Origin of the sequence: Salipiger bermudensis (assembly GCF_017309175.1) — a bacterium.
In the GTDB taxonomy this organism is placed as follows: domain Bacteria; phylum Pseudomonadota; class Alphaproteobacteria; order Rhodobacterales; family Rhodobacteraceae; genus Salipiger; species Salipiger bermudensis.
Genome location: NZ_JAEKJV010000001.1, coordinates 166,799 through 221,034, shown reverse-complemented (window position 1 = coordinate 221,034; position 54,236 = coordinate 166,799). Strand labels below are relative to the sequence as shown.

Annotated in this window: 61 protein-coding genes and 1 tRNA gene (2 of these 62 running past the window's edge); 31 read left to right on the top strand and 31 right to left on the bottom strand. The window is 66.5% G+C overall.

The window, feature by feature from the left end:
- The 5 genes from JF542_RS01120 to JF542_RS01100 all read left to right on the top strand — a co-directional run.
- On the top strand, positions 1-417 hold the 3' portion of the coding sequence (locus tag JF542_RS01120) for a hydantoinase/oxoprolinase family protein (RefSeq protein ID WP_207074409.1). Its footprint begins 1,644 nt before the window's first position; only the last 417 of its 2,061 coding nucleotides appear in the window; its start codon lies beyond the left edge, outside the window; its stop codon occupies positions 415-417.
- Between the two features lie 3 nt (positions 418-420).
- Positions 421-1,038, top strand: coding sequence for a cysteine hydrolase family protein (locus tag JF542_RS01115; protein WP_207074408.1), 618 nt, complete (start codon positions 421-423; stop codon positions 1,036-1,038).
- Positions 1,035-1,901: an isocitrate lyase/PEP mutase family protein gene (locus tag JF542_RS01110; RefSeq protein ID WP_207074407.1), complete on the top strand. Its 867-nt coding sequence runs from the start codon at positions 1,035-1,037 to the stop codon at positions 1,899-1,901. The genes JF542_RS01115 and JF542_RS01110 overlap by 4 nt, the downstream gene beginning before the upstream one ends.
- Positions 1,894-3,258, top strand: coding sequence for an FAD-dependent oxidoreductase (locus JF542_RS01105; protein WP_207074406.1), 1,365 nt, complete (start codon positions 1,894-1,896; stop codon positions 3,256-3,258). Before JF542_RS01110 ends, JF542_RS01105 begins: the two co-directional genes overlap by 8 nt.
- Before the next feature lie 89 nt (positions 3,259-3,347).
- A complete protein-coding gene (locus JF542_RS01100; RefSeq protein ID WP_207074405.1) occupies positions 3,348-4,292 on the top strand; it encodes a LysR family transcriptional regulator in 945 nt (314 codons plus the stop codon).
- 6 nt (positions 4,293-4,298) lie between these two features.
- Here the strand turns inward: JF542_RS01100 and JF542_RS01095 are convergent, their stop codons facing one another.
- From JF542_RS01095 to trxB, 4 genes are all read right to left on the bottom strand, one after another.
- A complete protein-coding gene (locus tag JF542_RS01095; protein ID WP_207074404.1) occupies positions 4,299-5,585 on the bottom strand; it encodes a flavin-containing monooxygenase in 1,287 nt (428 codons plus the stop codon).
- 153 nt (positions 5,586-5,738) lie between these two features.
- Complete coding sequence (locus JF542_RS01090; protein ID WP_007792511.1) at positions 5,739-6,056, bottom strand: hypothetical protein; 318 nt, start codon at positions 6,054-6,056, stop codon at positions 5,739-5,741.
- A gap of 162 nt (positions 6,057-6,218) precedes the next feature.
- On the bottom strand, positions 6,219-8,297 hold the full coding sequence (locus JF542_RS01085) for a bifunctional sulfate adenylyltransferase/adenylylsulfate kinase (protein ID WP_207074403.1): 2,079 nt from the start codon (positions 8,295-8,297) through the stop codon (positions 6,219-6,221).
- A 240-nt stretch (positions 8,298-8,537) separates the two neighbouring features.
- Positions 8,538-9,542 (bottom strand): thioredoxin-disulfide reductase, encoded by a 1,005-nt coding sequence (trxB, locus tag JF542_RS01080; RefSeq protein ID WP_007792515.1) that lies wholly within the window; start codon positions 9,540-9,542, stop codon positions 8,538-8,540.
- 310 nt (positions 9,543-9,852) lie between these two features.
- Between trxB and JF542_RS01075 the strand changes: the two genes are divergently transcribed.
- The gene (locus JF542_RS01075) at positions 9,853-10,353 is read left to right on the top strand and encodes an Lrp/AsnC family transcriptional regulator (RefSeq protein WP_007792516.1); all 501 of its coding nucleotides are present in this window, start codon (positions 9,853-9,855) and stop codon (positions 10,351-10,353) included.
- A 15-nt stretch (positions 10,354-10,368) separates the two neighbouring features.
- Here JF542_RS01075 and JF542_RS01070 read toward each other — a convergent pair whose 3' ends face one another.
- From JF542_RS01070 to lgt, 5 genes are all read right to left on the bottom strand, one after another.
- Positions 10,369-11,163 carry a Hint domain-containing protein gene (locus JF542_RS01070; protein WP_224887286.1) on the bottom strand — a complete coding sequence of 265 codons (795 nt, stop codon included), beginning with the start codon at positions 11,161-11,163 and terminating at the stop codon, positions 10,369-10,371.
- 233 nt (positions 11,164-11,396) lie between these two features.
- A complete protein-coding gene (locus JF542_RS01065; protein WP_207074402.1) occupies positions 11,397-11,540 on the bottom strand; it encodes a hypothetical protein in 144 nt (47 codons plus the stop codon).
- A gap of 147 nt (positions 11,541-11,687) precedes the next feature.
- Positions 11,688-12,443, bottom strand: coding sequence for a peptidoglycan editing factor PgeF (pgeF, locus tag JF542_RS01060; protein ID WP_207074401.1), 756 nt, complete (start codon positions 12,441-12,443; stop codon positions 11,688-11,690).
- Positions 12,440-13,504, bottom strand: a complete 1,065-nt coding sequence (locus JF542_RS01055; RefSeq protein WP_207074400.1) for a class I SAM-dependent methyltransferase — start codon at positions 13,502-13,504, stop codon at positions 12,440-12,442. The genes pgeF and JF542_RS01055 overlap by 4 nt, the downstream gene beginning before the upstream one ends.
- Complete coding sequence (lgt, locus tag JF542_RS01050; protein WP_207074399.1) at positions 13,501-14,388, bottom strand: prolipoprotein diacylglyceryl transferase; 888 nt, start codon at positions 14,386-14,388, stop codon at positions 13,501-13,503. Before lgt ends, JF542_RS01055 begins: the two co-directional genes overlap by 4 nt.
- Before the next feature lie 95 nt (positions 14,389-14,483).
- Here lgt and JF542_RS01045 point away from each other — a divergent pair, with 95 nt between their 5' ends.
- From JF542_RS01045 to JF542_RS01030, 4 genes are all read left to right on the top strand, one after another.
- On the top strand, positions 14,484-14,729 hold the full coding sequence (locus JF542_RS01045; RefSeq protein WP_007792528.1) for an accessory factor UbiK family protein: 246 nt from the start codon (positions 14,484-14,486) through the stop codon (positions 14,727-14,729).
- Positions 14,730-15,069: 340 nt separating this feature from the next.
- On the top strand, positions 15,070-15,540 hold the full coding sequence (rplO, locus tag JF542_RS01040) for a 50S ribosomal protein L15 (RefSeq protein ID WP_007792530.1): 471 nt from the start codon (positions 15,070-15,072) through the stop codon (positions 15,538-15,540).
- 110 nt (positions 15,541-15,650) lie between these two features.
- On the top strand, positions 15,651-17,015 hold the full coding sequence (secY, locus tag JF542_RS01035) for a preprotein translocase subunit SecY (protein WP_040544269.1): 1,365 nt from the start codon (positions 15,651-15,653) through the stop codon (positions 17,013-17,015).
- On the top strand, positions 17,012-17,590 hold the full coding sequence (locus tag JF542_RS01030; protein ID WP_007792534.1) for an adenylate kinase: 579 nt from the start codon (positions 17,012-17,014) through the stop codon (positions 17,588-17,590). Before secY ends, JF542_RS01030 begins: the two co-directional genes overlap by 4 nt.
- A gap of 147 nt (positions 17,591-17,737) precedes the next feature.
- On the opposite strand, the gene JF542_RS01025 is transcribed toward JF542_RS01030, so the two are convergent.
- Positions 17,738-18,133: a BLUF domain-containing protein gene (locus JF542_RS01025; RefSeq protein WP_207074398.1), complete on the bottom strand. Its 396-nt coding sequence runs from the start codon at positions 18,131-18,133 to the stop codon at positions 17,738-17,740.
- A gap of 282 nt (positions 18,134-18,415) precedes the next feature.
- Here JF542_RS01025 and rpsM point away from each other — a divergent pair, with 282 nt between their 5' ends.
- The 4 genes from rpsM to rplQ all read left to right on the top strand — a co-directional run bounded on the left by rpsM (position 18,416) and on the right by rplQ (position 20,902).
- Positions 18,416-18,784: a 30S ribosomal protein S13 gene (gene rpsM / locus JF542_RS01020; RefSeq protein WP_007792541.1), complete on the top strand. Its 369-nt coding sequence runs from the start codon at positions 18,416-18,418 to the stop codon at positions 18,782-18,784.
- Between the two features lie 15 nt (positions 18,785-18,799).
- Positions 18,800-19,192 carry a 30S ribosomal protein S11 gene (rpsK, locus tag JF542_RS01015; protein ID WP_007792543.1) on the top strand — a complete coding sequence of 131 codons (393 nt, stop codon included), beginning with the start codon at positions 18,800-18,802 and terminating at the stop codon, positions 19,190-19,192.
- Between the two features lie 115 nt (positions 19,193-19,307).
- A complete protein-coding gene (locus JF542_RS01010) occupies positions 19,308-20,324 on the top strand; it encodes a DNA-directed RNA polymerase subunit alpha (protein WP_007792545.1) in 1,017 nt (338 codons plus the stop codon).
- Positions 20,325-20,482: 158 nt separating this feature from the next.
- The gene (gene rplQ / locus JF542_RS01005) at positions 20,483-20,902 is read left to right on the top strand and encodes a 50S ribosomal protein L17 (protein ID WP_007792547.1); all 420 of its coding nucleotides are present in this window, start codon (positions 20,483-20,485) and stop codon (positions 20,900-20,902) included.
- Between the two features lie 75 nt (positions 20,903-20,977).
- Here the strand turns inward: rplQ and JF542_RS01000 are convergent, their stop codons facing one another.
- Together JF542_RS01000 and JF542_RS00995 are read right to left on the bottom strand one after the other, a co-directional pair.
- Positions 20,978-21,433: a host attachment family protein gene (locus tag JF542_RS01000; protein WP_007792549.1), complete on the bottom strand. Its 456-nt coding sequence runs from the start codon at positions 21,431-21,433 to the stop codon at positions 20,978-20,980.
- 10 nt (positions 21,434-21,443) lie between these two features.
- A complete protein-coding gene (locus tag JF542_RS00995) occupies positions 21,444-21,644 on the bottom strand; it encodes a hypothetical protein (protein ID WP_007792551.1) in 201 nt (66 codons plus the stop codon).
- A gap of 121 nt (positions 21,645-21,765) precedes the next feature.
- On the opposite strand from JF542_RS00995, the gene JF542_RS00990 reads away from it, so the two are divergent.
- Positions 21,766-23,154 (top strand): trypsin-like peptidase domain-containing protein, encoded by a 1,389-nt coding sequence (locus tag JF542_RS00990; protein ID WP_207074397.1) that lies wholly within the window; start codon positions 21,766-21,768, stop codon positions 23,152-23,154.
- A 188-nt stretch (positions 23,155-23,342) separates the two neighbouring features.
- Here the strand turns inward: JF542_RS00990 and JF542_RS00985 are convergent, their stop codons facing one another.
- The 10 genes from JF542_RS00985 to JF542_RS00940 form a co-directional block, all read right to left on the bottom strand.
- Positions 23,343-24,593: an aminotransferase class V-fold PLP-dependent enzyme gene (locus JF542_RS00985; RefSeq protein ID WP_207074396.1), complete on the bottom strand. Its 1,251-nt coding sequence runs from the start codon at positions 24,591-24,593 to the stop codon at positions 23,343-23,345.
- On the bottom strand, positions 24,590-24,778 hold the full coding sequence (locus tag JF542_RS00980; protein ID WP_007792562.1) for a DNA gyrase inhibitor YacG: 189 nt from the start codon (positions 24,776-24,778) through the stop codon (positions 24,590-24,592). Before JF542_RS00980 ends, JF542_RS00985 begins: the two co-directional genes overlap by 4 nt.
- On the bottom strand, positions 24,775-25,791 hold the full coding sequence (locus JF542_RS00975; RefSeq protein WP_207074395.1) for a ribonuclease E/G: 1,017 nt from the start codon (positions 25,789-25,791) through the stop codon (positions 24,775-24,777). The genes JF542_RS00980 and JF542_RS00975 overlap by 4 nt, the downstream gene beginning before the upstream one ends.
- Positions 25,788-26,366 (bottom strand): Maf family protein, encoded by a 579-nt coding sequence (locus tag JF542_RS00970; protein WP_207074394.1) that lies wholly within the window; start codon positions 26,364-26,366, stop codon positions 25,788-25,790. Before JF542_RS00970 ends, JF542_RS00975 begins: the two co-directional genes overlap by 4 nt.
- Before the next feature lie 66 nt (positions 26,367-26,432).
- Positions 26,433-26,651: a translation initiation factor IF-1 gene (gene infA, locus JF542_RS00965; protein ID WP_007792573.1), complete on the bottom strand. Its 219-nt coding sequence runs from the start codon at positions 26,649-26,651 to the stop codon at positions 26,433-26,435.
- Between the two features lie 96 nt (positions 26,652-26,747).
- Complete coding sequence (locus tag JF542_RS00960) at positions 26,748-27,632, bottom strand: carbon-nitrogen hydrolase family protein (RefSeq protein ID WP_007792577.1); 885 nt, start codon at positions 27,630-27,632, stop codon at positions 26,748-26,750.
- Positions 27,633-27,729: 97 nt separating this feature from the next.
- Positions 27,730-28,314, bottom strand: a complete 585-nt coding sequence (locus JF542_RS00955) for a GNAT family N-acetyltransferase (protein WP_207074393.1) — start codon at positions 28,312-28,314, stop codon at positions 27,730-27,732.
- Entirely contained in the window at positions 28,314-28,712 is a 399-nt protein-coding gene (locus tag JF542_RS00950; RefSeq protein WP_242533536.1) for a ketosteroid isomerase-related protein, read from the bottom strand. The genes JF542_RS00955 and JF542_RS00950 overlap by 1 nt, the downstream gene beginning before the upstream one ends.
- The gene (locus JF542_RS00945) at positions 28,709-29,155 is read right to left on the bottom strand and encodes an arsenate-mycothiol transferase ArsC (RefSeq protein WP_007792585.1); all 447 of its coding nucleotides are present in this window, start codon (positions 29,153-29,155) and stop codon (positions 28,709-28,711) included. The genes JF542_RS00950 and JF542_RS00945 overlap by 4 nt, the downstream gene beginning before the upstream one ends.
- Before the next feature lie 3 nt (positions 29,156-29,158).
- Positions 29,159-29,638 carry a UPF0262 family protein gene (locus JF542_RS00940; protein WP_207074391.1) on the bottom strand — a complete coding sequence of 160 codons (480 nt, stop codon included), beginning with the start codon at positions 29,636-29,638 and terminating at the stop codon, positions 29,159-29,161.
- A 149-nt stretch (positions 29,639-29,787) separates the two neighbouring features.
- Between JF542_RS00940 and JF542_RS00935 the strand changes: the two genes are divergently transcribed.
- A complete protein-coding gene (locus tag JF542_RS00935; RefSeq protein WP_207074390.1) occupies positions 29,788-30,993 on the top strand; it encodes an alpha/beta hydrolase in 1,206 nt (401 codons plus the stop codon).
- A 4-nt stretch (positions 30,994-30,997) separates the two neighbouring features.
- On the opposite strand, the gene hisD is transcribed toward JF542_RS00935, so the two are convergent.
- The gene (gene hisD, locus JF542_RS00930) at positions 30,998-32,299 is read right to left on the bottom strand and encodes a histidinol dehydrogenase (protein WP_207074389.1); all 1,302 of its coding nucleotides are present in this window, start codon (positions 32,297-32,299) and stop codon (positions 30,998-31,000) included.
- 152 nt (positions 32,300-32,451) lie between these two features.
- On the opposite strand from hisD, the gene JF542_RS00925 reads away from it, so the two are divergent.
- Positions 32,452-32,850 carry a c-type cytochrome gene (locus JF542_RS00925; RefSeq protein ID WP_007792597.1) on the top strand — a complete coding sequence of 133 codons (399 nt, stop codon included), beginning with the start codon at positions 32,452-32,454 and terminating at the stop codon, positions 32,848-32,850.
- Positions 32,851-32,866: 16 nt separating this feature from the next.
- On the opposite strand, the gene JF542_RS00920 is transcribed toward JF542_RS00925, so the two are convergent.
- Genes JF542_RS00920 through JF542_RS00910 form a run of 3 tightly spaced genes read right to left on the bottom strand, consistent with a single transcriptional unit; the run spans position 32,867 to position 34,761 of the window.
- On the bottom strand, positions 32,867-33,331 hold the full coding sequence (locus JF542_RS00920; RefSeq protein ID WP_007792600.1) for a DUF2948 family protein: 465 nt from the start codon (positions 33,329-33,331) through the stop codon (positions 32,867-32,869).
- The gene (gene murA / locus JF542_RS00915; RefSeq protein WP_207074388.1) at positions 33,328-34,599 is read right to left on the bottom strand and encodes a UDP-N-acetylglucosamine 1-carboxyvinyltransferase; all 1,272 of its coding nucleotides are present in this window, start codon (positions 34,597-34,599) and stop codon (positions 33,328-33,330) included. Before murA ends, JF542_RS00920 begins: the two co-directional genes overlap by 4 nt.
- Positions 34,600-34,602: 3 nt before the next feature.
- Positions 34,603-34,761, bottom strand: a complete 159-nt coding sequence (locus JF542_RS00910) for a hypothetical protein (RefSeq protein WP_007792605.1) — start codon at positions 34,759-34,761, stop codon at positions 34,603-34,605.
- A gap of 100 nt (positions 34,762-34,861) precedes the next feature.
- Here JF542_RS00910 and JF542_RS00905 point away from each other — a divergent pair.
- Positions 34,862-34,936, top strand: a tRNA-Thr gene (locus JF542_RS00905).
- Positions 34,937-35,069: 133 nt separating this feature from the next.
- Positions 35,070-35,966, top strand: coding sequence for a GGDEF domain-containing protein (locus JF542_RS00900; protein ID WP_207074387.1), 897 nt, complete (start codon positions 35,070-35,072; stop codon positions 35,964-35,966).
- Between the two features lie 361 nt (positions 35,967-36,327).
- Here JF542_RS00900 and JF542_RS00895 read toward each other — a convergent pair whose 3' ends face one another.
- Positions 36,328-37,983, bottom strand: coding sequence for a thiamine pyrophosphate-dependent enzyme (locus JF542_RS00895; RefSeq protein WP_207074386.1), 1,656 nt, complete (start codon positions 37,981-37,983; stop codon positions 36,328-36,330).
- Between the two features lie 189 nt (positions 37,984-38,172).
- On the opposite strand from JF542_RS00895, the gene JF542_RS00890 reads away from it, so the two are divergent.
- The 9 genes from JF542_RS00890 (at position 38,173) to JF542_RS00850 (ending at position 44,776) form a co-directional block, all read left to right on the top strand.
- Positions 38,173-38,457 (top strand): STAS domain-containing protein, encoded by a 285-nt coding sequence (locus JF542_RS00890; RefSeq protein WP_007792612.1) that lies wholly within the window; start codon positions 38,173-38,175, stop codon positions 38,455-38,457.
- Positions 38,454-38,828, top strand: coding sequence for a response regulator (locus JF542_RS00885; protein ID WP_007792614.1), 375 nt, complete (start codon positions 38,454-38,456; stop codon positions 38,826-38,828). The genes JF542_RS00890 and JF542_RS00885 overlap by 4 nt, the downstream gene beginning before the upstream one ends.
- Positions 38,829-38,831: 3 nt before the next feature.
- Positions 38,832-40,982: a chemotaxis protein CheA gene (locus JF542_RS00880; protein ID WP_207074385.1), complete on the top strand. Its 2,151-nt coding sequence runs from the start codon at positions 38,832-38,834 to the stop codon at positions 40,980-40,982.
- Positions 40,975-41,439, top strand: coding sequence for a chemotaxis protein CheW (locus JF542_RS00875; RefSeq protein WP_007792619.1), 465 nt, complete (start codon positions 40,975-40,977; stop codon positions 41,437-41,439). Before JF542_RS00880 ends, JF542_RS00875 begins: the two co-directional genes overlap by 8 nt.
- On the top strand, positions 41,436-42,305 hold the full coding sequence (locus JF542_RS00870; protein ID WP_207074384.1) for a CheR family methyltransferase: 870 nt from the start codon (positions 41,436-41,438) through the stop codon (positions 42,303-42,305). The genes JF542_RS00875 and JF542_RS00870 overlap by 4 nt, the downstream gene beginning before the upstream one ends.
- 9 nt (positions 42,306-42,314) lie before the next feature.
- On the top strand, positions 42,315-42,701 hold the full coding sequence (locus JF542_RS00865) for a response regulator (protein ID WP_007792625.1): 387 nt from the start codon (positions 42,315-42,317) through the stop codon (positions 42,699-42,701).
- A 1-nt stretch (position 42,702) separates the two neighbouring features.
- On the top strand, positions 42,703-43,059 hold the full coding sequence (locus JF542_RS00860) for a hypothetical protein (protein ID WP_007792628.1): 357 nt from the start codon (positions 42,703-42,705) through the stop codon (positions 43,057-43,059).
- A gap of 140 nt (positions 43,060-43,199) precedes the next feature.
- Positions 43,200-44,255: a CheB methylesterase domain-containing protein gene (locus JF542_RS00855; RefSeq protein ID WP_207074383.1), complete on the top strand. Its 1,056-nt coding sequence runs from the start codon at positions 43,200-43,202 to the stop codon at positions 44,253-44,255.
- Entirely contained in the window at positions 44,252-44,776 is a 525-nt protein-coding gene (locus tag JF542_RS00850; protein WP_207074382.1) for a chemotaxis protein CheD, read from the top strand. Before JF542_RS00855 ends, JF542_RS00850 begins: the two co-directional genes overlap by 4 nt.
- Positions 44,777-45,014: 238 nt before the next feature.
- Here the strand turns inward: JF542_RS00850 and JF542_RS00845 are convergent, their stop codons facing one another.
- The 4 genes from JF542_RS00845 to JF542_RS00830 form a co-directional block, all read right to left on the bottom strand.
- A complete protein-coding gene (locus JF542_RS00845; protein ID WP_007792637.1) occupies positions 45,015-45,737 on the bottom strand; it encodes a proteasome-type protease in 723 nt (240 codons plus the stop codon).
- A gap of 84 nt (positions 45,738-45,821) precedes the next feature.
- A complete protein-coding gene (locus tag JF542_RS00840; protein WP_207074381.1) occupies positions 45,822-46,652 on the bottom strand; it encodes a transglutaminase family protein in 831 nt (276 codons plus the stop codon).
- Positions 46,649-47,602: an alpha-E domain-containing protein gene (locus tag JF542_RS00835; RefSeq protein WP_007792644.1), complete on the bottom strand. Its 954-nt coding sequence runs from the start codon at positions 47,600-47,602 to the stop codon at positions 46,649-46,651. Before JF542_RS00835 ends, JF542_RS00840 begins: the two co-directional genes overlap by 4 nt.
- Before the next feature lie 7 nt (positions 47,603-47,609).
- Positions 47,610-49,034 carry a circularly permuted type 2 ATP-grasp protein gene (locus tag JF542_RS00830; RefSeq protein WP_007792647.1) on the bottom strand — a complete coding sequence of 475 codons (1,425 nt, stop codon included), beginning with the start codon at positions 49,032-49,034 and terminating at the stop codon, positions 47,610-47,612.
- A gap of 468 nt (positions 49,035-49,502) precedes the next feature.
- Here JF542_RS00830 and urtA point away from each other — a divergent pair, with 468 nt between their 5' ends.
- The 3 genes from urtA to urtC form a co-directional block, all read left to right on the top strand.
- Positions 49,503-50,792, top strand: coding sequence for an urea ABC transporter substrate-binding protein (urtA, locus tag JF542_RS00825; RefSeq protein WP_207074380.1), 1,290 nt, complete (start codon positions 49,503-49,505; stop codon positions 50,790-50,792).
- 88 nt (positions 50,793-50,880) lie between these two features.
- A complete protein-coding gene (urtB, locus tag JF542_RS00820) occupies positions 50,881-52,830 on the top strand; it encodes an urea ABC transporter permease subunit UrtB (protein ID WP_207074379.1) in 1,950 nt (649 codons plus the stop codon).
- A gap of 193 nt (positions 52,831-53,023) precedes the next feature.
- Positions 53,024-54,236, top strand: partial view of an urea ABC transporter permease subunit UrtC gene (gene urtC / locus JF542_RS00815; RefSeq protein WP_207074378.1) — the 5' portion only. It continues 26 nt past the right edge of the window; only the first 1,213 of its 1,239 coding nucleotides appear in the window; the start codon lies at positions 53,024-53,026; the stop codon falls past the right edge of the window.

Below are 54,236 nucleotides of genomic sequence, written 5' to 3'. Positions count from 1 at the left end.
GTGCCGGTGGCGCTCGAGGTGAGCGTCGAGGGCGGCACCGTCATCCCGCCCACCGCCGAGCAGATCGCCGAGGCCTTCGAGGCGGCCTATCGCTCTGCCTATGGCCGCACGCTCCCCTGTGGCGTGCAGCGGGTTATGAACCTGCGCAGCGCGGTGATCGGCAAGCGGCCTAAATTCGACCTCGCCACGCTGGCGCCGCAGGGCGGCAGCGTCGAGGCGGCGCGCAAGGGCACGCGGCAGGTGCATTTCGGCACCGCCTGGCACGAGACCACGATCTATGACCGTCTCGCGCTGCCGGTCGGCGCCGAGGTTGAGGGCCCGGCGATCCTCGAGCAGGCCGACACCACCGTGCTGCTCGATCCGGGCCTGAAGGGCCGGGTCGACGCCTATGGCAACACCATCATCACGAGGACCTGACCCATGGCTCACGGACCGATCGACCCGACACGCACCGCTCTGCTGACCATCGACCTGCAGAACGACTTTCTCCACCCCGAGGGCGCCTATGGCCGCGCCGGCCAGTCCGCCGAGCCCATCGCCGCCCTGCCCGAGCGCATCGCACCGCTGCGCGACGCGCTGCGCGCCAAGGGCGGCACCTATATCAGCGCCCAGTTCACGCTGGTGCCCGGACCCAAGGACGAGCCGCTCATCGCGCCGCATCTCAAGGAACTGCGCCCGTTCCTCGGCAAGGGCGATTTCGCTCCCGGCAAGTTCGGCCACCAGCTGGTCGAGACGCTGGCCCCGGCCGATTACACCGTAGAGAAGGTGGCCTATTCCGCCTTCTACCAAAGCCGGCTGGAATACATCCTGCGGGCACTGGGGATCGACACGCTGATCATCGGCGGCATCGTCACCAATGGCGGCGTCGCCTCGACGCTGCGCGACGCGCATCTGCGCAATGTCGACACCGTCCTGCTGACCGACGGCTGCGCCGCCTTCCGCCCCGAGGTCCATGACGCCACGCTGGTCTCGCTGGGCTCGCTCGGCTCGCAGAAGACCTGTGCCGAGGTCAACGCCGAACTGGAGGCGTTGTCATGAGCCTGCGCACACGTCTCAACGCCCCCGAGATCCTCGTCGCCCCCGGCGTCTATGACGGGCTGACCGCCGCGATGGCGCAGCAGGCCGGGTTCGAGGCGGTCTACCTCTCCGGCGCCGCGGTCGCCTATACCCGGCTCGGCCGGCCCGATATCGGGCTGACCACCGCCAGCGAGATGGCCGACACAATGGCGCTGATCGCCGACCGCATCGACGTGCCGGTGATCATCGACGCCGATACCGGCTTCGGCAATGCGCTCAACGCCCAGCGCACCATGCGGGTCTACGAGCGCGCCGGCGCAGCGGCGCTTCAGGTCGAGGACCAGACTTATCCCAAGCGCTGCGGCCACCTGAAGGACAAGTCGCTGATCCCCTCGGCCGAGATGGCCGGCAAGATCGCCGCCATGGCCGATGCCCGTGCCAGCGATGAGACGCTGATCATCGCCCGCACCGACGCCATCGCGGTCGAAGGAATCGACGCCGCCATGGCCCGGGCCGAGGCCTATATCGAGGCTGGCGCCGACGCGCTCTTCATCGAGGCGCCGCGCTCCGGCGACGAGCTGCGGCTGGTGGGCGAAACCTTCGGCAAGCGCATCCCGCTGCTCGCCAACATGGTCGAGGGCGGCTTCACGCCGATTTCGAACGCCAGCGATCTCGAGGCGATGGGCTTTTCCATCGTGATTTTCCCCGGCGGCATCGTGCGGGCCCTCGCGCGCACCGCGCAGGACTACTACGCCAGCCTGCACGCCAACGGCTCGAACCGGCCCTTCGCCGAGCGGATGTTCGATTTCGACGGGCTCAACGAGGTCATCGGCACGCCCGAATTGCTGGCCTCGGGTCAGAAATGGGAGCCCCGTGATGGCTGAGATCGCTCCCACCCCCGATGCCTTCGACATCGAGGTCGGGACGCTGATCGTCGGCGCCGGGGCCTGCGGCCTGATCGCCGCTCTGGCCGCCCACGAGGCCGGGCAGGAGGTGCTTGTGATCGAGGCCGACCCGGTGCCGCAAGGCTCGACGGCGCTCTCGGCAGGGCTGATCCCCGCTGCCGGCACCGCGTTGCAGGCCGAGGCGGGCATCGCAGACGATGCCGCACGCTTCGCCGACGACATCCAGGCCAAGGCCAAGGGCGAGAACGATCCGGCGCTGGTCGCGGCGCTGGCGGAGGGCTCGGCGGGGGTGATCGATTGGCTCAGCACGCGCTACGGCCTGCCCTTCTCGGTGGTGAGCGATTTCGACTATCCCGGCCATTCACGGCGGCGGATGCATGGGCTGCCAAGCCGATCCGGCGCCGAGCTGATCGACCGGCTGCGCGCCACCGTCGAGGCGCAGGGCATCGACCTGCTCTGCGGACGCCGGGCAGAGATCCTCTACCATGAGGGCCGCACCGTCACCGGTGCCGGGCTGCGCGCGTCCGACGGCACGCTCGAGACCGTGGGCTGCGCCAAGCTGGTGCTGGCCTGCAACGGGTTCGGCGGCAGCCGCGACAAGGTCGCCGCGCACATGCCCGCGATCTCGGACGCGCTGTGGTTCGGCCACGAGGGCAACCGCGGCGAGGCCCTGGACTGGGGTGCGGCGCTTGAGGCCGGCACCCGACATCTCGGTGCTTACCAAGGCCACGGCAACGTGGCGCATCCGCACGGTATCCTGATCACCTGGGCCACGATCACCGAGGGCGGCATCCAGGTGAACCGCGAGGGAAAGCGGTTCTGGAACGAGGCGCAGGGCTACTCCGAGGCGGCACGCGTGGTTCTGGCCCAGCCCGGCGGCGAGGCGGTGACGATCTTCGACGCCCGCATCGCCGGCATCGCGCGCCAGTTCGAGGATTTCCGCAATGCAGAGGCGCAGGGCGCGGTGCGCAGCGCCGATACGCTCGAGGAGCTCGCAGCACAGCTCGATCTGCCCGCCGACGCCCTGCACGCAGAAATGAGCGCGATCACCCCCGGTGAGACCGACCGCTTCGGCCGGCTCTGGGGCGAAACCCGGCTGGCGCCGCCCTATTGCGCGGTGCGTGTCACCGGCGCGCTGTTCCACACGCAGGGTGGGCTCGTAACCGATGGCTCCGGGCGGGTGATGGCGACAGATGGCACGCCCTTCCCCAACCTCTTCGCCGCCGGCGGTGCCGCCTGCGGCGTCTCGGGCGCGAGCGACAGCGGTTACCTCTCCGGCAACGGACTTCTGGCAGCAGCGGTGCTGGGCCGCGCGGCGGGGGCGGCGGCGCTCTGAGCCCCACCCGCACCAGCGTACATTGAGACCGGCACACACGCCGCGCTTTCGGCTTGCCCCGCCCCGGCGTCCGGGAAAGACTCGCCGCCATGAGATACACGCTGCGCCAGATCGAGTACTTTGTCGCCACCGCCGAAGCCGGCTCGATCACGCTGGCGGCAGAGCGCATCCATGTCTCGCCGCCCTCGATCTCGGCGGCGATCTCGCAGCTCGAGGCCGAGCTTGGCGCGCAGCTCTTCCTGCGCAGGCACGCGCAGGGGCTGTCGCTGACCCGCGTCGGGCGCGAGCTTCTGGTCGAGGCCAAGCAGCTGCTCGATCAGGCGCAGAAGCTCTACCAGACGGCCTCCGAGGCTTCGGACACGGTCGCGGGGACGCTGTCGCTTGGTTGCCTGCTGACCTTCGCGCCCATGGTCCTGCCGGCCATCGCCCACAGCTTCACCAGCGCCTTTCCCGGCGCGCAGGTGCTGCCCGATGTGGCCGATCACGAACGCCTGCTGCACCGGCTGGAGCGCGCCGAACTCGACATCGCACTCAGCTACGACCTGCACCTGCCTGACGGCTTCAGCTTCACGCCGCTGGCTGGGCTCGCGCCGTTCGCGATGCTTGCCGAGACCGATCCGTTGGCCAAGCTGCCCGAGGTGACGCTCGAAGAGCTGGCCGCACGCGACCTGATCCTGCTCGACCTGCCGCTCTCGCGGGATTATTTCCTCTCGCTCTTCGCGCGAGCGGGCCTGAGCCCGCGCGTCTCGGCGCGGCTGCAGCAGATGGATGTGATCCGCACCATGGTGGCGAACGGCTTCGGCTACACCATCGCGAACATCCGACCGAAGTCCCGCCACGCACTGGACGGGCGGGCGGTCGTGCGGGTGCCCATCGCTGGTGATCAGCAGCCGCTGCGGCTGGGCCTTGTGCGCGTCGCGCGGCAGGAGCCGACGCGGCTTCTGCGCAGCTTCATGGAGCATTGCACCCGCGAGATCTCGGACAGCCACATCCCCGGCATGGACGCGCCGCCCGCAGCCGTGCGCCCCGCCTGAAGCGCGTCAGCCCGCCTGTGCGACCGCCGGCGCCCGGCGCCGGGCGGCGTCGTCATAGGCGGCATAGCTTGCCTGGATCGCGATCTGGTCGGCGACATGGCGGGCGTCATGCCAGACGCCCCAGATGAAGCTCGACCCACGCCGCGACTGCCAGGGCAACCCGAGGAAGTAGATGCCCGGCTCTTCCGAGACCCCGCGCTGATGGCGGGGCACGCCCTTTTCGTCGAACGTGTCGACCTCGAGCCAGCCGTAATCGACCGCGTAGCCTGTGGCCCAGATCACCGAGGCAATGCCCTCCTCGTCCAGATCCAGCGCGGTGACCGGGTTGGTCAGGCAGTCGGGCTCGGGTCCAAAGACCCGCGCCTCCGGCTCCTCCGGCAGGTCGAGCCCGTTGCGCGCGACATAGGCATCGGCCTCGTCGAGCAGGGCAAGGTAATTTTCATCGCCGCGCCGCACCTGCAGCGCCACATCATCGGCAAAGCGCAGCGTGCCGCCCGCCTCCGAGAGTGTCCGCCCGAGCAGCGTGATGCCTTGCGCCGCAAGCCTTCGGAAATCCACCGTCTCGCCGCCGCGCGCGCCGCTCACCGCGATGGTGACATGCTCGCGGCCGGGCTCCTGTGCTGCGAGGTCCCATTTGCCGAGCACGCCCAGCCACCAGACGAAGTCGCGCCCGCGGTAGCGGCGCGGCGGTCGGTCATGCGGCCCGACCGAGAGGTAGACCTTGCGCCCCGCACGCGACAGCTCGTCTGCGATCTGCACGCCGGACGAGCCCGCGCCCACCACCAGCACCGCCCCCTCGGGCAACTGGCCGGGATTGCGATAAGCGTTGGAATGGATCTGATGCAGGCTGTCGCGCGCGGCGATCACGTCCGGCATCACCGGGCGCTGAAACGGCCCGGTCGCGGCGACCACGTTGCGGGCCTCGATCGGCCCGTCCGAGGTCTCGACCCGGAAGCCCCGCCTGCCCTCGAGCCGACGCACCGAGGTGACTTCGACGCCACAGCGCAGCGGCGCGCCGATCTGCTCGGCATATTGCACGAAGTAGTCGGCCACCTTCTCTTTCGGGATAAAGGCCTCGCCATCACCACCGGGGAAATCGAGGCCGGGAAATCGGTCATGCCAGGCCGGTCCGTTGGCGACCAGGCTGTCCCAGCGCTCCGAGCGCCAGCGCTCGGCGATGCGGGCGCGCTCGAGCACCAGATGCGGGATGCCGGCGCGGCCCAGATGCTCGCTCATGGCGATCCCAGCCTGCCCGCCGCCGACCACCAAGGTGTCGATTGTCTCGAGTGTCATCCGCGCGTCCTCTCCTGTGCCGTGGCGCTGCTGCGCCCGAATATCTCGGCCCCCGTGATACGGAGAGGAATGGCTTCGGAAAATGACAATCTCCCGCAGCGTTGCTTCGGAAAATCCTATCCAGAGACCGCCAGACCCGGCAAGGGCGGCAGGTCAGCGCCGAAGAAGGCCCCGCAGTTCGGTCTTCTTTTGCGAGTCGCTATAGTCGCCGTGGATGATGGCGCGCACGCGGCCCCATTTCTCCGGCGGGATGCTGGCGGGGTCGGTGCCCGGAAGCAGGAAGACCACCTGCTGTTGCTCGCCGGTCGTGAGCTCGTTGGGCCGTCCCATGCTCATCGCGAGTCGGTCCCCCGCCTTGATGGTCGTGCGGTCGCCCGCCGCGGGCTCGTCGATGCGGCCATGATTGCGCGCGGCCTGCGCAACACCGGCCACCGTCACCGCGGCGGCGAGGAGAATGATGAAGAGTTTCATGGGCAGGCTGCCTTTCCGTCGTTTGTCCCGAGGATAGCCCAACGGGCGTGACGAGCAAGCCGAGCCGCGCGCGGCATCGGAGCATTCCCGCCGCAGCCGACACGTGAAAAGGGCCACGCGCGGTGTCGCGCATGGCCCCGGTTCCTCTGGCGGAAAGCTGGCTCAGTGGCCGGCGATCAGGCCCATGCTCTCGAGCTTCAGGATCACCTGATGCGCGCAGTTGTCAACATCGGTGCCCTCGGTCTCGACCCGCAGCTCCGGGTTGGCCGGAACGTCGTAGGGATCGGAGATGCCGGTGAACTCCTTGATCTTGCCTTCGCGGGCCAGCTTATAGAGGCCCTTGCGGTCACGACGCTCGCACTCTTCGATCGTGGTCGCCACGTGCACCTCGATGAAGGCACCGAACTGCTCGATGTCCTCGCGCACCGCGCGGCGGGTGGCCGCGTAAGGAGCGATGGGCGCGCAGATCGCGATGCCGCCGTTCTTGGTGATCTCGGACGCCACATAGCCGATGCGACGGATGTTGAGGTCACGGTGCTCTTTCGAGAAGCCCAGCTCGGAGCTGAGGTTCTTGCGGACGATGTCGCCGTCGAGCAGCGTCACCGGACGGCCACCCATCTCCATCAGCTTGGTCATCAGAGCGTTGGCGATGGTCGACTTGCCCGAGCCCGAGAAGCCGGTGAAGAACACGGTGAAGCCCTGCTTCGAACGCGGCGGCTTGGTGCGGCGCAGCTCGGCCACAACCTCGGGGAACGAGAACCACTCGGGGATCTCGAGGCCTTCCTGAAGACGACGGCGCAGCTCGGTGCCCGAGATGTTCAGGATGTTGACGCTGTCCTTGTCGGCGATCTCGTCGGCGGGCTCGTACTGGGCACGCTCTTCGACGTAGACCATGTGTTTGAACGGCACCATCTCGATGCCCATCTCTTCCTCATGCGCCTTGAACAGCTCCTGCGCGTCGTAGGGACCGTAGAAGTCCTCGCCGGCGGAGTTCTTGCCCGGGCCCGCGTGGTCGCGGCCGACGATGAAGTGGGTCACGCCGAAGTTCTTGCGGATCAGGCCGTGCCAGACCGCCTCGCGCGGGCCGGCCATGCGCATGGCGAGCGGCAGCAGCGACATCGAGGTGGTCGAGGCCGGGTACTTGTCGAGCACCGCCTCGTAGCAGCGCACGCGGGTGAAGTGATCGACATCGCCCGGCTTGGTCATGCCGACGACCGGGTGGATCAGCAGGTTGGCCTGCGATTCACGGGCGGCGCGGAAGGTCAGCTCCTGGTGGGCGCGGTGCAGCGGGTTGCGGGTCTGGAACGCCACCACCTTGCGCCAGCCGAGCTTGCGGAAATAGGCGCGCAGCTCGTTGGGCGTGTCGCGGCGGGCGCGGAAATCGTAGTGCACCGGCTGCTGGATGCCGGTGACCGGGCCGCCGAGATAGATCTTGCCGGCGTGGTTGTGCAGGTAGTTGACCGCCGGGTGCGCGTCGTCATCGGCGCCGAAGACCTTCTCGGCTTCCTTGGACTTGTTCGGCGCCCACTTGTCGGTCACGGTCATGGTGGCGAGGATCACGCCTTCCTGATCGCGCAGGGCGATGTCCTGACCGATCTCGATCTTGTCGGCGAAGTCTTCCTTGACGTCGAGAGTGATCGGCATCGGCCAGAGCGTGCCGTCGGCCATGCGCATGTTGTCGACCACGCTGTCGTAGTCCTCTTCACCGAGGAAGCCCTTCAGCGGGTAGAAACCGCCATTCATCAGCAGCTCGAGGTCGCAGATCTGGCGCGGGGTCAGATCGTGCGAGGTCAGCTCGCCGGCTTCGACCTTGAGCTTCTGGGCGCTGTCGTACGAGACGAACAGCTCGGGAATGGGAGCGAGATTGTTCTGCATGAATCTGGTCCTGTTAGTGGAGGGAACGTAGCCGCTGGCGGTCCCGGTCAGTTCGGCGTGAAGCGCCTGGTACTCGAGGAACTTCCGCGCCAGAAAGCGGTCCGTGAGCCGGGCCTTTTCAGCCGCACCGCGCGAAGTCAGGGAATAGGCGAAGCGCTGGCGCCGGTCCGGCCCAGAGCGTTCGCTGATGGTGATGAACCCGGCTTCGGCTGCGGCCCGAAGCTGCGCATTGAGACGCCCCAGAGACACGCCGATAGCCGAGGAGATCTCTCGCTGCGATGCGTGCGGCGCCACGTCAACGTGACGCAGCAGCCGGAACAGCGGGCCTTCCTCATCGGTAATCGGTTTTGCACCAGGGGTGGACATAAATAGACGACTCAAAGTGTGTTCACGAATGAACGCATTGCACAGACCGCGACCTCAGGAAAGGAAAAATTGCTGCAGGCGCATAATTCCGCCGCCTGCGGCGCTCAAAGTTGCGGATATGCGCCAGACCCGACCTTCAACCAAAGATTGTCGCCCGCGCGTCAACGGCCGGAACAGGGCTGAAACGAAGAAGGGGCGCGCCAGCGGCACGCCCCTTGCAGAGTTCGCAGTCCTTGCGGCTCAGCCGGCGACCGGGTTTTCGGCGCCGTAGCCCAGCGGCTCGGAGACATCCTTGCCCTCATCGACGCCCTGCTCCGCCAGCCAGCGCTCGGCCTCCAGCGCCGCCATGCAGCCCATGCCGGCGCTGGTCACCGCCTGGCGGTACTTGTGGTCGGTCAGGTCGCCGGCCGCGAAAACGCCGGGGATCGAGGTCGCGGTGCTGTCGGGCTGGGTCTTCACGTAACCGCCCATATGAGTCTCGAGCACGTCCTTGACCAGTTCGTTGGCCGGCGCGTGGCCGATGGCGACGAAGACGCCCTTGCAGGGAATTTCGGTGATCTCGCCGGTCTGCACGTTCTTGGCGCGCACCGCGGTGACGCCCTTGGGGCTGTCCTCGCCCACCACTTCCTCGAGCGCGTGGTGCCAGAGCGGCACGATCTTCTCGTGCTTGAGCAGGCGGTCCTGCAGGATCTTCTCGGCGCGCAGCTCATCGCGACGGTGGATCAGCGTCACCTTGCTGGCGAAGTTGGTCAGGAACAGTGCCTCTTCTACGGCGGTGTTGCCGCCGCCGACCACCACGATTTCCTGGCCGCGGTAGAAGAAACCGTCGCAGGTGGCGCAGGCCGAGACGCCGAAGCCCTTGTAGGCCTCCTCGGACTCGAGACCCAGCCACTTGGCGCGCGCGCCGGTGGCAAGGATCACCGCGTCGGCGGTGTAGGTGGTGCCGCTGTCGCCATGTGCCACGAAGGGACGCACGTCGAGGTCGAGCTTGGTTATGATGTCACCGATGATCTCGGTGCCCATGGCGCGGGCATGCGCCTCCATGTTGACCATCAACTCGGGGCCCTGCACCTCGGTGTGGCCCGGCCAGTTCTCGACCTCGGTGGTGGTGGTCAGCTGACCGCCCGGCTCGAGCCCCTGCACGAGGATCGGCTCGAGCATGGCGCGCGAGGCGTAGACACCGGCGGTGTAGCCGGCCGGGCCGGAGCCGATGATCAGGACCTTGGTGTGGCGGGTATCGGACATGGGACAATCCTCGGACAAAGCGTTTCGCGCTCATATAGTCGGCTTGCCCCGGCAGCGAAAGCCCCGCCTCGAAGCGCTTGCCGTTTCCGCGGCAGCGCGGCATAAGGCGGCGGAACCACCCCGCCGCTCGCAGCCGAACAGATGTTCGCGCCAACGGTCGCCAGGGCGGCCACCTCAACCTGACAGTGTCATGATGGAATAATCAGCGCCTCTGCGCATGAGCGCTTAATATTCTTTCGCTAGAGTGAAACTTTATTGCGCCACGCCGCCGGGGTGGTATAACAATCGCGAAATCAAAAGAGGTATGACGATGCCCGGGAACCGGCTCGATCCGATCGATCGCAAGATTCTGGCGGAGCTGCAGGCCGATGGCCGCATGACCAATGTCGAGCTCGCCAAACGTGTCGGGATCTCCGCCCCGCCCTGCCTGCGCCGGGTGCGCACGCTCGAGGAACAGGGCTTCATCCGCGGCTACCACGCCGATGTCGATCCGCGCGAACTGGGCTTCGAGGTTCAGGTCTTCGCTTCGGTCGGCCTGCAGAGCCAGGCCGAGGTCGATCTGCGCGCCTTCGAAGAGCGCTGCCGCAACTGGCCGCTCGTACGCGAGTGCCACATGCTCAACGGCGAGGTTGATTTCATCCTGAAATGCGTGGCTCCCGACCTCTCGACCTTTCAGAGCTTCCTGACCGGAGATCTGCTCACCGCCGAGAATGTCGGCAGCGTGAAGACCTCGCTGGTGATCCGTGGCGCCAAGGACGAGCCGGGCGTGCCGTTCGACGTGCTGGAGGAGCGGCTGAGCCGCTCCGCCTGAGGCCGCCGCTTCGGATCAGAGAGAGGTCAAGCTGTCGATCACCTCGCGCGTGGTGCGGGTGAGGCTGAGCTCGCCGAAATCCTCGGCCTGTCCGATATTCGGGAACAGCGACAGGAACAGCGCTGCGGTGCTCTCGCCCATCGAACGAACGAGCGACTTGCCAGGGTGATAGCTCTCCATCTCGATACCGCCGATCCGCATGGTGGCGTGGCGGCCAAGCATCAGGTGGTAGAGCTGCACCGAGCCCACCGGCGTCACTTCGACGATGCGGTCGCCGTCGGCGAAATCCGCCACCGGCACCAGAACGGTCTCGCGACCGATCAGCGATTTCAACCGGTCGCGGCGCATCACCATGTGCGCCGCCGGTCCGACAAGCACGTCGACCATCGGGCGGCCGGGGCCGAAACTGTCGGCGGTGATGCGCGACAGCGAGGCCAGCGTCGTGGCATCGTCCGGAATGCCAGGCACATAGGTGGTCGACCCGATCCAGGTGACCGGCTGCGCGCCGGCGCTGCTCTCGACGTAATCGCCGGGCAGCAGATCCTCGATGGCGACCGGGCCGCGCACAGTGGGAATCAGCGTGCCACGCGCGAAGGCGGTGCAGGCCTCTTCGAAGAGCGGCTGGGCCGGGGCGATCTGGCTTTTGAATGAAATCGAGAGATCGGGCATCAGCGCCGAGGTCTCGTACTTGCGCATCAGCGCAGAGCTGCGGCGCGGGCGCGGTTCGGCGCGGTGCGACACGGGTTTGCGGGGAATCTGAAGAGAAACCGACCGGGTTGCGGATTCGAAGGACTGGTTAAGACTAGACACGTGAACACCCCTTAAAGGACTGGTCACAACCGTGTTGGCCCCCACCAACAACAACAGAAGGACTGTTGTAAAACGAATGATGACAGATAGGACCCAATGCCCCGGGTATGTCAAAATTTAACCGGATTTGACCGAATTATCGCGATCAATCCGGTCAAACACTGATGATTGTCCCCTTGGCAGGGGTCAATTCGCCGAAACTGGCCAAAACCGAGGCGAATCGGGATCGGGATTCAGGCCCGCCTCAGAACCGGGGCCTGACCTTTGCGGCGCGCGATGGCCGCGTCCCGGCGCGCGCCGCGCGCCCAGGGAAGCTCCATCTCCACCGACTTTGCGGTTGCGACGGCGGACTTGATGAAACGGCTCGGCTTTTTCATGACACTGCTCCTGCTCGGTCTTTTTCTCGCCTGTACTGCAGCGTCCAAGCTGCGGGCTTGTTCAGACCATGACGGGAGATTGGGGCGCCTTTTTGACAAAGCGCGGACAATTTCAGGGGCCTGGCGCGTTTGTTTCCGAAACGAAGATCAGAGCCGGATCGCCGAGATCAGCCGACCGTAATCCGCCTCGCGCTCGTGCACCGAGCGGCGGAAGGAATAGAAGCGCTGCGGGTCGGAATAGGTGCAGTGACGGGTCCATTCCGCCTCGACCCCGGCCTCGCGCAGCTTGTGCAGGCCAAAGCCCGGCAGATCGAAATGCATCCGGTCGCCCTCGCCCCCTGCGAAGAAACGGCCGTTCACCGGATCCACGCTCATGAAGGTCTCGAAGAACTCCGGCCCGACCTCGTAGGCGCGCTGGCTGATGCTCGGGCCGATCACCGCGCGGATACGCTCACGCGTTGCGCCGAGCCCGACCATGGCGGCCACGGTCTCTTCCAGCACGCCGTCGATGGCCCCGCGCCAGCCCGCATGGGCTGCCCCGACCACGCCGGCCTCGGCATCGGCCAACAACACCGGCTGACAGTCGGCGGTGAGCACCGCGATCGCCAGCCCCGGCGTGGCCGTGACCATGGCGTCGGCCTCGGGCGCCGGCCCGTCATGCGGCCCCTCGACCACAACCACCTTCGAGGAATGGGTCTGATGGACATTGACCAGCTGCCCGACCGGCACCTCCATCGCATCGGCGGCGCGGGCGCGGTTGATCGCCACGATCTCGGACTGGTCCGACGAGCCGTTGCCGCAGTTCAGACCCGCGAACACCCCTGACGAGGCCCCGCCCTTGCGGGTGAAGAAACCATGCCTCAGGGGAACGAGGCTTTGCGAAGTGATGATCTCAAGCGTCATGTGTCCAGTAGTCCGGGCGGTGGGGCTGCGCCTTCCGGGAAGGCCCCGAGTGTCTTGAACAGCGAACCCATTTCCTCGGGGTGCGTCAACCGGCGATGTGCGGCGACGTGGCTGTCAAGCTGCGCTCCGCTGAGCCGTGCCGCAAGCGCGCGCGCGCGGTCGGTGATGCCCAGCCGCTCCAGGAAGACGCCCTGCGGCGTAAGCGTGGTGGTGGCGCAGGGCATGGCGGTGGCAAGCGCGCCGAAGTCCACATGCGCGGTGAGGTCGGCCGTGCCCGGGGCGTCGAGCGGAGACACCTTGTCGTGCCGGCGCACCGCCTGGAAGGTGTCGCCGAGGCTGCGCGCGCTGCCGTAGTCGACGATCAGCGCCGCGCCACCCTGCGACGCGATGCGACGGCCGATGTCTTCGGCGATGCCGGTGGCCGGGGCGCAGGTCTCGACAAGGTCGCCCTCGCGCGTGTCGGCAAGCCGGTGTTCAAGCTCGCCGTGCGGCGCGGGCTCGGTGAGGCCGAAGGCGAGCCGCCCTTCCGCGAGGCCGACCACGCGCTCGCACCAGCCCTCGCCAGAGCGCAGGAACTGGCGGATCGGCAGCGCGTCGAAGAACTCGTTGGCAAGCAGGTAGAGCGGCGCCTCGGGCAGGTTCGCCACGCTGTCGTGCCAGACCGGCATCAGCGGTGCGAGCCTGCGGTGCTGCTCGTCGCGCAGGCGTGGCGAGGTTTCGACCAGGTGCAGACGCGCCGCCTCGAGCATGCCCGGCACGCCGCGCATGGCGCGGGTGGCGTCGGCCATCAGCGTGCCCCGCCCCGGCCCCAGCTCGGCCAGCACGAAGGACGATGGCCGCCCCTGCTCCAGCCAGCACTGCGCAAGGCATAGCCCCAGAAGCTCGCCGAACATCTGGCTGATCTCGGGCGCGGTGGTGAAATCCCCCGCCGCGCCCAGCGGGTCACGCGTCGGGTAATAGCCGTACCGCGGATGGCCGAGGCAGGTGGCCATGTATTCGGCGATGGTCATCGGCCCCTCGGCGGCGAGGCGCCGGTGCAAGATCTCCTCGAGCGGGCTCATGCCCGCCGCCTCGCCGCGACCAGCAGCGCCACGCCGATGAGAATCATCGGCAGCGACAGGATCTGCCCCATGGTGAGACCGAAGCCGCCCACCTGAAAGGCCAGCCCCAGCGGGTTGCCCGGCGAGACGAACTGCGCATCGGGCTGGCGGGCGAACTCGACGATGAAGCGCGCGAGGCCATAGCCCGCGAAGAAGGTCCCCACCACGATGCCGGGCCGCTTGAGCGCGCCGCGCGCGAAGGCCAGCCAGATCAGCACGGCGCCGAGGATCAGCCCCTCGAGCCCGGCCTCGTAGAGCTGCGAGGGATGACGGGCGCAAAGCTCCCCCGCGGTCTGGCCGCAGGCCTGCGCCGCCTGACCGGGGAAGATCACGCCCCAGGGCAGATCAGTGGGCCGGCCCCAGAGCTCGGCATTGACGAAGTTGGCGATCCGCCCGAGCAGCAACCCCGGCGGCACGGCAAGCGCCATCAGGTCGGCGGTGGGCATCAGGCGGATGCCATGCTTCAGGCAGAAGCCGAGCGCCGCCACGATCACCCCCAGCAGCCCGCCATGGAACGACATGCCGCCGTGCCAGATCATCAGGATCTCGCCGGGATTGGAGAGGTAATAGGCCGGCTGGTAGAACAGCACGAAGCCCAGCCGTCCGCCGAGGATGATGCCGAGGATCACCCAGGTCAGCAGCTGCTCGAGCTGCTCCGTGCTCATCGGCGGACTCTCGTCGCGCCAGAGCCGGACGCGGCGCAGCGCCGCCGCGGCGAGCTGCCAGCCGAGCAGAATGCCGGCGATATAGGCCAGCGCGTACCAGCGCAGGGCGAACTCGAAACTGCCGATCGAGATCGAGAACAGTTCGGGCGAGAGCGAGGGGAATTGCAGGGCGGCTTTCATGGCCGCATGAGTGCCGTCGCTTTGGCGGCGAAGTCAACCTTGAGGCCGGCGGCTGCAGGGCCCATATTGATGACAACATCGTATCAGGAGCACCCATGCAGACCCGCAACAAGGTATTCGACGACATCTCGCAGCTGATGACCAACGCCATGGGCGTGGCACAGGGCGCCAGGGACGAGGCCGAGACGGCGATGAAGTCGATGATCGACCGCTGGCTGGCCGATCGCGATTTCGTCACCCGCGAAGAGTTCGACGCGGTCCGCGCCATGGCGCAGAAGGCCCGCGAAGAGAACGAGGCGCTGAAGGCCCGGCTCGACGCTCTGGAAAAGGGCGCGGACTGACCGCCCGCCCTGGTCCGTGACAAGGCGGGGGCGCTGCCCCCTCTTGGCGCTGCGCGCCAATTCACCCCCGAGGTATTTTGAAACCAGAGAAGCCAGGAGCGCCGCGCCCCTGGCTTCTCTTCGTCAAAAATACTCCCGCCGGAGGCAGGCCGGCGGAAGACGCCGCGGTGCCTTCGGGCATGGGCGCCGCTGGCACCTCAAGGGCGCGCCGGCGCCCTTGCTTTGTACCGGCCTCTGGGGTACAGGCCCTCGGTGGCCTTGCGCCACTGATTCAGAAAACCAATAAACGCCGTGGTTGGCCCGTTCGCTTCGGGGTCACATCCGGCAATGGAGAAGCGACATGAAACTGAATGAACTTCGCGACAATCCTGGCGCCGTCCAGTCCAAAAAGCGCATCGGCCGCGGCCCGGGTTCGGGCAAAGGCAAGATGGGTGGCCGTGGTATCAAGGGTCAGAAATCGCGTTCGGGTGTGGCCATCAACGGCTACGAAGGCGGCCAGATGCCGCTCTACCAGCGTCTGCCCAAGCGCGGCTTCAACAAGCCGAACCGCAAGAGCTACGCTGTCGTCAACCTCGGCCTGATCCAGAAGTTCGTCGACGCAGGCAAGCTCGACGCGGCATCGATCACCGAGGACAGCCTCGTGGCATCGGGCCTCGTGCGCCGCAAGCTCGACGGCATCCGCGTGCTCGCCAAGGGTGACGTCACCACCGCCCTGACCATCGAGACCACCGGCGCGTCGAAATCCGCCGTCGAGGCAGTCGAGAAAGCCGGCGGCGCTCTCAAGGTCACGACCGCGGCGGCCGCAGAATAAGCGGGTTGTGAGCGGTGAGACTGCCGCTTACATAGGACCCCACGTTTTCCACGAACGCCGCCGGAGCCGGAAAGCGCTTCCGGCGGCGTTCTGCCTTCGAGAGGACCCGCATGGCATCCGCTGTGGAACAAATGGCCGCCAACACCAGTTGGGCGGCGCTTGGGAAGGCCACTGACCTTCGCAACCGCATCCTATTCACCCTCGGCCTTCTGATCGTCTACCGGCTGGGCACCTTCATCCCCGTCCCCGGAATCGACGGCGGCGCGCTCCGCGACTTCATGGAGCAGGCCGGCCAGGGCATCGGCGGCATGGTTTCCATGTTCACCGGCGGCGCGCTGGGACGCATGGGCATCTTCGCCCTCGGCATCATGCCCTACATCTCGGCCTCGATCATCGTGCAGCTCCTCGCGGCCATGGTGCCGGCGCTCGAGCAGCTCAAGAAAGAGGGTGAGCAGGGCCGCAAGAAGATCAACCAGTACACCCGCTACGGCACGGTGCTTCTGGCGCTGTTTCAGGCCTACGGCCTTGCGGTGTCGCTCGAGGCCGGCGACCTGGCCCACGAGGCGGGCTGGTATTTCCGCGCCGCCGTGGTGATCACGCTGGTCGGCGGCACCATGTTCCTGATGTGGCTGGGCGAGCAGATCACCGCCCGCGGCGTCGGCAACGGCATCTCGCTGATCATCTTCGTCGGCATCGTGGCCGAGATCCCCGCCGCACTGGCACAGTTCTTCGCCTCCGGCCGCTCCGGCGCCATGAGCCCGGCGATCATCGTGGGGGTCATCGTCATGGTCATCGCGGTGATCATGTTCGTGGTGTTCATGGAACGCGCGCTGCGCAAGATCACCATTCAGTACCCGCGCCGCCAGGTCGGCATGAAGATGACCGAGGCGCAGCAGTCGCACCTGCCCGTCAAGGTCAACCCGGCGGGCGTGATCCCGGCGATCTTCGCCTCCTCGCTGCTGCTGCTGCCGACCACCATCGCGACCTTCAGCCAGGCTGGCTCGAGCGGTCCGGTGATGTCGACGATCCTTGCCTATTTCGGCCCCGGACAGCCGCTTTACCTGCTGTTCTTCGCCGCGATGATCGTCTTCTTCGCCTACTTCTACACCTTCAACGTGTCGTTCAAACCCGATGACGTGGCCGACAACCTGAAGAACCAGAACGGCTTCATCCCGGGCATCCGCCCCGGCAAGCGCACCGCCGATCACCTCGAATACGTGGTCAACCGGATCCTGGTCGTCGGCTCGGCCTATCTCGCCGCGGTCTGCCTCCTGCCCGAGATCCTGCGCTCGCAGTACGCGATCCCGTTCTATTTCGGCGGGACATCGGTTCTCATCGTGGTATCGGTGACCATGGACACCATTCAGCAGATCCAGAGCCATCTGCTGGCACATCAATACGAAGGTCTTATTCAGAAGTCGCAGCTCCGCGGTAAGAGTAAGACCCGCAAGCGGAGGGGACCTGCACGCCGATGAACATCATTCTTCTTGGACCGCCGGGCGCCGGCAAAGGCACACAGGCCGGATTTCTCGTCGAGGAGCGTGGCATGGTCCAGCTCTCCACCGGGGACATGCTGCGCGAGGCGAAGGCCTCGGGCAGCGAGATGGGCAAGCGTGTCGCCGCGATCATGGATGCGGGCGAGCTGGTCACCGACGAGATCGTCATCGGCCTGATCCGCGAGAAGCTGCAGACCACCAAGGCATCGGGCTTCATTTTCGACGGCTTCCCCCGCACGCTGAAGCAGGCGGACGCGCTGGGTGAACTTCTGACCGAGATGGGCCAGAGCCTCGACAAGGTGATCGAGCTGCGCGTCAACGACGAGGCGCTGGTGGACCGCATCGTGGGGCGCGCCGAGGCTGCCATCGCCGCAGGTGAAAAGCCGCGCGCCGACGACAATGCCGAGAGCCTCAAGAAGCGCCTGATGGAGTATTACAAGCAGACCTCGCCGCTGATTGGGTACTACTATGCCAAGGGCATGTATTCACGCATCGACGGCATGGCCTCGATGGACGAGGTCAAGGCGGCACTGGGAGCGAAGCTCGACAGTTGATCGCTGCTGACCAATACAAGACAAAGGCGGGCCCCAGGGTCCGCCTTTTTCGTTTTGACGACGGCCGCGCCCTCTCCCGAACTCATGCCAGCGACACTCTCTCAGACCCGGCGCTTGCGGGTTTGCGGTGACGCCCCCTGCACGCGGTCAGCCCGAGACACCAGCAATCCGACCGACCTTGCCGAATGCGAGCAGGACGGCCTTGGGTGGCCCGGCGAAGCTGCGTTCCAGCACCGCGCTGTCCTCCGCCGACAGGCTGCCGTAGCCCATCGACCAGCCAAGGAAGCTGCGCTCCCGGACCTCACGCTGCATCCGCAGCACGATCTGGTAATGCCGCGGATCGAAATGAATGCGGTTGTAGAGGCTTTCAAGCACGCGCTGCGGCCCTTCCAGCACTTGGCAGAAGCGGTCCGTGTCGCGCAGGAGATAGCCCGTCACACCGCCGGAGCGATTGTTTCGCATCGCCTCCTGGAGAATGTCGTAATCGGACGAATGGCCTCGCGGATGTCGCGACATACTTGTATAGAGCATCTGGGTGATCATATCGGGATCAGACCCCGTGCTCGGGCGGGAGATGTGGTTCTCTGTCGTCATATCCGGACAAACGCGCCGGTGCGGCGCGAGGTTCCGACATTGGGGTTGACCCTTGCTCCGAATCCTCATACCCACCCGCATCTCTATCAGAGAATCAATGTTTGCGGGGTGGGTCGCTCCCCTACCGCAGATCACCTCATCAGCGGACAGCCCGACGGCGATCTCGCCTCGGGCTCATGTTGTGAAAAAAGGTTCTGGCACTACGGAACCGCAACGAAAAGGAACAGAGATTTGGCACGTATCGCCGGCGTCAACATCCCGACCAACAAACGGGTGCCGATCGCCCTCACCTACATCACCGGTATCGGACACACCTCGGCTCAGCAGATCTGCGAGGCCGTGAACATCGATGCGACCCGTCGCGTCAACGAGCTGTCCGACACCGAAGTCCTCGCCATCCGTGAGCACATCGACGCCAACTTCACCGTCGAAGGTGACCTGCGCCGCGAAGTTCAGATGAACGTCAAGCGCCTGATGGACCTCGGCTGCTACCGTGGCCTGCGTCACCGCCGCAACCTCCCCGTCCGCGGTCAGCGGACCCACACCAACGCGCGTACCCGCAAGGGCCCCGCGAAGCCGATCGCCGGCAAGAAGAAGTAAGGGAGGCTACTCGATATGGCACGTGATACCCGTCGCGGAGGCAAGAAGAAGGTCTCCAAGAACATCGCCGCAGGTGTGGCGCATGTGAACTCTTCGTTCAACAACACCAAGATCCTGATCTCGGACGTGCAAGGCAATGCGATCTCCTGGTCGTCCGCCGGCACCATGGGCTTCAAAGGCTCGCGGAAATCGACCCCCTACGCCGCTCAGCTGGCCGCAGAAGATGCCGGCAAGAAAGCGCAGGAACACGGCGTGAAGACGCTGGAAGTCGAAGTCCAGGGCCCCGGCTCGGGCCGTGAATCGGCCCTGCGCGCGCTGGCCGCCGCAGGCTTCAACATCACGTCGATCCGCGACGTGTCGCCGATCGCGCACAACGGCTGCCGCCCGCCGAAGCGCCGCCGCGTCTGATCTATCGTTACAACAAGGTGGGGCCCTGCCGTCGTGCGGGGCCCCGCCTTACGTCATTTCAACCTCGGGCGTCTGAGCCTTTGGACATGGGGCACGGACAGGAATGGAGGGACGCATGATCCACAAGAACTGGGCTGAACTGATCAAGCCGACCCAGCTGGAGGTTCGCCCCGGCGCCGACCCGAGCCGCGTGGCCACCGTCGTCGCCGAGCCGCTCGAGCGCGGCTTCGGTCTGACCTTGGGCAACGCGCTGCGCCGGGTGCTGCTGTCGAGCCTTCAGGGTGCGGCCATCACCAGCGTGCAGATCGACAACGTGCTGCACGAATTCTCCTCCGTCGCGGGCGTCCGCGAAGATGTCACCGACATCGTCCTGAACCTCAAGGGCGTCTCGCTGCGCATGGAAGTCGAAGGCCCCAAGCGCCTGTCGATCAACGCCACCGGCCCGGGCGCCGTCACCGCAGGTGACATCGCCGAGACCGCCGGCATCGAGGTGCTGAACAAGGATCATGTGATCTGCCACCTCGACGATGGTGCGGATCTCTATGTCGAGCTCACGGTGAACACCGGCAAGGGCTACGTCTCTGCCGACAAGAACAAGCCGGAAGACGCGCCCATCGGCCTGATCCCGATCGACGCGATCTACTCGCCGGTCAAGCGCGTCGCCTACGAGGTGCAGCCGACCCGTGAGGGCCAGGTTCTCGACTACGACAAGCTGACCATGAAGGTGGAAACCGACGGTTCGGTCACGCCCGAGGACGCGATCGCCTTTGCCGCCCGCATCCTGCAGGATCAGCTGTCGATCTTCGTCAACTTCGACGAGCCCGAAGCGGCTGGCCGTCAGGACGAGGACGATGGCCTCGAGTTCAACCCGCTCCTTCTCAAGAAGGTGGACGAGCTCGAGCTGTCGGTGCGCTCCGCGAACTGCCTGAAGAACGACAACATCGTCTATATCGGCGACCTGATCCAGAAGACCGAAGCCGAGATGCTCCGCACCCCGAACTTCGGCCGCAAGTCGCTGAACGAGATCAAGGAAGTGCTGTCCTCCATGGGTCTGCACCTCGGCATGGATGTCGAGGACTGGCCGCCGGACAACATCGAAGATCTCGCCAAGAAGCTCGAAGACCAGTTCTAAGAGCCTCTCAGAGACAAGGAACGGGGCGCGGTGAGAGGGCGCCCCGTTCCTTCCCCGCAAGGGGATCCGGGCATCTGCCCCAAGGTGAGCGGTCCGCAACGCATGGGCCGCCTGACAAAGCAAAACCGCCCGTAGAGGGCAAATCGGAGTAAAGAGACATGCGTCACGCAAAAGGCTACCGCCGCCTCAACCGCACCCACGAGCACCGCAAGGCACTGTGGGCAAACATGGCCGGCTCGCTGATCGAGCACGAGCAGATCAAGACCACCCTGCCCAAGGCCAAGGAACTCAAGCGCGTCATCGACAAGCTGATCACCCTCGGCAAGCGCGGCGACGTGCACGCCCGCCGTCAGGCTGCCGCCCAGCTGAAGCAGGACAAGGACGTCGCGAAGCTGTTCGAAGTGCTTGGCCCGCGCTACGCCGAGCGTTCGGGCGGCTACTGCCGCGTGCTGAAAGCCGGCTTCCGTTACGGTGACATGGCGCCGATGGCGATCATCGAGCTGGTCGACCGCGATGTCGACGCCAAGGGCGCAGCCGACAAGGCCCGCCTCGCAGAGCTCGAGGCCGCAGAGGAGTAATCCTCGCGACCCACGACCAAAAGAAAGGCGCCGCAGAGATCTGCGGCGCCTTTTTTGTTGCCCGGTATCAGCCGCTCAGGCGGCGTCGAGCTCTTTCTTGACCAGCGACTCGATCTTGTCGACCGGATGATTGGTCAGGGTCTTGGGCACCTCGGCCACCACCTTGGCAGCGACCTCCTTGTGCATCTCGCGGCGCAGATCGCCCAGAACCTGCGGCGAGGCCACCAGCACCAGCTCGTCGAATGCGCCCTTGTGCGCCTCCTCGTAGAGATGCTCGGCCAGATCCGCGGCAAAGCGCTCCTTCTGCAGTTCGTGCCAGTCGGTGTCGTCCATCGACGAACGGTGCCCCATCCCGGTGTCGTGCATCCGGCCCGGCTTGTTGGCGCCTTGCTCACGGTCAGAGGGGTTTTCCTGCTCCTCTTCGTCGAACACGTCGAGGTTGGGGTCATCGTGATCGGTGAGATTGCGCAGGAACAACGCCTTCTCGCTGTCGGTCACGACCACCCAGGTGCCCTTTTTCAGTTCGGTCATCGTCCTCTCCTCAGTCGCTCTGTTTCTCTTCCGACTTGCGCACCCGCGTGACGCCCGGCCGGTCCTGCTCGGCCCGCTTGAGCAGGTCGCGCGTGCCCACTTGCCGCTCGGTCGCGCCGCCGGCGCGGCCCTGCTGGTCGGGGGTCTCGGTGCTGTCGATATACTCTTCGGTCTCGCGGCGACCGTCCTCGGATCTGTAGCGCTCGGCCATGGGATCCTCCTTTCCTCGGTTGTGCCCAGACAACGCAGACAGCGCTTTTCGCGTTCCGTCTCATAGTCTTGAAACCGTCGGCGCGCGCGGGCATATCCGGTCAGCACAGGAGGATCATACCATGCTTCGCACCGTCGTCGCAGCGCTCGCCGCCCTCACCCTATGCCTCGCCCCCAGCGCCTCCCCTGCCGAGACAAGGGTGCCCGAGAGCCAGGCCGAGATCTCGCTCAGCTTCGTGCCGCTGGTGAAGCAGGCGACGCCGGCAGTGGTGAACATCTACGCCCGCCGCACCGTAGAGACCCGCAGTCCCTTCGCGGGCGATCCGCTCTTCGGCAACCTGTTCCGCGAGTTCGGCGGCCGGCCGCGGGTGCAGAACTCGCTGGGCTCGGGCGTGATCCTCTCGGACGACGGCATCGTGGTGTCGAACTACCACGTGGTGGGGCAGGCCACCGACATCCGCGTGGTGCTCAACACCGGCGAGGAATACGCCGCAACCGTGCTGCTCGGCGACGAGGAGTCCGATCTCGCCATCCTCAAGCTCGAGGGCGCCGGCGACATGCCGTATCTGGCGCTGCGCGACAGCGACACGGTCGAGGTGGGCGAGCTGGTGCTGGCGATCGGCAACCCCTTCGGCGTGGGCCAGACGGTGACCTCGGGCATCGTCTCGGGGCTGGCCCGCTCCGGCACCGCCACCGGCAACGCGCGTGGCTACTTCATCCAGACCGATGCGCCGATCAACCCGGGCAATTCCGGCGGCGCGCTGATCGACGTGAACGGCGACCTCATCGGGGTCAACACGTCCATCCTGACCCGCTCGGGCGGCTCCAACGGCATCGGCTTCGCCATTCCCTCGGCGCTGGTGGCCCAGTTCGTCGAGCAGGCCCGCGCCGGCAATGACGGCTTCGCCCGGCCCTGGGCCGGGATGACCGGCCAGCCGGTGGACGCGGACCTGTCGGAGAGCCTCGGGCTCGGCCTGCCCGGCGGCGTGCTGATCGCCGCCATCCACGCCGAGAGCCCGTTCGCCAAGGCGGGGCTCGGGGTCGGCGACGTGGTGCTGGCGGTGGACGGCCAGCCGGTCAACACGCCGCCCGAGATGATCTACCGCATGTCAGTGGCCGGGCTCGGCCACGTGGCCCACATCCGTTATCTGCATGACGGCGAACGGCGCGAGGCCGAGGTCGAGATGATCGCCGCCCCCGAAACGCCGCCGCGCGATGCGGTGACGCTGGACGACCGCGCCGTGCTGCCGGGCCTGTCGCTGGCGCGGATGAACCCGGCGGTGGCCACGGAGCTTGATCTGCCGATGGCTGCCGAAGGCGTCGTGGTCACCGATCCTGGCCCCTATGCTGGCCGGATCGGCCTGCGCCGCGGTGATATCCTGCTGACGATCGACGGCCGCGCCGTCACCGATCCGGACAGGGTCGACCGGCTTCTCCGCCGCGCCGCGCCGCGCGTGGAAATTGAGGCGCTGCGTGGCAACCGCCGCGCCATCCTGCGCTTTCGCACCTGACCCCGGCGCGCCGCCCTACTCAAGCAGCAGCACCTGCGTCACCGGCAGATGCCTCCGGCGGGAGTATTTTTGACGAAGAGAAGACAGGAGCGCCGCGCTCCTGCCCTTCTCTGGTTGTCAAATACCTCGGGGGAGTCGCGGCTTGCCGCGGCGGGGGCAGCGCCCCCATGCCACCGCGGGGCCAGCGCTCAGCCGAGGATCCGCTTCACCGCTGACAGGAAGGCCGCGACCTCGGCCTCGGTGTTGTAATGCGCCAGCGACACGCGCACGCAGTCGGACTGGCCGAGCGGCGTGAGAATGTTGCCCGAGTAGTGATCCGCCTTGCGGGTGTGGGTACGGATGCCGTGCTCCGACAGCGCCGAAACTAGCTCCGGCGACGCACGCCCTGCGGCGTAGAAGCTCACCAGCCCCTCGCGGGCGGGGTTGTCGGTGCCGCCGACGATGCTGACGCCCTCCATCTCTGCGAGCCCCGGCAGGTTGCCGGTTCCGTGCAGCATGGCGTTGGTGAGCGCCGCCTCGTGGCCATGGATCGCACGGCCCGCCGCCTCGATCCGCGCCCGCGGGTCGGTGGCGTCGGACACCCGGCTGCCGAGCCATTCGAAATACTCGACCACGTCCGAGAAGGTCGCATAGGCGCCGGTGTCGCGGGTGCCAAGCTCCCAGTTGCCCTGAGGGCCGCCCACCAGCGCGTCATGTTGCAGCGCGCTGAGCCGGTCGGAGGCCCAAGCCACGCCGTAGCCGTGGCGCGAGAATACCTTGTAGGGCGAGACCACATAGCCGTCGATGTCGTAGGAGGCGATGTCGATGCCACCGTGACAGGCGTGCTGGATGCCGTCGACGATGATCAGCGCCTCGGGCGCCTTGGCACGGATCGCCTTCGCGATGCCCGCCACGTCCATGCCCATGCCGGTGACCGGCGAGGTGTGCAGGATGGTTGCCACGCGGGTGTCCTCGGTGACGGCCTCCGCATAGGCCTCGGGCGTCACGACGCCGGTGGCGTCGTCATGGGCGACCAGCACATGAGGCTTGCCCGCCACCTCGGCCCAGCGGGCACAGGCGCTGCGCGAGGCCGGGTGTTCGACCGTGGAGCCCAGCACGATGCCCTCGGGCGTGCCGAGGCAGGCATCGGCGATGAGCCGGAACAGCAGCTCGGTGCCGCTCTCACCCACGAAGACCTTGCCGCCGGGCGCGTTGAAGAAGGTCGCCGCGTCCTCGCGCGCCTTGGCGATGATCTCGCCGAGCGCGGCGGAGGCGGGGTTGTCGCGGCCCTGGTTGTCGGGGATCGCCGCAAAGCGGGCCGAGGTCTCGACCACGGAATTCAGCGTCAGCGCGCCGCCGGCATTCTCGAAGAACACCCGCGGCCCGGTGAAGGGGCAGGCCTCCACATGGGCGAATTTCGACCGGATCTCGGTGAGCAGCTCGGGGGTGATGGGGGTCAATGCTTGGTTTCCTCTTGCCGGGCCTTCTCGGCGGCCTCGATGGCCTCCTCGATATCCTCGGGATCGGTGGACGGGATGGCGTAGCTGCCCGAGACCCATTTCGCGAGGTCGATATCGGCGCAGCGCCCGGAACAGAACGGACGGTATTTCGCCTCGGTCGGCTTGCCGCAGATCGGACAGCTCATGACAGAACCTCGCGCAGCGGCATGCGCTCGCGCTTGCGCTGCAGCTCCATCAAACCAAGCTGGGTCCAGCCGGCAAGGATGGTCTCGGTGGCATCCTGCTTGAGCGCGGCGCGCAGCACCTGCTCCATCTGGCGACGGTCCTTCTTGGGCGCCGGGGCCGGATCGACGAGGATCTGACCGCCAAGCCCGCGCAGGCGCAGCTGGCGCGGCAGTTCGCGCAGCGCCGCCATGTTGGCCTTGAGACCGGCGGCGGGCGAGGTGTCGTTGCCGGTGTTGATGTCGATGGCGACCAGCGCGCGGGTGGGCTCGATGCACATCGAACCGCCCCCCGGGAGCGCGACCATCGGCGAGCGCAGATCCTCGAGCGCGTCGAGCACGTTGTGGCGCTCGAAGCTGCCGGGCTTGCCGTCGACATCGTCGCTGTCCCACTCGCGCCACGCCAGCGCATGCGGGCCGTCGCCCTCGACCAGCGTCTCGGGCTCGCCGCTTGCGTCGGCCATCACCTGCGCCGCGAGTTGCACCATGGCGGCGATATCCTCGGCGATGTCGTCGGGATCGCCGGTGGCGCAGGAGGAGCGCAGGATCAGCCCGTGATCGCCCTCCATCACCTCGTGCGCGACGCCCAGCAGCGTGTCGCGCAGATCGTCATCCTTGATCTGGCGTGAGACGTTGAGGCCCGGCGCGCCCGGGGTGACGATGGCATAGCGCGACTTGAACAGCAGCCGCGTGGTGACCGGGATGGCCTTGCCGGGCTCGGCAAATCCGGTGACCTGCACCAGCAGAGCGTCGCCGGGGGCAAGCCCCTTGACCTGCCGCAGGAAGGCGTTGCCGTCCGGGGTGCGCAGGAACATGCCGCCCTGCCCCTTCACCGGGCGCAGGGCCACGGCGCGATAGATCGTGCCCGGACGCGGATGGTCGCTGTCGATGAGCAGATCATGGAGCTGGCCGTCGACGATCAGCGCTGCCGCTTCCGTCCCGTCGAGCTCGTCCAATGCTATGGTTCGTCCCTTCATGGGGCCGACTTGTAGAGCGGGAACCCGGCCGCTTGAAGCAGATTCGCGGTCTCGGCGAGCGGCAGACCCACCACGGCGGTGAAGCTGCCCCCGATCCACGGGATGAAGGCACCGGCCATCCCCTGGATGCCGTAGCCCCCGGCCTTGCCGTGCCAGTCGCCGCTTTGCAGATAGGCGTTGAGCTCCTCGTTGGAGAGGCTCTTCATCTTCACCTGCGTGACCACGTCGCGCTCCCAGACCTTGGCGCCCCGGCGCACCGCGACGGCGGTGATCACCCGGTGACGGCGCCCGGACAGCGCGGTGAGGAACTCGGCCGCCTGCTTCTCGTCCTCGGGCTTGCCTAGGATTCGCCGGCCCAGCGCCACGGTTGTGTCGGCAGAGAGCACGACCTCGTCCGCGGCGGCAGGGATGGCCTCCGCCTTCTCGCGGGCGAGACGCACGCAATAGGGCCGCGGCAGCTCGCCGCGACGGGGGTCCTCATCGATATCGGGGGGGCGGATATCGGCAGGCACCACGCCCAGATGCGCGAGCAACTCACGCCGGCGCGGGCTGCCGGAACCGAGAACGAGCTTCATGCGAGGGCCCGAGCGGGCGCCGCCCGCTTTACGGGTTTCGCCATCAACGTCAGGCCCATGCGAGGCTTACTTGAAGCGATAGTTGATCCGACCCTTGGTCAGATCGTAGGGGGTCATTTCCACCTGGACGCGGTCGCCTGCCAGAACCCGGATGCGGTTCTTTCGCATCTTGCCTGCCGTGTGCGCGATGATCTCATGGCCGTTCTCGAGCTCGACCCGGAATGTCGCGTTGGGCAGGAGTTCCTTCACGACGCCGGGGAATTCGAGAATGTCTTCCTTGGCCATGGTCACTCCTGTGATTGCATTTCCGCCAAACTCTGCGGAACGCATCACGATATGCGCTCAATTCGCGCATAATTCAAGGGCGCATTGCAGCAGGGATCAGGAAAGGCTCCGCAAGATGGCGGGGCTGTCACGCCCGGCCTGCTCTGCCCAGTGGGCGCGGTTGAGCACGACACCATCCTTGCGGACCCGGCTGACGGCGTCAAGATCGAGCGTGGCATAGGTCCAGCCCGGCTGATCCATCTGGCCCTGCGCCAGCACGCCATCGGCGGGAAAGCCGGTGTCGGGCGGGCCGAAGACGCCCCCCATGCCGCAATTGGTGTCCACCGCCTCGGACCAGTCGCAATCGCCAACGGTCGAGGCCATCACCGTCACGCATTGCTGCTCGAGCGCGCGCGCCATCGCTCCGATGCGCACGCGGTTGTAGCCATGCGCCGCCTCGGTGCAGGAGGGGACGAGAATCAGGTCGGCCTCCATCATGGCGCGGGCGAGGAGCGGGTATTCGCTGTCGTAGCAGATCAGGATGCCGATCTTGCCGAGCGCGGTGTCGAAGAGATGCAGCGGCCCGCCGCCCACCACGCCCCAATCCTCGCGCTCGAAGCGGGTCATGATCTGCTTGTCCTGGTGGCCCATGGCGCCGGAGGGCCCGAAGAAACGGGCGCGGTTGACCGGGCGAGGGCCGATCTCGGGATCGAAGACCGGAGCCGAGGCGGCGAGGATGTGCACCCCGTGGATTTTTGCCAGTTCGGCATGCAACGCATCGACCTGCGGGATCCGCTCGGAGACCGCGTGCAGCGAGGCCTCGAGATCGCCGGCGGCCTCGGGACCCGCCAAGGTCGCCAGCTCCATGGCGCCGTATTCGGGGAACACCAACAGGTCGGCGCCCTGCCCGGCTGCATCCTCGACCCACGCGGTGAGCTTGGCGGCATAGGCCTCCCAGCTGTCGAGGACATCCATCTTGTAGGCGGCGGCGGCGAGTTTCATGGCGGCGATCCTTTTGGAGGGGGCGGACCGGGGCGCTGCCCCGGACCCCGGGATATTTTTGGCCAGAAGAAGCCTGGGGGGCTGGTCTGTTGGCGGCTCAGCTCAGGGATTTGATCCAGAACTGCAAGACATGGTCGGATTCGATGGGCTGATCAGCGTCTTTCCATCGGAAATGTGCTAGGGCGCCCTCGAGCCTCTCGTAGCCGCGCTTGCGCCAGAACGGGTCGAGCGGGGCGTAATCGGCCGGGCGGAGCGGGTGATCAGCGGGGCGCTGGACCGCGCAGAAGGCAGAGCGGGTGCGGCCCATTGCGCGGGCATGGGCCTCGCGCAGGTCGAAGAAGCGGTGACCGACGCCGCGGCCACGATAGTCGGGCAGCAGCACGGATTCGGCGCAGTAGAAGATCGTGGCGAGTTCGTAGCCGCTGCCGGCGAAGGCTGCGGCGAAGTCGTCTGCGTGATCCTCCATCGGGGTGCCGGTGGCGGCGCCGACGAGCCGGTCGCCGTCGAAGGCGCCGACCAGCACCGCGCCGGGGCTGTCTCGATAGGTCTGCAGGTAGGCGCGCTCGTAGTCGAGATCGCCGTCATAGAGATAAGGCCAGTCGCGGAACACCGCGATGCGCAGCCGCGCCACATCGTCGAGCGCGGCGTCGAGCGCCGCGCCGGTCAGCACCTCGACCCGCATCAGCCGACCTGCCGGATCCAGTCCGCGAGGTTGTAATAGGTGACCACGCGGGTGATCTTGTCGTCCTTCAGCGTGAAAAACGAGCCCGCCGGCAGGCGGTAGGTCTGACCGTTGGCCTCGGGCAGTCCGTCATCGCTGGCGAGGTAGGTGCCGTTGACGGTGTACTCGGCGGCGGCGCGGGTGCCGCCCTCGGCCTCGAACACCACCATGTCGGTGAGATTTTCGTCGTAGCAGTGGGACATGTGGGCGCAGAACTCGGCGAACTTGGTCTTGCCGGTGCGCACCTGGCCCTCGTTGACGTGATGCGCCACCTCGGCATCGAGGCAGGCCAGCATGGCCTCCGTGTCCTTGGCGTTGAAGGCGTCGAAATACCGCCGGATGGTGTCGGTTGCGCTCATGTGGCTCCCCATCTGCTCTTCAGCTTGTCTGTGATCTGGTCGCGGGTCTGGCGATAGGCGTTGAGTTTCATCTCGCGGCTCTCGCCAAGGCCGGTCGGGTCCATGACGGGCCAGTATTCGACCGTCAGGTGGTAATAGCGTGTGAGGTCGAGCGCTGCGCGCTGCGAGGCCGGCGACATGGCGACGATCAGATCGAAGCCCGACAGCGCCTCGCCCATCTCCTCGAGCTCTTCGAAGCTGCGCGAGCGGTGCTTGTCGAGCTCGACGCCGATCTCGCGGCAGACCGCGATGGCGAAGCCGTCGATGTCGAGATCGTTCACCACCCCAACCGACTGCACGTAGGTGTCGAAGCCGTAGAGCTTCTTCATGATCCCTTCGGCCATGGGCGAGCGCACTGCGTTGTGATCGCAGCAGAACAGTACCGATTGCGGCAGTCCGGCCAAGCCTCAGCCTCCGAAATGCAGCACGCAGATGAGGGTGAAGAGCCGGCGCGCGGTGTCGTCATCGACCTCGGCCTTGCCCTCGAGCCGCTCCTGCAGGATGCGCGCGCCCTCGTTGTGGATGCCGCGGCGGGCCATGTCGATGGTCTCGATCTGGCTCGGCGCCGCGGTCTTCACCGCGTCGAAATAGCTTTTGCAGATCTGGAAATAGTCCTTCACCACCTGGCGGAACGGCGACAGCGAGAGATGGAACTCCGCCGCCTTCTCATCGGCCTCGGTGGCGATGTCGAAGACCAGCCGCTTCTCGCGAATGGCGAGGCCCAGCTTGTAGGGGCCGGCCGGCACCTCGCGGCCGTCGCGCGCGGGCAGCGTGAAGGAGTTCTCCTCCATGAGGTCGAACATGGCGACGCGGCGCTCCTGCTCGATCTCGGGCGTGGGCGGCGGCAGGTTGCCGTCGTCAAGATCGATTTGCGAGATGTGGCTCATGAGCACTGTCCTTCACCGGGCCCGAAAGGCTTAGCGCGCCCGCGATCTCACTGCAATGCGACGGAGCCCTGCGACGTCGCGTTTCCCGCATGACGGGAAACGTGGTACGATTTCGCATTCTTTGACTGCATTGATCCCGGAGACCGCCCATGCCGCGCCGCGCCATCGTCCTTGTCCCCGGCTTCGGCCGCAACGAGCGCAACCTGTTGCGCGACCGCCTTGTACGCGCCCTGCGTCACTACACCGATGGCTGGCGGATCGAGCAGCTCGAGGATGGCGACGGCGCCCGCGCAGGCGCCGCCCGCCTGCGGGCCACCGCCCGCTGTGGTGGCGAGAGCCGCGAGATTGATGTCTACGAGGCCTACTGGGCCGATCTCGTGCCGGACTGGAGCCGCGAGTCGCCATGGGCGCGGTTCAAACGCGGCGGGTTGCTGCTGCGCTACTGGCTGTTCGGCGGCGCGCGGGCGTGGCGAGATCGCGGCGAGGCCCCGCCCCGGGCGGCCACGGCGATGCGGCTGGCGGCGCTGGCGCTGATCCTGTGGTGGCTGGTGGTGGCGCTGCTGCTCTTGCAGACTTTCGGGGCGATCTCGATCCCGGAGGCCTTCGCCGCGATCCCGGGCTTCGAGAAGCTCTGGGCGCAGATCAGCGTGGGCGCTGCCGCGGTGACCGGTTCGGTGCTGGCAGGGCTGCTGCTCTGGGTCTGGAGCCTCGGCTATCTCGAGCAATTCGCCAATATCTCGGCCTATGCCAAGGCCTACCTGCGCGACGAGCCCTGCGGCGATGACGACATCGGTCTGCGCGCCAAGACCAAGGCGCGGGCGCTGCAACTGCTCGACCAGGTCGGCGACGTGAGCGGCGACCGGGCCTATGACGAAATCTACGTGGTCGGGCACTCGCTGGGAGGCGCCATCGCGGTGGATGCGCTGGCCGATTACGGCGACCGGCTCGATCACGTGGTGCTGTTCACCTGGGGCTCGGCGCTGGGGCTGCTGTCGCAGCAGGAGCCGCTGGTGGAATGCGAGATCGGCAAGTTCTACGAGGCCAGGCCACGCATCCGCGGCTGGATCGACGTGGTGTTCCCGCAGGATTACATGGGATCGCAGGTTCCGGTGCCGCGCCGCATCGATGCCGCCGGCAAGCCCGGCGCGTTCTATGATCCGCTGTTTCCCAAGGCGGTAACGCCGCACGTGCCGCGCGGCATGCACCTGTTCGAACTCGCCGACATTCACGAGGCCTACTACCGCTGCGAAAAGGCGCTGCTGATGCTGGTGCAGCCGGGCAGCGCTCTGCCCGTGGCGGAACAGGCGCCGCCCGGGCCGGCCGCGAAAACGGTCACCAAGCTGCGGGTGACCTGAGCCGTCAGTCGTTCATCTTGCGCAGGCGCGCCGTCACGCTGAGCCCGTGCGCCTGAAGGCTCTCCGAGGTGGCGAGGACCTCGGCGGCGGGGCCGATGGCGCGCAGCGCCTGCGGCGACATCTGCGCCAGCGTGGTGCGCTTGAGGAAATCCAGCGCCGAAAGCCCGGAGGAGAAGCGCGCCGAGCGCGCGGTGGGGAGCACGTGGTTGGGGCCGCCGACATAGTCGCCGATTGCTTCTGGCGTCCACTGGCCAAGGAAGATCGCGCCGGCGTGGCGGATCTTTTCCGACAGCACCAGCGGGTCGGCGACGCAGAGCTCGAGGTGCTCGGGCGCCACCCGGTCCGACAGCGCCGCCGCCTCGTCGAGATCGCGCGCCACGATGATGGCGCCGAAATCGCGCCAGCTGGCACCGGCGATGGCGCCCCGCTCGAGCACCTCGATCTGGCGCTCGACCTCGGCGGCGACCGCCTGCCCGAAGGCCGCATCCGTGGTGACCAGGATCGACTGGGCGCTCTCGTCATGCTCGGCCTGGCTCATCAGGTCGAGCGCGATGAACTCGGGATCGTTCTCGGCATCGGCGATGACGAGGATTTCGGAGGGGCCGGCGATCATGTCGATGCCGACCTTGCCGAAGACCCGGCGTTTGGCGGCAGCGACGAAGGCGTTGCCCGGGCCGGTGATCTTGTCGACAGGCGCCACGGTCTCGGTGCCATAGGCCAGCGCTGCGATGGCCTGCGCGCCGCCCAGACGGTAGATCTCGTCGACGCCTGCGATGCGCGCGGCCAGCAGGACCAGCGGGTTTACCACGCCATCAGGTGTGGGAACGGTGATGCAGAGCCGCTCGACGCCGGCCACCTTGGCGGGAATGGCGTTCATCAGCACCGAGGACGGATAGCTTGCCAGCCCGCCCGGCACGTAGAGCCCGGCAGCCGCCACCGGGGTCCAGCGCCAGCCGAGGGTGGCACCATCGGGATCGGTCCAGAGCGCATCCTCGGGCATCTGGCGCACATGATATGCGCGGATCCGTTCGGCGGCCTTCTCCAGCGCGGCGCGCTCGTCGTCGGGGACGCGGGCGCATTCCGCCTCGATCTCCTCGGGCGTAAAGGCCAGACGCTCGGGCGTCAGCTCGAGCCGGTCGAACCTGGCGGTGTAGTCGACCAGCGCCGCGTCGCCGCGTGCCCGCACGTCGGCGATGATCGCCGCGACCGTGTCGTCGACATCGGGGCTGTCCTCGCGCTTGGCCGTCAGCAGGCGGGAGAACGCGATCTCGAAATCGGGATCGGTGGTGTCGAGGAAGACGGGCATGGCGCGGTCCTTTTCGCTGTCCTGCGCCTCTTACCCCCTGCCCGCCCGCGCCTCAAGCGCCTGGCGCCTTGATCCCGGTCAAGGCCCTGCCGGAGCGGGCGCGCTAACATTCGAAAGACGGGGAGTGTGTCACTTTGGGGAGGAGGAAACCCATGAAGACCCTTGCAACAATCGCCGGCGTGCTGGCGCTTGCACTGCCGTTCGCGGCGCCTGCGGACGAGGCCGGCAAGATCGAATACATGAACCACTGCGCCGCCTGCCACGGCGAGAGCGCCGTGGGCGACGGCCCGCTCGCCGAGCTCATGACCGTGCCGGTGCCCGACCTGACGCAGGTCTCGGCGCAGAATGACGGCGTGTTCCCGATGCTCGAGATGATCCAGGTGGTCGACGGGCGCACTGGCATCCGTGGCCACGGCTACCCGATGCCGGTCTGGGGCGCGCGCTTCAAGAGCGAGGTCGAGGGCGACATCGGCGCCTATGCCAGCGAGATCGTGGTGCGTGGGCGCATCCTGTCGCTGGCTTATTACCTCGAGTCGATCCAGGCCGAGTGACCGGCCCGGAGTTGTCCTAGAGCTCGTGATCCGGTGTCTTGCCGGACACGGCCTGATAGGGCCGCGTGACGTCGCGCAGGCGAAGCTCAAGCGCTTCGACCTGCGCGCGCAGCGCACCGTCACCGGCTAGGGTGAAGACCACGTTGCCCGCGCCCTCCTCGGTCGGCTCAAAGCTCACCGCGAGGATCGACAGCACCAGTTCCGGATCGTCGCGCGACACGCCCTGGCTCGACACGCCGATGACGTTCTCGACCGCGAGCAGCGCCCGTACCCGCTCGGGCGGCGAGACATGCACGCCATCCTCGCGACGCAGGCGGTTGACCAGAAGGGTCAGCCGCTGGTGGCGTTTCTGCCAGGCCACATCGGCCACGGTCAGCACCGCGTCCTGCAGCAGTGCCGAGAGCACCTGCAGGTCGTCCGGGTCCATGGCGCCAAGGTTCAGCGGCGCGCCGGCGGCGTCTTCAAAGCGTGCGTCGGTCACTCGTTCTTCACCCGTTCGATCTTGGCGCCCACGCCCGAAAGCTTGCGCACCACGTGTTCATAGCCGCGGTCGAGATGGTACACCCGGTTGACCACGGTTTCGCCCTCGGCCGCAAGGCCTGCGAGGATCAGCGAGACGCTGGCGCGCAGATCGGTGGCCATCACCGGCGCGCCCTTGAGCTTGTCGACCCCGGTCACGGTGGCGGTGCCGCCATGCACGTCGATGCGCGCGCCCATGCGCATCAGCTCGGGCGCATGCATGAAGCGATTCTCGAAGATCTTCTCCTCGAGCACCGAGGTGCCCTCGGCGGTGCAGAGCAGCGCCATCATCTGCGCCTGAAGGTCGGTCGGGAAGCCGGGGAACGGTTCGGTGGTCACGTCGACCGCGCGCACCCGGCCGTTCTTGCGGCTGACCTTGAGGCCGGTCTCGGTCTCCTCGACGGAAATCCCGGCGGCATCGAGCGTCTCGCAGAAGCTTTTCACCAGTTCGATGGTGCCGCCGAGGCACTCGACCTCGCCGCCGGCGATGGCCGGGGCCAGCATGTAGGTGCCAAGCTCGATGCGGTCGGTGACCACGCGGTGGGTCGCGCCGCCGAGGCTGTCGACGCCCTGCACCTCGATCGTGTCGGTGCCCTCGCCCGAGATCTGCGCCCCCATCTTCTGCAGGCAGCGCGCCAGATCGACGATTTCCGGCTCGCGCGCGGCGTTCTTGATCAGCGTGGTGCCCTTGGCCAGCGTCGCCGCCATCAGCGCGTTCTCTGTCGCGCCCACCGAGACCAGCGGGAAGTCGACGACACCGCCCCTGAGGCCGCCCGCCGGCGCCTTGGCGTGCACGTAGCCCTCGCGCAGGTCGAGCTCGGCGCCCAGTGCCTCGAGCGCGCGCAGGTGCAGGTCGACCGGGCGGGCGCCGATGGCGCAGCCGCCGGGCAGCGACACCTCGGCATGACCGTGCTTGGCCAGCAGCGGCCCGAGCACGAGAATCGAGGCGCGCATCTTGCGCACGATGTCATACTCGGCGCGGGTCGAGGTCAGCGCGTGGCTCGACAGCGCCAGCACCTGCCCCTCGTTGAGCGCCTGGACCTCGGCCCCCAGCGACTGCAACAGCGTCGTCATGGTGCGGATGTCCGACAGGCGCGGCGCGTTGGTCAGCGTCAGCGGCTCGTCCGAGAGCAGCGTCGCCGGCATCAGGGTGAGACAGGCATTCTTCGCGCCCGCGATGGGGATCTGGCCGGACAGCGGCCCGTTCCCTGTGACGATGATCGAATCCATGTCCTAATTGTCCTCTTCACTGCTCTGATCGCGCGCGGTGCTGTCCGCGCTGCGGGCCTTGGCCTGCTGTTTTCTACGGGCAAGATTCGCCTTCAACGCCGCTTTCAGCCGCGCATCACGCTCTTCTGCCTTGGTTTTAGTGCTGCCTGTCTTGCGCTCCATGACACTTCTTTAAAGCAGGGGCAAAAAAGCGTCCAGATTGCGCTTGCGCCCGTCTGAAATTGCCTTTAGAGACGCCGCCACGCCACCAAGGCGCACCGGCGCTGCTGTAGCTCAGAGGTAGAGCACTCCCTTGGTAAGGGAGAGGTCGAGAGTTCAATTCTCTCCAGCAGCACCACTTCTTTCCAAACTAAATCAATATCTTGGAAGACAGCGCCGCTGCGCCCGGCCGGCAGCGTGCACCTTAACCATCCGTTAACAAAGCCCCGTCATCCTCTTGCTTTGGGGGAGTACTGGCGCGAGTGGGTGCGATGCTTTTCTATGCTCTTCTGGACCGGGCTTTTCCGAACAGCTTTCCGATCAAGGTGTTCGCCGTGGCCTTCGTCGGCACGCATGTGCCGCTGATCGCCGTGGTGATCTATGCCCTGATCCAAACCGGCGGCATCGCGGCGCATCTCGACGTGCTGGCCCTGCTGCTTGCCGCAACGCTGACGGGCTGTGGCGGCACGCTGGCCGGGCTCTGGGCGCTGCTTGCGCCGGTGCGCCGGATGAACGGTGCCATTGAGTCGCTCGAACGCGGCGATTCGATCCCCGCCCTGCCCGACCGTCATCGCGACGAGATCGGCGCGCTGATGCGGCTCACCAACCTGATGGCCGACAGCATGCTGCGACGGCAGCAACAGGCGCAGACCGCGGCCCAGACCGATCCGCTGACCGGACTGCCCAACCGGCGCGGCTTTGACGCCCGCGTGCCGCAGCAGGCTCCCGGTGCCATCCTCTTTCTGGACCTCGATCGTTTCAAAAGAGTGAACGACACCTATGGTCACGCCATCGGCGACGATGTGCTGCGCCAAGCGGCGACGGTGATCTCTGCCGCGTTGCGGCGCGAAGACGTGGTGGCACGATTCGGCGGCGAGGAGTTCGTGATCTGGCTGCCCGGCGCCACGCGGGATACCGCCTGGACCACAGGCGAGCGCCTGCGCCTCGCGATCGCCAGCAGCGTCCGCGTCGCGGAGCAGCCGGTGACCGCCTCGATCGGCCTCGCGCTCTGCGCTGCCGAGGACCGCCGCGAGACGGTGATCGCGCGCGCCGACGCCGCCCTTTACGCCGCCAAGCATCGCGGCCGGAACCGAGTCGTCGAACGCTGCGAGGAGGCTGGCGGCGAGACCTTCGCCTTTGCTCCCGGACGAGGCTTGCGGGCGGTCTGACCGCCCTGCCCCGGCTCAGATGGTGCGCAGCAGGCGCAGCGCATCCCAGATCGCCGCGTATCTGTAGCGGGCCGAGACCGCATCGCCTCCGAGATAACTGGTCGCCTCCCTGCGGGTCGCGGCGAACCTTCTGCGGGCGCAGCGCGATCAGCGCCTCGTCATCCACCCAGTCAAGCGTCACCGAGCCCGGTCCAGGCCAGCCAGCGTCGAGCGCGACCGCCCCCGCAGCGGGTGCACAACCTTCCGAGACGCCACACCTAGGCTTGATCCGCGCCGACATTCGAGCGATGCCCGGCGCGGCCTCAGGGCGAAGCCGTCTCGCCATTGTCGTGCCGGAGGATGCCTCTGGCACGGCTGCCTCTCAGCTGCCGCTGCGGATCTGGCTCAGCGTGCGATAGGGCGTCAGCGCCTCCTTGTCGACGATCAGCTCCAGCAGCGCGCCGGTGGGCGAGGCCAGCGCCCGCTCGAACGCCGCGTCGAACCCGGCGGTCTCCGAGACCAGCTCACCGTGCAACCCGCAGGATTGCGCCAGCGCGGCGAAGTCCGGGTTGACCAGCTCGGTGCCCGACACCCGGGTCGGGAACTCACGCTCCTGATGTGCGCGGATGGTGCCGTAGGTGCCATTGTTCACCACGATCACGATCACCGCCGCGCCGGCCTGACGGGCGGTCGCAAGCTCCTGCATGGTCATCTGGATGTCGCCATCGCCGGCAAAGCAGATCACCGTCGCATCGGGGCGCTCGATCTTCGCCGCCACCGCTGCCGGCAGGCCGTAGCCCATCGCCCCCGATTGCGGCCCGAGCAGCCGCATCCCCGGGCGGAAGCGGAAGAAGCGCGTCGGCCAGACGGTGAAGTTGCCCGCCCCGTTGGTCAGCACCAGATCCTGGCCCTCGAGCCGCTCGCGCAGATGCGTGCAGACCGCCACCATGTCGACCGGGCCGGGCTGCGCCGGCGCGTTGTCGATAAACCCGAGATAGGCCTCGCGCGCCTTGCGGCGCCAATCGGCCCAGTCGCCCTGCACCGTTTCACCCAGCGCCAGTGCGAACCGTTGCGGGCAGGCATGGATGCCCAGCGCCGGGCGGTAGACCTTGCCGATCTCGCGGTCCGAGGCCATCACGTGCACGATCTTCTGAACCGGGTCCGGCACCTGCAGAAGCGTGTAACCGTCGGTCATGTTCTCGCCGAAGCGGGTGCCCAGCGCGAGGATCACGTCCGCCTGCCCGAGCAGCGCCTTGGTCGCGGCGCTCATGCCCACGCCCGCATCGCCGCAGAAGCAGTCGGAGCCGTTGTCGAACTGGTCCTGATAGCGGAACGAGCTGATCACCGGGATGTCCGAGGCTTCGGCGAAGTGCTTCAGCGCATCCTGCGCATCGCGATCCCATGGCGCGCCGCCGATCACGATCAGCGGTCGCTCGGCACGCACCAGCAGCCCCATCGCCTCGGCCACCGCCGCCGGTGCCGGCTCGGGCGGGAAGACCGGCACCGGGCCGTCAACGGGGGCAGCCTCGGTCTCGGCCATCAGCATGTCCTCGGGCAGCGCGATGACCACCGGGCCGGGACGGCCGGTGGTCGCCGTCGTCCAGGCTCGCGACAGGATCTCGGGGACGCGCGAGACATCGTCGATCTCGGTCACCCACTTGGCCATGGTGCCGAAGACGGCGCGGTAATTGACCTCCTGGAAGGCCTCGCGCTCGCGCATCTCGGTGCCGATCTGGCCCACGAGGAGGATCATCGGCACGCTGTCCTGCATCGCGGTGTGCACCCCGATCGAGGCATTGGTCGCGCCGGGGCCGCGGGTCACCATGCAGATGCCGGGTTCACCGGTCAGCTTGCCATGCGCCGCCGCCATGAAGGCCGCCCCGCCCTCCTGCCGGCAATTGACGAAATCGAGCTTGCCGCCGGTGTCGTGCATCGCGTCGAGCACCGCGAGATAGCTCTCGCCCGGCACGCCAAAGGCCCTGCGGGCCCCCAGGGCCACGAGGCAGTCCACCACAAGCTGTCCACCATTGCGCGCCATCGACATTCTCCCTTTGCTCTGTCGCCTCACTTGTAGGCCATGCCGGGGCGGCTGCAAGCGGCCTGCGAAAACCGGCGCGCCAGAACGCTTTGTTAAGACACCGACCGTATGTCTCTTGCCTGACCCCGGGCGGCACCGCCGCGGCGCGGGTCATCCGACCCCGAGGCTGGCAGAGGCTCCAAGCAGACGATGTCCGATCCGCATTTCCACGTTCTCGAACCCGCGCGAAACCGCAATGGGGAAGACGCGCTGGTTCCGTTCCTTCTGGGCGCGCGCCATGCCCCGGTGACGATCTCGGCCAGCGATGTCGCGCGGGTCGATGCCCACCGGCTTCAGATCCTGCTCGTGGCGCAGAAGCAGTGGGCTCGCGAAAAGCTCCCGTTCCGCCTGACCGAGGCAAATGACAGTTTCCGCGCCGGCCTCGAACGGCTCGGCCTCGCCCCCGATCATTTCGACAAGGACCAGACCTCATGACCACCAAAGTCCTCGCGATCGACGATTCCCGCACCATCCGAAACCTGCTGCGCGTTTCGCTCGAAGGCGCGGGGTTCGAATACCACTCGGCCTGCGACGGGGTCGAAGGGGTGGAGCAATTCTCCGAAGTCGAACCCGACGTGGTGATCACCGACATCAACATGCCCAACATGGACGGGTTCGGTGTGATCGATAACCTGCGCAGCGGCCCCAACCGCACGACCGTGCCGATCATCGTGCTGACCACCGAAAGCGGCCCGGATCTCAAGGCCCGGGCGCGCGAGGCCGGGGCGACGGGCTGGATCGTGAAACCGTTCGACGATGCCTCGCTGGTGTCGGTTCTGCGCCGGCTCACCGGGCACGTGGTGTAAGCCATGTCCAACAGCTCGATCCGCGATACGTTTTTCGAAGAATGCGAAGAGCTTCTCGAGGCGCTCGTCGAAGGGCTCGCCGCGATGGAGGAGAACGCCTCCGACATGGAGGTGGTCAACGCGGTGTTCCGGGCCGTGCATTCGATCAAGGGCGGCGCCGGGGCCTTCGCGCTCGACCGGCTGGTGAACTTCGCCCACACTTTCGAGACGGTGATGGACAAGGTCCGGTCGAAACAGCTTGCGGTGAACGAAGAGCTGATGCTGCTTTTCCACCGCTCGGGCGACCAGCTGGCGGATCTGGTGGAGGCGGCACGCGACGGGCGCGACCCCAACGCCGAATCCGAGGCTGCGATCCTCAAGGAGTTGAGCGCCTATCTCGGCGACGTCGAGAGCGAAGAAGAGATCGCCTTCGATGCTGCACCGCTCGCCTTCGATGCGGCGCCTCTGGCGCTCGACCTTGCCGAGCCTGAACCGCCCAGCGAGGCCGAACTGCGCCGCTTCGATATCCGGTTCTGCCCGACGCCGGCACTCTACGCCAACGGGCATGAGCCGTTGCTGCTGTTCGACGCTCTTGCCGAGCTCGGAACGCTGTCGGTGACCGCCGACCTCTCCCGCCTGCCCGAGTTCGATGCCTTCGATCCCGAGGATGCGGTCATCGACTGGCGCCTCACGCTGCTGACATCAGAAGACGAGACCGTGCTCCACGAGGTGTTCGAGTTCGTGGATGCGCTGTGCGAGCTCGAAATCGCGGTGTCCGACGATCCGGTGGCGGCCTTCGATGAGGAGCTGACCGACGACCTGACCTCTCCGGACCTCGCGGATCCGACCGGCGTCGCCGCTCTGGCCGATCTGAAAGCGCCGGAGGAAGCGGCACCCCCTCCGCCTGCCATTGGCAAGAGCACCACAGCCAACGCCCCGCGCGACGAGCCACGTGGCCCGCGCCCGACCCTGCGCGTGGACCTCGACCGGGTGGATCGGCTGATCAACACGGTGGGCGAGCTGATCATCAATCAGGCCATGATCTCGCAACGGATCGAGGAACTCGAGCTGCCGGCCGTGGCCCATCTCACCAACGAACTCGAAGCCTACAAGCTGCTCGCGCGCGACATCCAGGAAGGGGTGATGGCCATCCGTGCGCAGCCGGTGAAGCCCCTGTTCCAGCGCATGTCCCGGATCGTGCGCGAGGCCGCCGAAGCCACCGGCAAGAAGGTCAAACTGGTGACCGTGGGCGACTCGACGGAAGTTGACAAGACGGTGATCGAACGGCTGGCCGACCCGCTCACCCACATGGTGCGCAACGCCGTCGACCACGGGCTTGAACGTCCGGACAAGCGAGGCGAGCTCGGCAAGGATCCGACAGGCGCCATCCGTCTGTCGGCCTCTCACCGCTCCGGCAGCGTCTTCATCGAGATCGCCGATGACGGCGCCGGGCTGAACCGGTCCCGGATCCTCGAGAAAGCGATCGAGAAGGGCCTCGTCTCGCCAGAGGCAGAGCTCTCGGAGCAGGAGGTCGACAACCTCCTGTTCCTGCCCGGCTTTTCCACCGCTGCGGAGGTGTCGAACCTCTCTGGCCGCGGGGTCGGCATGGATGTGGTCAAGAATGCCGTCGCCGCGCTCGGCGGCCGCGTCTCCATCGCCTCGACCCCGGGCGCGGGCACCACCTTCACCATCGTCCTGCCACTGACGCTCGCCGTGATGGACGGCTTCGTGATCTCGATCGCCGATCAGACCATGGTGATCCCGATCGCCTCGATCATCGAAACCATCCGCCCCAACCCGCGCGATCTGCACTGTATCGGGACCGACGGCGAGGTGATCTCGGTGCGTGGCGCCTATGTCCCTATCGTTGATGTGGCACGCAATCTCGGCCTTTCGGGTGAGCGCGCAGACAGCAGCGGCGTCCTGCTTCTGGTGAGCACCGAGGGACAGGGCCTCACCGCACTCCGCGTCGGCGCCATTCACGACCAGCGCCAGGTGGTGATCAAGAGCCTCGAAAGCAATTACGGGGCCATCGCCGGCGTCTCCGCAGCAACCATCCTTGGTGACGGGAAGATCGCCCTGATCCTCGACCCCGACGAACTTGTCAAACTTACCCCGGCGGCGATCTTCCTGCCGCCCGCCTCATCCCCCAGACCGGAGCTGCGCCATGCTTGACGTTACCGAGGCCCCCACCGAGGCCCAGTTCGAATTCATCACTTTCTCCGCCGGGGACCAGAGCTTCTGCCTCGAGATCACCCAGATCCGCGAGATTCGACGCTGGACCCCGGTCACCAAGCTGCCGCACACGCCCGACGACGTGCTCGGCGTGATGAACCTTCGCGGCGCGGTGATCCCGATTTTCGATCTCTCCGCCCGGTTCGGCCTGGGCGAGACCATCGACAATGAACGCAACGTGGTCATCGTCGCCGCTGCCGGCGGAACGACCATCGGCCTTCTTGTCGAGTCGGTTTCAGAGATCCTTTCGGTGGCGAAATCCGCCATTCAGGAAACCCCGGACATAAAATCGGAAGCCGCCCGTCAGGCGATCCTTGGCGTGATTTCGGTCGGGGAAAACATGGTCCGAGTGGTCAATCTCGACGCCGTGCTCGACACCGAAGGGGGCGCCGTATGATCACCACCGCCCCGGCAAGTGGATCTGGCGAGTTCCGCTTTTCCGACGATGACTTCCGGTCTTTGGCGCAGCTCGCTCACGCCGAATTCGGCCTCGCACTTGCCGAGAGCAAGAAGCCGCTGGTGTACTCGCGCATCGCGCGTCGCCTGCGGGCCCGAAACATCACCGACTTCACGAGCTACATGGCCCTCCTCAAGAGTCCGAGAGAAGCGGAGGAGCGTCTTGAGCTGATCTCTGCGCTGACAACCAACGTCACCAGCTTCTTCCGCGAGAAGCACCATTTCGACACCTTGAGAAAGGAGTTGGTTCCGCAATTCGAAAAACAGCCGCGGGTCAGGATCTGGTCGGCCGGATGTTCCTCGGGCCAAGAAGCCTTTTCAATCGCAATGACCCTGACCGACACGCTGTCGGAGACCAGCCTGCGAAATGCCCGCATCCTCGCGACCGACATCGACCCCGCGATGATCCGCAAGGCGTCGGCGGCGCGCTATGCGCGCGAGGATCTCACGACGATCCCCGCAGATATGCAAAAGAACGGCACCCGGTCCTGCGCCGAGGATCCAGCCAGCTTCGAGATCGCCACACCGGTGCAGCGCATGGTGACCTTCGGTGAACTCAATCTGATCGAAGCCTGGCCCTTCAAGGGCCCCTTTGACGCAATTTTCTGCCGGAATGTCGCGATCTATTTCGACCATCAGACCCAGCACCGCCTGTGGTCCCGGTTCACCGGGTTGCTGCGCCAGGGCGGGCTCCTGTTCATCGGGCATTCCGAACGCGTTGCGGGCCCCGCGCTGGAGAGCCTGCAGTCCGCCGGTGTCACCACCTACCGCAAAACCGTCGCGCCCCGTCCCGACCCCGCCCGATAGGAGACAAGAATGAGCCTGAAGGACTCCCTGCGCATCATGGTGGTCGACGACATGGCGACAAGTCGTGGCCTCATCACGCAAGCGCTCGATGAAATTGGTATCAAGAACTACCTGACCGAAAATGATGGCCAACAGGCGCTTGCACGTATCTCGGCCAATCCCGTGCACCTCGTGCTATCGGATTTCAACATGCCCAACATGGACGGGCTCGGCCTGTTGCAGGCGGTGCGGCAAAACAAGGCCACCCAGCGGATGGGCTTTATCCTAGTCACTGGCAAACCAACGCCGGACATGGTCGCGACGGCCAAGAAGTGGGGGCTCAACAACATGATCAAGAAGCCGTTCACCTCACTGGCAATGAAACAATGCATCGAAAGTGTCGTGGGAAAGCTCTGATATGACCAAGGGTGAAATCCGGCTCTCCCCGAGCGAGGCGATGCGTATGCTGTCGGACGAGATCCGCCACCTCCACCACCGTCTCGAACGGCTGGAGCACGGAATCGAGCATGTCTATGCGTCGGGCGGCGAGCGGCTCGGCTCCGTCGCCGTGACAGCATTGCAAGAGCTCGACATGCTCGCGCAGTCCACGGATGCCCTCGCCGCCTATTCCGAAAAGCTCTCCCAGCGGCTCGAAGACAGCGCCGAACTCGACCTGACCCGCGAACTCTCCGCGATACCGCTTCGCGCTCTCGGTCGTCGTTTGAGCGGGATCAGCCACGACGATCTGGCGGCCAACGCCCCCGAGCTTTTCTGACGACGTGAGGGCAACGACGCACGGGCAGAGGTGCGCCTTCGGCGGACCTTCGCGCATCTTCGGCAGGCTCCTCAGGGACCTTGTCTTCGGCATTCCGGGGCCGGCGGCGGCACCGGCACCATCTATCGAAAGGGGCTCCGATGGATCCGATTTCGCTGATCATCGCCATACCGGATCGCTCCCGCCGCCGGCGGGTCGTGCAGAATATCGGATCGTCACCGCACATCCGGATCATGGCTGAAACGCCTGATCTGATGACCACCTTCGCCGAGGTGGAAGAGCGCCAGCCCTTGGCCGTGCTCATCGATGGAAGCCTCGCCCGAGCGCCTGAATTCGAAGTAATGCGCGCACTCTTCGCAGCGTTGGATGTCCGCTGGATCGTCATATCCGATGCCCCCGATACCGGCAGCCGCATCGCCGCATCACCATGGGGCCGAACCTCCGATCTATTCGCGGTGGCCGCCGATATTGCCGCGGAGCCACTGATCGATCACTTGCGCAGCGTGACCCGCACAGCCCGGCGGAACGGACGCGCCGAACCTCCGAAGGCACCCGCGATTCCGAGGTCGGATGAGGCCCATGACCGTCGACGCAGCAAGCGCTTTGTCCTCATCGGCGCCTCCACCGGCGGGGTCGATGCGCTGCTCACCGTACTGTCCACCTTCCCGGCCGATTGCCCGCCCACCTTCATCGTGCAGCACACCGGCGGCGGCTTCGGAGAGAGCCTGACGCGCCTGCTCGACCGGCAATGCCAGGCACGCGTGCGTCCCGCCCGGCATGGCGACCATGTTACCCATGGCGAGGTCGTGGTGGCAGCCGGCAGCCGGGCTCACATGCGGCTCGCCGGGGGCAAACCGATGCGCATAACCCTCGAGCCTGGCACACCGATCTCAGGTCACATGCCGTCGGTCGATGCGATGTTCGACTCCGCGATACCGGGCGCCAATCGTGTGGTTGCGGCATTGCTCACCGGCATGGGCCGCGACGGCGCCGCAGGCCTTCTCGCCCTGCGCGACGCTGGTGCCACCACCATCGCTCAGGATGAGGCCACGAGCACGGTATACGGCATGCCGCGCGCTGCGGTCGAGCTCGGGGCGGCCATGCACTCTTTGCCCTTGCCAAGGATCGGTCCCGAGATCCTCAGGACCTGCCGCGAAGCACCCTCAGAAACAAACCGGAGGCTCGCCACCCGATGAGCACGAGCGAAAAAATGGTGAACGTCGTTCAGGGCGAATACCATATCTCCGCTGACCCCGATTGCGTCATGTCGACCGTCCTCGGCAGCTGCGCCGCGGTCTGTCTCACAGATCCGTCGCAGAAGATCGGCGGAATGAACCATTTTCTGCTGCCGCACCGCGCCGGGCGCGCCGGCGAAGACGTGCGATACGGCGCCTATTCGATGGAACTCTTGATCAACGGCTTGCTGAAACATGGCGCGCGCAAGAACCGCATGGTCGCGAAACTGTTCGGCGGCGCCAAGATGCTGACCCAGCTGCGTGACATCGGCGATTCCAATGTCGCTTTCGCCCGCGAGTTTCTGCAAAACGAGGGCATTCCGATCGCCTCGGAAAGCACCGGCGGCAACTCGGCCCGCCGGATCCGGTTCTGGCCTTCAGACGGGCGGGTGAAGCAGTTCATCGTGCCGGGCGCGGTGGACCGGGTGGCGCCCCCTGCCCCTCCGCCCGCCGCCGCGGTCGGCGAAATCGTCCTATTCTGAAATGCGGCCCCCGAGCCCCATACCCGCGCACGGCGCCGCCGCCCCAGGCGCTCGGAGTGACAAAGAAAGACATCTTCGTCCGGCCCGCGCCGGGCTCGGTCACCTGAAGGCCCGTGTCCGCCACGGCACTGCCCGTCCGGCACCATGGCGTCCGAACACACCTGAGGGGTGGCCGCGAGGGACGCCAAGCCAGGAGACATGCGTGCCAAGCGCCAAGCGCGCAACACTGTCCGCTTCGTCAGATCGGGTCGATTTCCTGGAACGCGTTGCGAAGCGCCTCGGACCATGCCGCGCTCATCCGGGCAAAGCCCTCGTCATCGGCCTCGATCCGGCGGGTGCGACCGATCTGGAAGGCGTCGGCCTCGATCACCGCGAAATCAAGCGGCATGCCGACGCTAAGGTTGGATCGCAGGGTCGAATCCATCGACAGCAGCACCGCCTTTTCGGCATCGCCCAGCGACGTGCCCGGCTCGATCACCCGGTCGAGAATCGGCTTGCCGTACTTGTGCTCGCCGATCTGCAGGAACGGCGTGTCGGCGGTGGCCTCGATGAAATTGCCCTCGGGGTAGATCAGGAACATGCGCATCGGGCCGCCCTTGCGCTGCCCGGCCACAATCATCGAGGCGGTGGCGTTCTGGCTCATCCGTTCCATCTTGGACTTCACGTCCGAGGTCACGTCCGACAAAGTGGCACCGACAAGTTCGGCCACCTGGAGCATGGTCGGCGCGCGCAGAATCGAGCGGTCGTTGTCCGGCTCTTCGTTGGCATCGGCGAGCCGCGCCATCACGGTCTGGGTGATCGACAGCGACCCGGCGGTCATGATGCCGATGGCGCGATCGCCCGGCTGCTCGAACAGGAACATCTTGCGATAGGTCGCAATGTTGTCGAGACCGGCATTGGTCCGCGTGTCCGACAGCAGGACAACGCCCGCGTCGAGCAGCAATCCAACGCAATAGGTCATGACCGAATCCTCTGGGGGCACCATGCCCCGCATGGCGTCATACTGCCGATGCGGGGTCCGGGCAATGGCATCGCGCGGGCGTGGTTACTGCTGCTGTTGCTGCCCGTTGGCCACGACCACCTCGACCTCGAGGTGCTCTTCCGGCGTGCTGCCCTGCACCACGCCGCGGATCGGCGCCGCGTCTTGCGCGTCGTATCCCGAGCCAAGGCGGATATAGCGCTCGTCCGGGCAGCACCGATTGGCAGCGTCGAACCCGACCCAGCCAAGCTCGGGCACGAAGAGCTCGGCCCAGGCATGGCTGGCCTCGTGCTGCTGCCCGTCCTCGTCCGCTTGCAGATAGCCTGTGACATAGCGCGCGGGAATGCCCGCGGCGTGGGCCACGGCAATCAGCGCGTGGGCATGATCCTGACACACCCCCTTCCCGCCCGAGAGGGCCTCGGCGGCTGTGGTGTGAGCCCTGGTCTCGCCGGGCGCGTACTCGATCGCGTCGGTCACCGCCTTGGCGAGCGCGTGCGCTCGGTCAAGGTCGCTGGCCCCCGTCATCCCCTCGAGCGCCGAGGCAGAGAGGTCCTTGAGATCCTGATCGGGCCGCACCTGCCGGGTGGAGCGCAGGTAGAGCGAGGCCGGCCCCTTCTCGCGGTGGTCGCGCAGCACGCCGAAAAGATCGACGGTCTCGATCTCGCCGATCACCTCGACGGTCAGCGTCTCGAGCGGGCCGCGCCAGCTGGCCAGCGCAGTGCGGTCGCCCGCCCCGTCGGTGAACTCGGCGCCGCGCGTGGCACCTTCGGTCCTCACCTCCCAGGACAACACCTTCTGCGAGGCGCAATCCGCCGGCCAGAGCCGCAGCGACTGCACGACGCCGCGCACCGGGTGATCGAACCTGTAGCGGGTGGTATGTCTGACACTCAGTTTCATGCCGGGATCCCGTGAAGATAGACGTCCTGAACCGTGTTCGCGAGCCCGGCATTGCGCGCCATGAAGCGCCCGAGGAATTCGTGCAGCCCCTCGTCGAAGATGTCGTCGACGGTGACATTGAGCAGGTCGTCGAGCAGCTGGTGGGCCGCCTCCTGCGCACGCGAGCCGGTCTGGTAGTTCTCGGCGATGTTGTCGAGATGGTCGCAGGTCCACTGCACGCAGGAACGCAGCGACCGCGGGAACTTGCGGTTGAGGATCAGCAGGTGAGCGATCTTCTGCGCGGTGATCTCGCCGGTATAGGTCCAGTTGAACGCGCGCTGCGCGGTCATCGACTGCAGCAGCAGCGCCCACTGGCTCTGGTCGAGCCCGGAGCCGACATACGAGAGCGACGGCAGCAGCACGTAGTATTTCACGTCGATCAGCCGGGCGGTGTTGTCGGCGCGCTCGATCGCGGTGCCGATGCCCATGAAATCGTAGCCGTCATTGCGCAGCTGCGTGGCCTGCACGCAGCCCTTCACGAGGAAGCAGTTGCGCATGGTCCAGTCGGTCAGCTCGCTGGTCATCAGCTTGCTGCGCTCGACGCGTTGCAGCTGCTTGAGCTCCTGGTAGGCCCCGTTGAGCGCATCCCAGACCGGCGAGGTCAGCGCGGTGCGCACCACCCGGCCGTTCTCGCGCGCGGCGTTGATGCAGGACAGCACCGAGGACGGGTTGTCGGAATCGAAGAACAGGTAGGTCTCGATGTTGCGCTGGTTGGGCTCGCCATATTTCTCGAGGAACGGCTCGAGCGCGCCCTTGGCCTGAAGCACGGCTTCCCAGTCGTTGCGATAGCCGCCCGACGGGTCGGGCAGCAGCGCGTTGCGGGCCCCCACCTCGAGCAGGCGGCCAGTGGTTTCGGCGCGCTCGAGATAGCGGGCCATCCAGTAAAGGTGATCTGCGGTACGGCTCAGCATGGTCTTCTTACTCCGCCAGGACCCAGGTGTCTTTCACCCCGCCGCCCTGCGACGAGTTCACCACCAGCGACCCTTCGGTCAGCGCCACGCGGGTCAGCCCCCCGGGCACCAGTTCGATCTTTTCCCCCACGAGGCAGTAGGGCCTCAGGTCCACGTGGCGCGGCGCGATCCCCTCCTCCACGAAGGTCGGACAGGCCGAGAGCGACAGCGTCGGCTGCGCGATGTAGTTCTCGGGCTTGGCGCGGATCTTGGCCTCGAAGGCCTCGATGGTGGACTTGTCCGCCTTCGGCCCGACCAGCATACCGTATCCGCCCGACCCGTGCACCTCCTTCACCACCAGCTCTGGCAGGTGTTCGAGCACGTATTTGCAATCGTCCTTCTTGGCGCATTGCCAGGTCGGCACGTTCTCGAGCACCGGCTCCTCGCCGAGGTAGAAGCGGATCATCTCGGGCACGTAGGTGTAGATCGCCTTGTCATCGGCCACGCCGGCACCCGGCGCCGAGCAGATCGTCACGCCGCCGGAGCGGTAGACGTTCATCAGCCCCGGCACACCCAGCATCGAGTCGGGGCGGAAGCACAGCGGGTCGAGGAAGCTGTCGTCGATCCGGCGATAGATCACGTCGACCTTCTTGGGGCCCTCGGTGGTCTTCATCCAGACGAAATCGCCCTCGACAAAGAGATCCTGCCCTTCGACCAGCTCGACCCCCATGAGATCGGCGAGGAAGGAGTGCTCGTAATAGGCCGAGTTGAATTGGCCGGGCGTCAGGATGACGATGTTGGGCTCGTTCTGGCACTTCTTCGGCGCCACCGAGCCCAGCGTCTTCTTCAGCAGCCCGGCGTAGCCGTCCACCGGCGCGATGCGGTTCTCCATGAAGAGCTGCGGGAACATGCGCATCATGATCTCACGGTTTTGCAGCATGTAGCTGACGCCCGAGGGCGTGCGGCAATTGTCCTCGAGCACGTAGAACTGATCGGGCCCGGTGCGCACGAGGTCGACGCCAACAATATGGCTGAACACCCCGCCCGGCGGCATGAATCCGATCGCCGCCTTCTCGTAGGCCTCGTTGTTGGTCACGAGGTGCTCGGGGATGCGGCCGGCGCGGATGATCTCGCGGCGTCCGTAGACATCGCAGAGAAACGCGTTGAGCGCAGCGGCGCGCTGGCGGATGCCGCGGTCGAGCTTGCGCCACTCCGACGCGGTCAGCACGCGCGGGAACATGTCGAACGGGATCAGACGTTCCGGGTCGCCGCCCTCGCCGTAGACGGCGAAAGTGATGCCGACGCGACGGAACAGATCCTCGGCTTCGGATTGTTTGAGGCTGCGAAGCTCGGCGGGCATCGACCGATACCACTGCTCGAGGTTCTGGTAGGCGGCACGGACATCCGCGCCGTTCATCATCTCATTGAAGATCGGGGCTTGCTTGGCGCTCATTGTCTTCCCTTCGCTCTGCGCCTCAACGTCCAACTAATCTGCATCAAGTGAAAGGCCTCGGGTAAAAAATTTTGCCCAATTCGCCAATTCCCGCCCAATTCTTGAGCGAAACCGGATTCGGCGTTTTGAATAAGATAACCACCAAAATGCATGGCTGGCGGCGGATTTTTGAAATTTTCCGCACAATAAACACGCAAACGCAAGAAATTTCGCCCACAAATTAACCCCTCACGTCCGGTCCGGAGACACTTGGGCAAATTGACGTGGCGACCGGACACCCCCCGGCTAATCAGTTAGCGCGCTTCGATCGGAGCGTGAACAACGGGGATGTCACGGCGGCAAGAGGCCCAAGCCCGGAGCCCGCCCTGACTTACAATAACGAAGCGGCGAGCAGTCAATTTCTGCTCCGCCCGGCAATGCGTCGGGCGGGTACGGGAGGATCGCGCCGCGTACAAGGGAAGTGACCTTATGATCAAGACATTGAAACTCTCGGGTGTGGCCGCCGCGGCCCTGATCGCCGCCGGCGCAGCCAACGCCCAGGACGTGGAATGCCCCATCAAGGTGGGCGTGCTGCACTCCCTGTCCGGCACCATGGCGATCTCGGAGACCACTCTGAAGGACACCATGCTGATGCTCATCGAAAAGCAGAACGCCGATGGCGGCCTGCTGGGCTGCGAGCTCGAGGCGGTGGTCAAGGATCCGGCCTCCGACTGGCCTCTCTTTGCCGAAAAGGCGCGCGAGCTGATCTCGAATGACGAGGTCGACGTGACCTTCGGCTCCTGGACCTCGGCCAGCCGCAAGGCCGTACTGCCGGTTCTCGAAGAGCTGAACCACCTCTACTTCTACCCGGTGCAGTACGAGGGCGAGGAATCGTCCAAGAACGTGTTCTACACCGGCGCCGCCCCGAACCAGCAGGCGATCCCGGCCACCGACTATTTCCTCGACGAGCTTGGCGTCGAGAAGTTCGCCCTGCTCGGCACCGACTACGTCTACCCACGCACCACGAACAACATCCTCGAGTCCTACCTCAAGTCGAAGGGCATCGCCGAGGAAGACATCTTCGTCAACTACACCCCCTTCGGTCACTCCGACTGGTCGACCATCGTCTCCGACGTCGTGGCGCTGGGTGAGGACGGCAAGCAGGTCGGCGTGATCTCGACGATCAACGGCGACGCCAATATCGGCTTCTACAAGGAACTCGCAGCCGCCGGCATCTCGGCCGACGACATCCCCGTCGTGGCCTTCTCGGTGGGTGAAGAAGAGCTGTCCGGCCTCGACACCTCCAACCTCGAAGGCCACCTCGCCGCGTGGAACTACTTCATGACCGCCGAATCCGAGGCCAATGAAGAGTTCATCGCCTCTTGGCACGAATTCATCGGCGACGAGTCGCGCGTGACCAACGACCCGATGGAAGCTCACTATATCGGCTTCAACATGTGGGTGAACGCGGTCGAAGAGGCCGGCACCACCGAGGTCGACGCCGTGCGCGAAGCCATGTGGGGCCAGGAGTTCCCGAACCTGACCGGCGGCACTGCCGTGATGGGCGTAAACCACCACCTCTCCAAGCCGGTGCTGATCGGCGAGATCCGCGCCGACGGCATGTTCGACATCATCTCGGAAACCGATCCGGTTCCGGGCGACGCATGGACCGACTACCTGCCGGAATCCGCGCCGCTCAAGTCCGACTGGGCCGAGCTCGAGTGCGGCATGTACAACACCGAGACCGAGACCTGCGTGCAGATCGAGTCGAACTACTGATCTGACGTGATCCTTGGCGGGCGCCTCGCTCAGGGGCGCCCGCCGCTTGTCCGAAAGACCCCTTCTCCAATATCCGGGACCGCTGCCGATGCCGCGCATGCTCGCTCTCGCCCTGTCGCTGGCACTCTGTTGTCTTTCCCTGCCCCCCTCGCGGGCGGCGGCGCAGGACACGGGGCCGCTCCAGACGCTTCTGCAGACCCAGGCGGACGAGGTCGCCAGCCCCGGCCGACAGTCCGTCGGATCGGTGATCGAGGCGCTGGTCGCCTCCGGCCTGCCGCAGGTGCCCGAGTTCCTCAACCGCTGGTCCGAGCGCGAGGTCGTGCAGGACGAGACCACCGGCCTGTTCTACTACGACGGCGAGCCGCCGCTCGACATCGACACCGGCGAGCCCGTGACTCTCGCCCCCGAGGCCGAGCTCGACGATGTGCGCCCCAATGGCGGCGTGCGCCGGGTGATCGCCACCGCGCTTGTGCAGTTCCAGCTCTCGGATCCCGACATCGCCCGCCGCATCGACGCGCTCGACAGCATCTCGCGCAATCCCGAGCCCGACCAGCTCGAGCCGCTGCGCGCCTCGATCGAGACCGAGACCGACCCCGCGCTGAAGGCCCGCAAGGAGCGCCTCGCCGGGATGCTCGCGGCGCGCTACGGCGCCACGCCCGAGATCCGCATCGACGCCATCGACGCGCTCTCCGATGCGCTGGCGGTGGACGTGCGCGCGGTGCTCAACCAGATCCTCACCATCCGCAGCGGCGTGGCCGAAAGCCTGCCCGAAGGCACCAACATCGCCCGCACGCTGACCCCGGGTGACGACCTGAGCGAGGCCGAGGCCTATGCAAGACTGGTCGAGGCCGATCTCGCCCCGGCGCAGCAGTCGCCCGCCCAGATCAAGGCGGCGCTGACCGACAATATCGACGGCGGCAGCGTCGGCGGCGTGCCGATCGGCCAGCTCGCCTCCGAGGATGGCCGCGCCCGCGCCTATGCGGCGCTGGCCGAGGCCGGCACCGTGCCGCCGCTGGTCACCGAGGACGACATCGCGGCCTCCCTCGCCTCTCATGTGTTCTACGAGGAATATACCGAGGACGATCCCGCGATCACCGATGCCGCCCGCGCCGCGCTCGACGAGGTCGAGACCCGGGTGGCGATGAACCAGGCGCTGGACCTCGGGCTCGACGCGCTGTCGCTGGCCTCGATCTATTTCCTCGCCGCCATCGGCCTGGCCATCACCTTCGGGGTGATGGGGGTGATCAACATGGCGCATGGCGAGTTCATCATGATGGGCGCCTATACCGGCTACGTGGTGCAGCAGATCATCCCGGATTACACCGTGAGCCTGATCGTGGCGCTGCCGCTGGCCTTCGCGGTGACCTTCGCCGCCGGCGTGGCGATGGAGCGGCTGGTGATCCGCTGGCTCTATCACCGCCCGCTCGAAACCCTGCTGGCCACTTTCGGCATCTCCATCGCGCTGCAGCAGCTCGCCAAGAACATCTTCGGCACCCAGGCACGGCCGCTGACCTCGCCGTCCTGGCTTGACGGGGCATGGGTGCTCAACGACGTGGTGGGCATCGCCAATATCCGCATCGCCATCTTCATCCTCGCGCTGATCTTTCTCGGGCTGATCCTGCTGGTGCTCAACAAGACCAGGCTCGGGCTCGAGGTGCGCGCGGTGACCCAGAACCCCGGCATGGCGGCCTCGATGGGCATCAACCCCGACAAGATCAACATGCTGACCTTCGGCCTCGGCTCCGGCATCGCCGGCATCGCCGGCATCGCCATCGGGCTCTATGCCCAGGTTACCTCCGAAATGGGCGCCAACTACATCGTCCAGAGCTTCATGACCGTGGTCGTGGGCGGGGTCGGCAATGTCTGGGGCACGCTCGCGGGCGCCACGCTGATCGGCGGGCTGCAGAAGGGCATCGAGTTCTTCAACCCGTCCAATACGCTGGCGGCGCAGACCTACATGATCCTGTTCATCATCCTTTTCATCCAGTTCCGCCCCAAGGGCATCGTCGCCCTCAAGGGCCGTGCGGCGGGAGACTGAGCATGACCGCACCCATCCCGAACACCGCCCCCGGCCGCGATCTCCGGCCTGCCTCCGGCGGGGATACTTGCAGCCAGAAGAAGCTGCAGGCCGTGCTCCCGTCTTCTTCTGGCCGGAAATATCCCGGGGGTGAGCGCGCCCCGGCGCGCGAAGGGGGCAGCGCCCCCTGCCTGACCAGCGAAAGGGCCCTCGCATGACCCGTACCTTTCTGACACAGAACCGCTCGGTGTTCTGGTTCCTGCTGGCGCTGGGGATCTTCGCACTGATCGTCACGGTGCTCTCGGAGGCTGCCGGCAACGGCATGATCTCCACCAGCTTCGTCAAGACGCTGGGCAAGACGCTCTGCCTGATGCTGGTCGCCGTGGCGATGGACGTGGTCTGGGGCTACACCGGCATCCTAAGCCTCGGCCACATGGCGTTTTTCGGGCTTGGCGGCTACATGATCGGCATGTGGCTGATGTATGCCCGCACCGAGATCATCGTGACCGAGAGCCTGCTCGCCGCCGCCATCCCGCCGACCCCGCAGGAGATCCACGACTCCATCGGCACCCAGATCTTTGGCGTGGTGGGCAGCTCCGAGTTTCCCGCCATCTGGATCTTTGCCCACAGCTTCTGGCTGCAGATCGCCATGGTCGTGCTGGTGCCGGGGCTTCTGGCGCTGGTCTTCGGATGGCTCGCCTTCCGCAGCCGGGTCACCGGCGTCTACCTGTCGATCCTGACCCAGGCGATGACGCTGGCGCTGTCGCTCTACCTCTTCCAGAATGAGAGCGGGCTGCGCGGCAACAACGGCCTGTCGGGGCTGCAGAACCTGCCCGGTCTCGACGATGTGCCGCAGTCCACGCTGTCGATCGCCTTCTTCTGGGCCTCGGCGGCGGCGCTGGGTCTGGGCTACGTGCTCTTTGCCTGGGTCACCTCGGGCAAGTTCGGCTCGGTGATCCGCGGCATCCGCGACAACGAGAGCCGGGTGCGCTTCCTCGGCTACCATGTCGAGGGCTACAAGCTCTTCGTCTTCACCCTGACCGGCATCGTCGCGGGCATCGCCGGCGCGCTCTACTACCCCCAGGCCGGCATCATCAACCCCAACGAGATCGCCCCCATCGCCTCGATCTACCTCGCGGTCTGGGTCGCCATCGGCGGGCGCGGCAGGCTTTACGGCGCCGCGCTTGGCGCAGCCCTCGTGTCGCTGCTGTCGAGCTGGTTCACCTCCGGCGCGGTGCCGTCGGTGCCGCTCGGGTTCTACACCATCCAGTGGACCGACTGGTGGCTGGTGCTGCTCGGCGTGAGCTTCGTCGCGGTCACGCTGCTGGCCCCCAAGGGCATCGGCGGGCTCTTCGATCTGATCTCCACGCGCCACACCATCCCTGAGCGGGTGGGCGACTTCGGACCCGACAAGGGCGCGCGCCGCA

Excerpts from the sequence above, each read along its gene's own strand:
- JF542_RS01115 (WP_207074408.1), top strand. The coding sequence starts at position 421 with ATGGCTCACGGACCGATCGACCCGACACGCACCGCTCTGCTGACCATC.
- JF542_RS01110 (WP_207074407.1), top strand. The coding sequence starts at position 1,035 with ATGAGCCTGCGCACACGTCTCAACGCCCCCGAGATCCTCGTCGCCCCC.
- JF542_RS01105 (WP_207074406.1), top strand. The coding sequence starts at position 1,894 with ATGGCTGAGATCGCTCCCACCCCCGATGCCTTCGACATCGAGGTCGGG.
- JF542_RS01100 (WP_207074405.1), top strand. The coding sequence starts at position 3,348 with ATGAGATACACGCTGCGCCAGATCGAGTACTTTGTCGCCACCGCCGAA.
- JF542_RS01095 (WP_207074404.1), bottom strand. The coding sequence starts at position 5,585 with ATGACACTCGAGACAATCGACACCTTGGTGGTCGGCGGCGGGCAGGCT.
- JF542_RS01090 (WP_007792511.1), bottom strand. The coding sequence starts at position 6,056 with ATGAAACTCTTCATCATTCTCCTCGCCGCCGCGGTGACGGTGGCCGGT.
- JF542_RS01085 (WP_207074403.1), bottom strand. The coding sequence starts at position 8,297 with ATGTCCACCCCTGGTGCAAAACCGATTACCGATGAGGAAGGCCCGCTG.
- trxB (WP_007792515.1), bottom strand. The coding sequence starts at position 9,542 with ATGTCCGATACCCGCCACACCAAGGTCCTGATCATCGGCTCCGGCCCG.
- JF542_RS01075 (WP_007792516.1), top strand. The coding sequence starts at position 9,853 with ATGCCCGGGAACCGGCTCGATCCGATCGATCGCAAGATTCTGGCGGAG.
- JF542_RS01065 (WP_207074402.1), bottom strand. The coding sequence starts at position 11,540 with ATGAAAAAGCCGAGCCGTTTCATCAAGTCCGCCGTCGCAACCGCAAAG.
- pgeF (WP_207074401.1), bottom strand. The coding sequence starts at position 12,443 with ATGACGCTTGAGATCATCACTTCGCAAAGCCTCGTTCCCCTGAGGCAT.
- JF542_RS01055 (WP_207074400.1), bottom strand. The coding sequence starts at position 13,504 with ATGAGCCCGCTCGAGGAGATCTTGCACCGGCGCCTCGCCGCCGAGGGG.
- lgt (WP_207074399.1), bottom strand. The coding sequence starts at position 14,388 with ATGAAAGCCGCCCTGCAATTCCCCTCGCTCTCGCCCGAACTGTTCTCG.
- JF542_RS01045 (WP_007792528.1), top strand. The coding sequence starts at position 14,484 with ATGCAGACCCGCAACAAGGTATTCGACGACATCTCGCAGCTGATGACC.
- rplO (WP_007792530.1), top strand. The coding sequence starts at position 15,070 with ATGAAACTGAATGAACTTCGCGACAATCCTGGCGCCGTCCAGTCCAAA.
- secY (WP_040544269.1), top strand. The coding sequence starts at position 15,651 with ATGGCATCCGCTGTGGAACAAATGGCCGCCAACACCAGTTGGGCGGCG.
- JF542_RS01030 (WP_007792534.1), top strand. The coding sequence starts at position 17,012 with ATGAACATCATTCTTCTTGGACCGCCGGGCGCCGGCAAAGGCACACAG.
- JF542_RS01025 (WP_207074398.1), bottom strand. The coding sequence starts at position 18,133 with ATGATCACCCAGATGCTCTATACAAGTATGTCGCGACATCCGCGAGGC.
- rpsK (WP_007792543.1), top strand. The coding sequence starts at position 18,800 with ATGGCACGTGATACCCGTCGCGGAGGCAAGAAGAAGGTCTCCAAGAAC.
- JF542_RS01010 (WP_007792545.1), top strand. The coding sequence starts at position 19,308 with ATGATCCACAAGAACTGGGCTGAACTGATCAAGCCGACCCAGCTGGAG.
- rplQ (WP_007792547.1), top strand. The coding sequence starts at position 20,483 with ATGCGTCACGCAAAAGGCTACCGCCGCCTCAACCGCACCCACGAGCAC.
- JF542_RS01000 (WP_007792549.1), bottom strand. The coding sequence starts at position 21,433 with ATGACCGAACTGAAAAAGGGCACCTGGGTGGTCGTGACCGACAGCGAG.
- JF542_RS00995 (WP_007792551.1), bottom strand. The coding sequence starts at position 21,644 with ATGGCCGAGCGCTACAGATCCGAGGACGGTCGCCGCGAGACCGAAGAG.
- JF542_RS00990 (WP_207074397.1), top strand. The coding sequence starts at position 21,766 with ATGCTTCGCACCGTCGTCGCAGCGCTCGCCGCCCTCACCCTATGCCTC.
- JF542_RS00980 (WP_007792562.1), bottom strand. The coding sequence starts at position 24,778 with ATGAGCTGTCCGATCTGCGGCAAGCCGACCGAGGCGAAATACCGTCCG.
- JF542_RS00975 (WP_207074395.1), bottom strand. The coding sequence starts at position 25,791 with ATGAAGGGACGAACCATAGCATTGGACGAGCTCGACGGGACGGAAGCG.
- JF542_RS00970 (WP_207074394.1), bottom strand. The coding sequence starts at position 26,366 with ATGAAGCTCGTTCTCGGTTCCGGCAGCCCGCGCCGGCGTGAGTTGCTC.
- infA (WP_007792573.1), bottom strand. The coding sequence starts at position 26,651 with ATGGCCAAGGAAGACATTCTCGAATTCCCCGGCGTCGTGAAGGAACTC.
- JF542_RS00960 (WP_007792577.1), bottom strand. The coding sequence starts at position 27,632 with ATGAAACTCGCCGCCGCCGCCTACAAGATGGATGTCCTCGACAGCTGG.
- JF542_RS00955 (WP_207074393.1), bottom strand. The coding sequence starts at position 28,314 with ATGCGGGTCGAGGTGCTGACCGGCGCGGCGCTCGACGCCGCGCTCGAC.
- JF542_RS00950 (WP_242533536.1), bottom strand. The coding sequence starts at position 28,712 with ATGAGCGCAACCGACACCATCCGGCGGTATTTCGACGCCTTCAACGCC.
- JF542_RS00940 (WP_207074391.1), bottom strand. The coding sequence starts at position 29,638 with ATGAGCCACATCTCGCAAATCGATCTTGACGACGGCAACCTGCCGCCG.
- JF542_RS00935 (WP_207074390.1), top strand. The coding sequence starts at position 29,788 with ATGCCGCGCCGCGCCATCGTCCTTGTCCCCGGCTTCGGCCGCAACGAG.
- hisD (WP_207074389.1), bottom strand. The coding sequence starts at position 32,299 with ATGCCCGTCTTCCTCGACACCACCGATCCCGATTTCGAGATCGCGTTC.
- JF542_RS00925 (WP_007792597.1), top strand. The coding sequence starts at position 32,452 with ATGAAGACCCTTGCAACAATCGCCGGCGTGCTGGCGCTTGCACTGCCG.
- murA (WP_207074388.1), bottom strand. The coding sequence starts at position 34,599 with ATGGATTCGATCATCGTCACAGGGAACGGGCCGCTGTCCGGCCAGATC.
- JF542_RS00910 (WP_007792605.1), bottom strand. The coding sequence starts at position 34,761 with ATGGAGCGCAAGACAGGCAGCACTAAAACCAAGGCAGAAGAGCGTGAT.
- JF542_RS00900 (WP_207074387.1), top strand. The coding sequence starts at position 35,070 with ATGCTTTTCTATGCTCTTCTGGACCGGGCTTTTCCGAACAGCTTTCCG.
- JF542_RS00895 (WP_207074386.1), bottom strand. The coding sequence starts at position 37,983 with ATGGCGCGCAATGGTGGACAGCTTGTGGTGGACTGCCTCGTGGCCCTG.
- JF542_RS00890 (WP_007792612.1), top strand. The coding sequence starts at position 38,173 with ATGTCCGATCCGCATTTCCACGTTCTCGAACCCGCGCGAAACCGCAAT.
- JF542_RS00885 (WP_007792614.1), top strand. The coding sequence starts at position 38,454 with ATGACCACCAAAGTCCTCGCGATCGACGATTCCCGCACCATCCGAAAC.
- JF542_RS00880 (WP_207074385.1), top strand. The coding sequence starts at position 38,832 with ATGTCCAACAGCTCGATCCGCGATACGTTTTTCGAAGAATGCGAAGAG.
- JF542_RS00875 (WP_007792619.1), top strand. The coding sequence starts at position 40,975 with ATGCTTGACGTTACCGAGGCCCCCACCGAGGCCCAGTTCGAATTCATC.
- JF542_RS00870 (WP_207074384.1), top strand. The coding sequence starts at position 41,436 with ATGATCACCACCGCCCCGGCAAGTGGATCTGGCGAGTTCCGCTTTTCC.
- JF542_RS00865 (WP_007792625.1), top strand. The coding sequence starts at position 42,315 with ATGAGCCTGAAGGACTCCCTGCGCATCATGGTGGTCGACGACATGGCG.
- JF542_RS00860 (WP_007792628.1), top strand. The coding sequence starts at position 42,703 with ATGACCAAGGGTGAAATCCGGCTCTCCCCGAGCGAGGCGATGCGTATG.
- JF542_RS00855 (WP_207074383.1), top strand. The coding sequence starts at position 43,200 with ATGGATCCGATTTCGCTGATCATCGCCATACCGGATCGCTCCCGCCGC.
- JF542_RS00850 (WP_207074382.1), top strand. The coding sequence starts at position 44,252 with ATGAGCACGAGCGAAAAAATGGTGAACGTCGTTCAGGGCGAATACCAT.
- JF542_RS00845 (WP_007792637.1), bottom strand. The coding sequence starts at position 45,737 with ATGACCTATTGCGTTGGATTGCTGCTCGACGCGGGCGTTGTCCTGCTG.
- JF542_RS00840 (WP_207074381.1), bottom strand. The coding sequence starts at position 46,652 with ATGAAACTGAGTGTCAGACATACCACCCGCTACAGGTTCGATCACCCG.
- JF542_RS00835 (WP_007792644.1), bottom strand. The coding sequence starts at position 47,602 with ATGCTGAGCCGTACCGCAGATCACCTTTACTGGATGGCCCGCTATCTC.
- JF542_RS00830 (WP_007792647.1), bottom strand. The coding sequence starts at position 49,034 with ATGAGCGCCAAGCAAGCCCCGATCTTCAATGAGATGATGAACGGCGCG.
- urtA (WP_207074380.1), top strand. The coding sequence starts at position 49,503 with ATGATCAAGACATTGAAACTCTCGGGTGTGGCCGCCGCGGCCCTGATC.
- urtB (WP_207074379.1), top strand. The coding sequence starts at position 50,881 with ATGCCGCGCATGCTCGCTCTCGCCCTGTCGCTGGCACTCTGTTGTCTT.